The following is a 56,299-nucleotide window of genomic DNA, read 5'->3' as shown; positions in this document are numbered from 1 at the left end:
TGGCGGATTACGTGATCGGGATAGATGGCGGCGGGACAAGCTGCCGGGCGGCGCTGGCCGATAGGAACGGCACCCTGCTCGGCCGCGGCAAGAGCGGTGCCTCCAATATCCTGACCGATCCCGACACTGCCCTCAGGCATATTGCTGAAGCCGCAGAGCTGGCGTTCGAAGATGCTGGGCTCACGCCGGATCTTTCATCCGCATCTGCAATCCTGGGTCTTGCCGGCAACAATGTCGGCGGCGCGGTGGGCTATGTGACCGAACGTCTCCCCTTTGCCAGATCGCAGATCGTTTCTGACGGCGTCATCGCCTTGCAGGGCGCGATCGGTGACGAAGACGGTGCGATCGGCATCGTTGGGACCGGGACCGTCTATATCATTCGCAGCCAGGGTCAGTTCAGATCCGTCGCCGGCTGGGGGTTTCAGGTGAGCGATCTCGGCAGCGGTGCAAGGCTGGGACAGCTCGCGCTGCAGGAAACCCTGCTTGCCTTTGACCGGATACGGCCGATGACCCCGCTTTGCGAGGCAATCCTTGCCGAGTTCGACAACAATCCGGAACTGATCGTCGATTTCGCGCGGCTGGCAAAGCCCGGCGACTTCGGTCGTCACACGCCAAAGGTTTTCGACTTTGCGCGGCGTGGCGACGAGACGGCGTTGCGGATCCTCCATACCGGTGCAGCCGGGATCGACGAAGCGCTCGATGCAGTTACCGCGCTATCCGGCGACAAGACCAAGCTCTGCCTGCTGGGCGGTCTCGCACCGCTTTATCCTCCCTATCTTGCCCAGAGGCACAGGCGTCGCCTTTCCGAGCCGCGGGCGGACGCGCTGACCGGCGCCGTCGAACTGGCCGTCAAGGCCTTCGCATCTGGAGCCCGGATTGAGGCGTGCGCATGAGCGAGACGCTGACGGCCATCCTCCCCCTCGACGGCCTGCAGTCCGGCGGCTCCGGCCCGCTTTATCTCAAGCTGCGCCAAAGCCTGGAAGATGCGATCCGGTCCGGCAAGCTCGGTCACGGCGACGCGCTTCCCGCGGAGCGGGATCTCGCCGACTATGCGAGCGTCAGCCGCGTCACGGTGCGCAAGGCCGTCGACGATCTCGTCCGGGACGGGCTTCTGACCCGCCGCCATGGATCCGGGACCTTCGTGGTAAAACCGCTGTCGCGCGTCGAGCAACCCTTGACCAAGCTGACATCCTTCACCGAGGACATGGCAAGGCGTGGCCTGGTTTCCCGATCGGAGTGGCTGGAGCGCGGATTGTTTCATCCCTCGCCCGAAGAGATGATGATGCTGGGTCTCGCACCCGGCACGATGGTTGCGCGGATCGGACGTTTGCGCTTTGGGAACGACATGCCGCTTGCCATCGAGCGCGCCAGCATATCGGCAGAATTCCTGCCCAACCCGGTATCGCTCCAGCAGTCGCTTTATGCGGAACTTGAAAAGAAGGATGCGCGACCGGTACGCGCCATCCAGCGGATCTCCGCGACCAATCTGAAAAAGATCGACGCCGGCCTGCTTGAAGTGCCCATCGAGGCGGCGGGCCTGTCGATCGAACGCGTTTCCTACCTGGCCTCCGGCCGGGTGGTGGAGCTTACCCGCTCGCTTTACCGGGGCGATGCCTATGATTTCGTGGCCGAGCTTTCGCTTGGCGACAGCTGATCAGACGAGGATGACGATGAAGACCCATATGCGCCAGGAAATCGACGAGATACCGGAGGCGACGGCCCGATTGCTCGACCGTTCGGCGGCAGATATTGCCAAGGCCGGCCAGGCCCTGCGCGACAAGGATCCGGCCTTCCTGGTGACGATCGCACGCGGTTCCTCCGACCATGCCGCGACGTTCATCAAATATGCGATTGAGTTGACAGCGGGACGTCCGGTTGCCTCGCTCGGACCATCGCTTGCCTCAATCTACGGTGCCAATCTGCAGCTTGGCGGTGGTGCTGCGATCGCCATCTCCCAGTCCGGCAAGAGCCCGGACATCGTCGCGATGGCGGAGGCTGCGACCCGGTCAGGGGCGGTGACGATTGCGCTGACCAATACGCTCCCGTCGCCGATCACCGAGGCATCGCTTTATGGGGTCGACATCAATGCGGGTCCGGAAATTGCCGTTGCGGCAACCAAGTCCTTCGTCAGCTCGATTGTCGCCGGTCTCGCCCTTCTCTCCGAATGGACCGGTGACGACGGGCTGAAGGCGGCGGTTCGCGCCATGCCCGGCCATTTCGATGAAGCCATCAAGCTCGACTGGAGCGCGTTTGCGAGCGAACTCGGCGACGCTGATTCGCTCTATATGCTCGGCCGTGGCCCGGCGCTAGCAATCGCCAGCGAGGCTGCGCTCAAATTCAAGGAAACGTCCAACATGCATGCGGAGGCCTATTCCGCGGCTGAAGTCCTGCATGGTCCGGTGGCGCTCGTCGAAAAGCGCTTTCCGGTGCTGACATTTGCCGCACGGGACGCGGCGGAAGCTTCCGCGGTGCAGATCGCAGACAATTTCGCGGCCAAGGGCGCGCTCGCCTACGCGACCTCCGACAAGGTCACGGCTGCCCGAAAGCTGCCATTCGTCGCAACCGGCCATCCGCTGACCGACGCGCTGGCGCTGATCGTGCCCTTTTACGGTTTCGTCGAAGCCTGGTCGCGGTCCAAAGGGTTTGATCCCGATCAGCCGGCAGCCCTCAACAAAGTCACCGAAACCCTATGACCGACCTCAAGGCTCTGACTGCAAACCGCATCTTCGACGGCGCCGACTGGCATGAGAATGCCGCGGTCGTGTTTTCGAACGGCCGGATCGATCACATCCAGCCTTCGGCTTCGCTCGCACCTGAGATCGAGAGGATCGACGGTGGCGAGATCATTGCTCCGGGCTTTATCGACTTGCAGGTCAATGGCGGCGGTGGCGTGCTCCTCAACGAAGAGCCGACGGTCGAGGGGATCGCCACGATCTGCGCTGCCCACGCGAAGTTTGGGACGACGGCACTGTTGCCGACCTTGATCACCGACACACCTGACATTTCCGCCCGGACCGTTGCTGCCGGCATGGACGCAAAGAAGCGGGGCATTCGCGGCTTTCTCGGACTGCATCTGGAGGGCCCGCATCTGTCTGTTGCCCGCAAGGGAGCGCATGACCCCAAGCTCATCCGCCCGATGGGGGATCGCGACCTCGATCTGATGCTCTCCTGCGGACGGGCGCTCGATGTGCTGATGGTGACCATTGCGCCGGAAAGCGTGACGCAAGAACAGGTCACAAAGCTCGCAGACGCCGGCATCATCGTCAGCCTCGGTCACACGGAAGCGAGCTACGATACGGCGGCGGCCTATTCCAAGGCCGGTATCCGCACGGTCACGCATCTCTTCAACGCCATGAGCCCTCTCGGTCACCGCGAACCGGGGCTGGTCGGGGCGGCGCTCGATACGGGAGCACTCTATGCCGGCCTGATCGCCGACGGCATCCATGTGCATCCCGCTGCAATGGGGGCAGCTCTGCGCGCCAAGGCAGGTCCCGGAAAGATATTCCTGGTGACCGATGCGATGTCGACGATCGGGACCGACATGACATCCTTCACGCTCAACGGCCGCGAAATCCTGCGCAAGGATGGCCGGCTGACGCTCGCCGACGGGACGCTGGCCGGCGCCGATATCGACATGATCTCGTCGGTTCAATACGTGCACCGCAATCTAGGCCTGTCGCTGGAGGAAGCCCTGCGCATGGCATCCGCCTATCCGGCGCAGGCGGCGCGCATCGAAGACCAGAAAGGCTTTCTGAAGCCCGGATATGATGCGGATTTCGTTATCCTTGGCGCGGATCTTTCCATGAGAAGCACCTGGATTTCTGGAGAATGTGCGCACGCACAGATCTGAAGAGCCTATCCCGCCAGCGGAAAATCGATCCGGACTTTCAAGCCTGTGCCCCCTGAGCCATCGTGAAGCGACAGGGCAGCGCCGTGAAGGCGGGCGATCTCTTCGACGATCGGCAGTCCGAGACCGGTGCCGGATGCATCGCCGCGGCCGAGACGTCCGAACCGTTCGAGCACGGTAGCTCGCTTCTCGGGCGGAATGCCCGGGCCGTTATCCTCCACCTCGAGCCGGGCCGTCTCGCCACTCCGTTCGATGCGGACGGTGACCTCCGTGCCGGAGCCCGCATGAAGGATCGCGTTGACGATCAGGTTCTTCACCAGTTCGCCGATCAGCAGCGGCTCGACGTTGACCTCAGTTGCGCCCTCTCCTTCGAACCCGAGGTCGATGCCACGATCGGCGGCGCCCGGAACATGATCTCCCGTCAGGCCGCGGACGAGATCGGTGAGATCGAGCTTGCGGAATGCGGCCGAGCGCCCTGCCGCATCGATCTTTGCCATCAGCAGCAGTTGCGCGAGGATATGTTCGGCACCGGCGACCGCTTCATCCGCCTTGCGGACTGCGGTCTTTGCCGTGGCCAGATCGTCCGCCCGGTCCGCAAGTGCGAGCTGTGTGCGCACGATTGCGAGCGGAGTTCGGAGCTGGTGGCTGGCATTGCCGGTGAAGTGGCGCAGGGCATTCAACGCGCCTTCGAGCCGCACCATGAACGAATTGACGGTATCGACCAGGCCCTGAACCTCGTTCGGTACTCTTTCCCCGATCGGATGCAGATCGTCCGGGCTGCGTTCGGCGATCGCTTCGCTGAAGCGATAGAGGGGCCGCAGAGACAGCGTGACGGCGATCCAGACGATCACGGCGGCACCGATGATCATGAACAGGATTCGCAGCGCCGACCGGATCAGGATGGTGCGCGTCAGCTGTTCACGGGCCATGGTGGTTTCGGCGACCGTGACGACGAAGGGAACCGAGCGGATGCCGGTCGACGCGGATCTGGCAAGGACGGCGACCCGGATGGGCTCGCCCCGAAAGCTGGCGTTCTCGAACGCCACCGCCTGGCCCTCCCGACGCGCGATGGAGGGAAGGTTCTGGTAGCCGGTGATGAAGGTGCCGGGCGGCCCGTCGACGCGGTAGAAGACCCGGTCCTGCGCGGCAGAGGTCAGCATTTCCAGCGCCACATAGGGGATGTCGACCTCGAGCGCTCCGTCTTCCGCGACGATCACGCGCTCGGCGATCGCGAGAGCCGACCCCGCAAGCACGCGATCGGACACTTCATTGGCCGTATCGAGCGCCTCATCCCATGTGTCGAACATGGCGACGCCACCGATCAGCGCCGTCGAGAGAAGCAGCCACGCTAGGAGGCGGCGGCGGAGCGAATAGGCGGCTGTCGGCGTCATTCCGGAGAGGCCATTTTCTCGAGATAATAGCCAATGCCGCGCGCGGTCTTGACGGTCAGACCATAGACGGCAAGCCGCTTTCTTAGTCGGCTCACATACTGCTCGATCGCATTGGACGAGAGGTCGTCGTCGAAGCCTGTCAGCGAACGAATGATCGCCTCCTTGGAGACCACCTTTCCGGCCCGCATGAAGAGGAGTTCGAGAAGGGCCACCTCGCGCGCCGGGATATCGAGCGGCACGCCCTGGCTCGAAAAGGTTCGGGAGGTCAGATCGAAAGTGACGCCGCCATAGGTGATGACAGAGCTTCGCAGGCCCGCTTGACGGCGAAGAAGGACGCGGATGCGCGCCTCGAACTCCGGCACGTCGAACGGTTTCGTCATGTAATCGTCGGCGCCGAGATCGAGGCCTTTGACCCGCTCTTCCGGCGTGCCGCGGGCGGTGAGGATCATCACCGCCGCCCGGTTCTGGCGGGCGCGCATGGCCTTCAGAACATCGAGACCATCCATTTCGGGAAGGTTGAGGTCGAGAATAACCAGATCGTAGCTTTCGGCGGCAACCGTTGCCTCCGCCGACGTTCCGTCGGCCACGAGATCGACCACATAGCCGCTGCCGCGCAAAATCGCGGCAAGGCCCGATGCCAGCGTCTGATTGTCTTCGACAAGAAGGATACGCAAACCGTCATTTCCCCGTTCCGGCTGACTCTTATCGCCGGGACGCGGGGTTGTCACTGGACAGAGCAGCGTCTGCCGATAGCTCGCCTAGCTACGGCCGAGATAATCGGTCTTGCCGATGGGTACGCCTTTGTGGCGGAGGATCGCGTAGGCGGCGGTGAGGTGGAAATAGAAGTTGGGCAGGGCAAACCCGAGAACGTAGTCGGTGGCTGTGAATTTCATCTCGCCGGACCGGGTCTTCAGCACGACCTCGGCCTCGTCGCGACCGGACATGCTGGCGGGAACGACGGTCTTCAGGAAGGCGACCGTCTTGTCGATGCGGGCATGGAGATCGGCAAACGTGACTTCGTTATCCTCCATCGCGACGTTTTCGAGCTGGCCGACGCGCACCGGGACGAACTTGGCCGTGTCGCTGGCGCGCTGGATCTGCCCCGTCAGCGGCAGCATGTCCTCGATCAGGCGCGCTTCGAGAAGCTGGCTGTGGGGAATGCCCTTCTCGTCGGCGAAGGCTTCGGCCTTCTTCAGGATCTCGGAGAGATTGGCAAATCCACGGATAAACGCCGGGACGGAGACGTCGTATAGGGAAAGCGACATGGTTGTAACCTCAAAGGGCTGGTGGGGAAATCGCCATTCACAGGTAATAACGGCGACCGGCAATACAACAGGGGAGCGGTAAACCGCGAGCCCTGCATTCCGGACGCCAGTGATGGATTTCCAACGGCTTGCCGCAAGCGCCCGGGTCGGGCATTCTTGCCCGCAATGAAAAAGCTTCTCCTCTGTCTTTGTCTCATCGCTGCGCCGCATCTGGCCGTCGCGGAAGTGCTGATGTTTCCTGCCCTCTCGGGCAACAAGGATGCGCCTGTCCTTACCGTCTATTCGTCGCTGGACGAGCCTCTTGCCAAGCCGATGATCACAGGCTTCCAGTCGTCCAACCCAGATGTGGCGGTGTCCTACGAGGACATGCTGACGGGAGAGATCTACGACAGGATCGTGCGGGAGACCGACGCGGGCCACAAGACAGCAGATTTCGCGTTTTCGTCGGCCATGGATCTCCAGGTCAAGCTTGCCAATGACGGTTACGCCCAAGCGAGCGACCTGCCGATGAGCGGGCGATGGCCCGAGTGGGCGAACTGGCGCAATACGGTTTACGCGCTGACCTTTGAGCCGGCCGTGTTCGTCTACAACAAGCCGAGTTTCAAGAACGAGGCGCCGCCTGCCACCCGCGCCGAGTTCATCGCGTTTCTGGCGCGCCAGGGTGACCAGGCGCATGGCCGCATCGGCACCTACGATATCGAACGCTCCGGTGTCGGCTTCCTGTTCATGTCGCGCGACCAGGAACAGTTCGGGGACATCTGGTCGGTGGTGCGGGCGATGGGCGAAGCGGGCGTCAAACTCTATTCGACAAGCGGCGCCATCCTCGAGAGGGTGGCGGATGGCCGTTTCCTGATGGGTTACAATATCGTCGGATCCTACGCCGCCGACTGGGCCTCACGGAACCCGAATGTCGGGATCGTGCTGCCGAAGGATTACACGGTAGTCATGTCGCGTATCGGGCTGGTGCCGCAAGCAGCTGAACGTGCCGATCTCGGAAAGCGCTACCTCGAATTCTTCATGTCGAAGGAGGGTCAGACGATCATGGCCCGCGAACTGCAGATCCCGGCCGTCAGTCCCGAAGTGTCCGGCAACAACACCGCAACGACGATGCGCGAGATACTGGGCGGCCAATTGAAGCCGGTGCCGGTCAGTCTCGGGCTGATGGTCTATCTCGATCAGGTGAAACGGGCACGGCTGATCTCGAAATGGAACGAGGTCTTGCGCCAGCAGTGATCAATTCTGGCGATTTTGAGGCATTTACCCTTGTCAAACAGACGCAGTCAGGGAAATGTCAGGTAGATGTCAGCTTGTTATGCTGCCTTAGAACCATTCGAGACCCGTTCGGAGGCGGACTCGATCGGTGACGGGAGGAGATCAACGGACGGCACCAGTCCGCTCAAATCGATCCTACCGTTGCGCCATCAAAGATTTCGTCCAAAAGGACGTCAACGGAGGACATACCCTTGAAACATTTTCTCATCGCATCTTTCCTCGCGGGCGCAGTCGCCTTCCCGGCCGTAGCGGCTGACTATTCGGTCATGGCACCGGCAGCGCCGGGCGGCGGCTGGGACCAGACGGCCCGCACGATGCAGGTCGCCCTGCAGCAGGAGAAGATCTCCAACCGCGTCCAGGTCATGAACGTACCCGGCGCCGGCGGCACGATCGGCATCGCCCAGTTCGCCAGCCAGCAGAAGGGCAACCCGAACGCTCTGATGGTTGGCGGTTACGTCATGGTCGGCGCAATCCTCACCAACAAGTCGCCGGTAACCCTGAAAGACGTCACACCGATCGCACGCCTCACCGGCGAATACGAAGTGATCGTCGTCCCGACCTCTTCCGACATCAAGACGATGGCGGATCTCGTCACCAAGCTGAAGGCTGATCCGGGTTCCGTATCCTGGGGTGGCGGTTCGGCTGGCGGCACCGACCATATCGGCGCTGGCCTCATTGCAAAGGCTGCCGGCGTAGACCCGACCAAGATCAACTACATCGCGTTTTCCGGTGGCGGCGAAGCACTTGCCGCGATCCTGGGCAGCCAGGTGACGGCCGGCATCTCGTCCTACGGCGAGTTCGAATCGCAGATCAAGGCCGGCTCACTGCGACTGCTGGGCATTTCGTCCGACAAGAAGATAGACGGCATCGATGCCCCGACGCTGAAGGAATCCGGTCTCGACGTCGTGCTGCAGAACTGGCGCATGGTTGCCGCTGCTCCGGGCATTTCCGACGAGCAGAAGAAGACCATCACTGCCGACATCGAGAAGCTGGTAAAGTCCAAGACCTGGCAGGATAACCTGAAGACCAAGGGCTGGATGGACACCTACCTCTCCGGTCCGGCCTTCGATGAGCAGCTCGCCAAGGATATCGCTGCGACGGAAACCATCCTGAAGGACATCGGACTGGTCAAATGAGTTCTGAAAACACGACTACCGAACAGCGCCGCCCTGATTGGGCGGCGCTTGCCATTGCAGCCGTACTCGCGATCGTCGCCGCCGTCATCTTCATCGATGTGTCGCGGCTGACGAGTACGACTGGCTACTCGCCTGTCGGCCCCGCCTCCGTGCCCTACTGGATCGCTTTCGGCCTGATCGGCCTTGCCATCTGGACGGTCTTTGCGGCATTCCGTCGGGATTTCCCCGCGCGCGAACGGCAGGAATTCGGTCCCGTCGCCTGGGTTGTCGCCGGGCTTCTCGCCCAGATGATCCTGATCCGGTTCGTCGGGTTCTCGATTGCGACGGGCCTGCTTTTCGCTTTCGCCGCACGCGGCTTCGGTGCCCGTCGGCTGCATATCAGCATTCCGATCGGCATCGCGATCTGTCTCGCCATCTGGTACCTGTTTGCGGGCGTCCTGCAGCTTTCCCTTCCCGCCGGTCCGCTGGAAAACCTGCTCCTTTAACTTGGAGCCAGAGAGTTAATCCATGAGCACTTTCGAATTCCTTCTTCAGGGTCTGGCCTCTGCCGCAGAGCCGATGAACCTGTTTTACGCGCTCGTCGGCGTAACGCTCGGCACGATGGTCGGCGTGCTGCCCGGCATCGGCCCGGCAACCACCGTCGCGCTGCTTCTGCCCGTTACCTACCAGCTGGATGCGACCGGCTCGCTGATCATGTTTGCCGGCATCTATTACGGCGGCATGTACGGGGGGTCGACGACCTCGATTCTTCTCAACACGCCAGGCGAAAGCGCCTCGATCGTCACTGCGCTCGAGGGCAACAAGATGGCCCGCGCAGGACGCGGGGGGCCAGCGCTTGCAACAGCTGCGATCGGTTCCTTCGTGGCCGGCCTGATCGCCACGCTCGCGCTCGCCTTCGTTGCACCCTATATCGTCAAGCTGGCGCTGGTGTTCGGTCCGCGCGAATATTTCGCGCTGATGGTTCTCGCCTTCGTCACAGTCTCCTCGGCTTTCGGAAACTCGACGCTGCGTGGCCTGACATCTCTGTTCATCGGCCTTGCTTTGTCGCTTGTCGGCATCGATCAGCTGACCGGCCAGAACCGCCTCTCCTTCGGCGTACCTGACCTTCTCGACGGCATCGAGGTCACGACCATGGCGGTTGCCATGTTTGCGATCGGCGAGACGCTGTTTATCGCAGCCCAGGGTGCCCAGGCTCCCGACAAGGTGGAAGCGATCAAGGGCTCGGTCTGGATGACCGGCCAGGACTGGGCGCGTTCGTGGAAAGCCTGGTTGCGCGGTACCGTCATCGGCTTCCCGATCGGCGCGATGCCGGCCGGTGGTGCAGAAATCGGCACCTTCCTCTCCTATGCGACCGAAAAGCGTCTTTCCAAGCATCCTGAAGAGTTCGGCAATGGTGCGATCGAAGGTGTTGCCGGTCCGGAAGCTGCCAACAACGCATCCGCCGCCGGTACGCTCGTGCCGCTTCTGACGCTTGGTCTTCCGACGTCGGCGACCGCTGCCATCATGCTGGCCGGCTTCCAGCAATATGGCCTGCAGCCTGGCCCGCTGCTGTTTGTCACCAACCCGCAGCTGGTCTGGGGTCTGATCGCTTCGCTTCTCATCGCCAACCTGATGCTGCTGGTATTGAACCTGCCGCTGGTCGGTCTATGGGTGAAGCTGCTGACGATCCCGAAGCCTTGGCTCTATGCCGGCATTCTCGTGTTTGCGACGCTTGGCACGATCGGCGCCAATCCGTCGGTGTTCGAGCTTGGCATGCTGCTCGTCTTCGGTCTCGTCGCCTACATCATGCGCGTGTTCGATTACCCGATCGCGCCTGTGATCGTCGGCCTGATCCTTGGCCCGCTGGCCGAGCAGCAGTTGCGCCGTGCCTTGTCTATCAGCCAGGGCGACGTGACGGTGCTGTTCACCTCGCCGATCGCCGCAGGCCTGCTGCTCGTGGCAGCGGCTGCCCTGATCGTACCGCTGGTGCTGCGCATGCGCGGACGCGGCAACGTGCTGAACCAGATGGCAGCCAGCGAAGACTGAGGACCTCAGCCTTCCCCCAACGAAACAAGCCCGGTCTTCCGAAAGGAGGCCGGGCTTTCTGTTTTGAAGGGAGTGTTGTGTCAGTGCCCGAACACGGACCAGCCGGTTTCATCCGCCAGCATTTCGAGGGCGAGCGAACCGACCAGCGAATTGCCGTTCTGATTGAGACCTGGAGACCAGACGGCCATTGATGCGCGTCCCGGCGCCACGGCCATGATGCCGCCGCCGACACCACTCTTGCCGGGAAGCCCGACCCGATAAGCGAACTCGCCGGAGCCGTCATAGTGGCCGCAGGTCAGCATGAGGGCGTTGATGCGCCGTGCCCGCTGGCTTGAGACCACGGTGTGCCCGGTCATCGGGTTGCGGCCATTGGCGGCGAGGAATAGACCGGCCCGCGCCAGCTGCGTGCAAGTCATGGAGATGGCGCAGTGGTGGAAATAGACGCCGAGCACATGCTCGACCGGATGCGAGAGCTTGTTGAAAGAGCGCATGAAATTGGCAAGCGCAAAATTTCGGTAGCCGGTCGCTTCCTCGGATTTCGCAACCGACGGGTCGATCGCGATCGTTTCGTCATCCGCCAGATAGCGGACGAAGCGCAGGATCTCCCCGATCGCCTCGCGCGGCGTATGGCCAGCAAGAACGAGATCGCTGACGGCAATCGCGCCGGCATTGATGAAGGGGTTGCGGGGCTTTCCGGCCTCCTGTTCGAGCTGGACAATGGAGTTGAAGGGAGAGCCCGACGGCTCCCGACCGACCCGGTTCCAGGTGGTTTCGCCATGCTTGCCGAGTGCGAGCGTCAGCGTGAAAACCTTCGACACGCTCTGGATCGAGAAGGGTTCGGCACAATCACCAGCGCTATGGACCTTGCCGTCGACGGTGACGACCGCCATGCCAAACTTGCGTGGATCGACATGGGCAAGCTGGGGAATGTAGTCGGCCACTTTTCCCTCGCCCAGCCGGCTCTGCAGCTTGGCGTGGATCCGATCGACGATGGCCTGCAGATCGTCCGTCATTGCTCACACTCCGAGATATCGATCCTGCAACCCTGGTGTCAGATCGGCTGGGGCGCCGGTCCAGACGCTTCTGCCGTTTTCGAGGATGACGCACCGGTCGGCAACCGGCAAGAGCTCGGACAGCGTCTTGTCGACCAGGAGAATGGACAGGCCCTTCGTCTTCAACTGGCGCAGCGCCTTCCAGATATCCTGGCGGATGACAGGGGCAAGCCCTTCCGTCGCCTCGTCGAGGATCAGCAGGCGCGGATTGGTCATCAGCGCGCGTCCGATCGCCAGCATCTGCTGCTCGCCACCTGAAAGCGATCTCGCCATCTGCGCATGCCGTTCCTCCAGACGGGGAAACAGGGCATTGATCTCTGAGACGGTCCATTCACCGGGTCTTGCGGCGGCGACCAGGTTTTCATGAACGGTCAGGTTCGGGAAACAGCGGCGGCCCTCGGGGACGAGCCCCACACCCAGCCGCGCCACCTTGTAGGGGGCCAGCTTCCCGGTGTCCTTACCATCGAAGACGATGCGGCCGGTTTTCGGGCTCAAGAGATTGCAGATCGACTTGATGGTCGTGGACTTGCCCATGCCGTTGCGGCCCATCAGCGCCACGACCTCGCCTTCCGCCACCGCAAATTCGACGCCGAACAGCGCCTGGCTGCTGCCGTAGAAAGTGGCGATATCCTGGACATCGAGCAGCATCAGGCATGATCTCCGAGATACGCGGTGCGGACCGCCGGATCGCGCCTTATATCCTCGACCGTGCCGGTTGCGATGATGCGGCCGTAGACCAGAACCGAAATCCGGTCGGCCAGCGCGAAGACGGCATCCATATCGTGTTCCACAAGCAGGATCGGGGCTTCCTGGCGCAGCGTATCGAGAAAGCCTGTAAGCCGTTTCGAACCCTCCGGCCCCATTCCCGCCATCGGCTCGTCGAGAAGCAGAGCCTTCGATTGCAGGGCCAGCGCCATGGCGATCTCCAGCTGGCGGCGCTCGCCGTGGGAAAGCTCGGCCGCCGGCAGGCGTGCCCGGTCGGAGAGGCCGACGCGCTCGAGGATCGCCATTGCAGGATCGATCAGCGATCTGTCGCGCATGACAGGTCGGAAGAAGCCGAAACTCGACCCTTGCCTTGCCTGCACCGCCAGCATGACATTTCTCAGCGCCGAAAATTCCGGCGCCAGCGATGACACTTGAAACGTGCGACCGAGCCCGCGGCGGGCTCGGGCGGCAGCGCTCAGTGCGCCGATGTCTTGGCCTGCCAGGCGGATCGTGCCGCTGTCCTGCCTAAGCGTGCCGCAGATCTGGTGGATCAGGGTCGATTTGCCCGCACCATTCGGGCCGATCAATGCGTGGATTTCGCCGGGCTTCAGGTCGAGCGTGATGCCGTCGGTGGCACGAAGTGCTCCAAAGCTTTTGACGAGATTGTCTATCTGCAGGACCGGCTCAACCATGTCTCGTCTTTCCGGCAAGCAGGCCCAGCAATCCGCCGCGGGCAAAGAGCACCACGCCGAGAAGGATGAGACCGAGGAAGAACTGCCAGCGCTCGGTAAGGCCGCCCAGCGCGAACTCGAAGGCCACATAAAGCGCTGCACCGGCGAGCGGCCCGAAAAGCCTGCCGGTGCCGCCGAGAATGATCAGCACGATGAGTTCGCCCGACATGTGCCAGGCGAGCATGGACGGGCTGACGAAGCGGTTGAGATCTGCGTAGAGCGCGCCGGCAAGGGCCGTGATCATGGCCGAGATGACGAAGCCCGCGAGCCGGATCCGGTAGGGGTCAATGCCGAGGGCGGCGACGCGGATCTCGTTCTGGCGCGTGGCAACCAGCGCCGCACCGAACCGCGACGCACGGATCAGCGCGAAAAGGCCGATGCCGGCCAGCAGAACGGCATATGCGACGAAGAAGAAATTGAGCGGGCGCATCGTGTTGGTGCCCGGAAACTGGTTGCGCACCGCGATCGAAAGCCCATCCTCGCCACCGTAAGCCGGCCAGGATATCGCGAAGTAATAGACCATCTGCGCGAAGGCGAGCGTGATCATGATGAAATAGACGCCTGACGTTCGCAGGCTGAGCGCGCCGATGGCGAGCGCCACCAGACCGGCTGCGATGACCGCGACCAGCCAGATGATCGGCATCTGCGCCGTGCCCGAGAGATCGAACAGAAGCGGTTCGCCTGATAGCGCGTGGCTTGCAAGAATGCCGGCCGCATAGCCTCCGATGCCGAAAAAGGCTGCGTGGCCGAACGACACCATGCCGCCGAGGCCGAGCGCAAGATTGAGGCCGAGCGCTGCCAGCGCCAGAATGGCGATCCGGGTCGCAAGGGTTATGTAGAACAGCTGGCCGAGCGCGCTCGCGATCAAGGGGACAGCGAGCAGCAGCACAGCCAGCGTGAGATTGACTGCGTTTTCGCGGGTCAGCACCATCGTTGAACGGCTTTCATGCATGGGCTGGCGGAAACAGGCCGCGAGGTTTTACCGACAGGATGACCGCCATGACCACGTAGATCAGCATGGATGCCGCAGCGCCGCCGATCATGCCCGCCTGGGACGGGTCCATGAACAGGGTCAACAGTTGCGGCAGAAGAAGCCGGCCGAGCGTATCGGTGATGCCGACGAGCAGTGCGCCAACGAGCGCACCCTTGATCGACCCGATGCCGCCGATGACGATCACCACGAAGGCGAGGATGAGGACCGGTTCGCCCATGCCGACCTGGACCGATTGCAGCGGGCCGACGATTGCGCCGGCAAGCCCGGCCAGAGCCGAGCCCAGTGCAAAGACCAGCGTATAGAGCGTGCGGATATCGACGCCGAGCGCGCCGATCATCTCGCGGTCGCTTTCGCCGGCCCGGATGCGCATGCCGAGCCGGGTCTTGCCTATCAGCAGGTAAAGGCCGAGCGCCACCAAGGCACCGACGGCGATGATCGCCAGGCGGTAGACGGGATAGGTTGCATCGCCCGGCAGAGCGACCGCGCCCTGCAGCAACGGCGGAATATCGAGATAAAGCGGGAAGGAGCCGAACAGCCAGCGGGTGCCCTCGGAAAAGATCAGGATCAGCGCGAATGTCGCCAGAACCTGATCGAGATGGTCACGGTCATAGAGCCTGCGGATGACCACGAGCTCGACGATGGCACCGGCTGCCGCCGCACAGGCGAGGCTGGCGACGAGGCCGAGCCAGAACGACCCGGTCAATGCTGCAACGGCTGCGCAGGCGAAGGCGCCGACCATATAGAGCGAGCCGTGGGCGAGATTGATCAGGCCCATGACGCCGAAGATCAGCGTCAGCCCGGCAGACATGAGAAACAACATGACGCCGAGCTGGATGCCGTTCAGCAGCTGCTCGAGAGCAAGCGAGATGGTCACATGCTTCCCTTAGATCTTGCAGTCTTTGGCGTAGGCATCGCCATGATCGGCAAAGATCTTCTCGACCGTCTTGTTGGTCAAAACGCCGTCCTTCTTCACCACTTCCGTCAGGTAGATATCCTGGATCGGATGCTGGTTGGTGTTGAACTTGAACTTTCCACGCGGCGACTGGATGTCGGCTTTCAGAAGTTCGGCGCGGAAAGCCTCGGTATCCTTGACGTCTGCCTTGGCGGCGGCCGACGCGATGAGCTGACCGGCATCATAGGCCTGGAGCGCATAGATCGAGGGCAGGCGATTGTATTCCGCCTTGAAGTCGGTAACAAATTTGCGGCTGACGTCGGTATCGAAATCCGGAGCCCACTGCCCCGATGCCTTGGCGCCAAGCGCCGCATCGCCGATGGCCGGCAACACATCCTGGCTGAAGGAGAAGCCCGGGCCCATGACCGGGATCTTCACACCCGACTGGGCAAACTGCTTCATGAAGGAAATGCCCATGCCGCCCGGCAGGAAGACGAAGATGCCGTCTGCACCCGATGCCCGCATCTGGGCGATTTCGGCAGCGTAATCGGTCTGGCCAACCTTCGTATAGACTTCGCCCGCCAGTTCGCCCTTGTAATAGCGCTTGAAGCCGGTCAGCGAATCCTTGCCGGCCGGATAGTTCGGCGCCAGGATGAACATCTTCTTGTAGGACTTGTTGGCATATTCGCCGACAGCTTCGTGAAGATTGTCGTTCTGATAGGCCGCGTTGAAATAGAGCTTGTTGCAGCCGGCACCGGCGAGCGCTGCGGGTGCGGCATTGGTCGAGACGTAGAACTTGTCCTGCGCGACCGCGCCTGGCACGACGGCCATCAAAAGGTTCGACCAGACGATGCCGGTGAGCAGGTCGACATTGTCGCTCTGGATCATCTTGTCGGCGATCTGGACGGCGAGTTCCGGCTTCTGCGCATCATCTTCGGTGACGACGGTGATATCCTTGTTGCCGGACTGCTTGATCGCCAGCATGAAGCCATCGCGCGTATCGACGCCGAGGCCTGCACCGCCGCCTGACAGAGTGGTGATCATGCCGATCTTGAGCGGTTCGGCGATCGCCAGACCGGATGCGCCGAGGCTGAGTGCCATCGTGGCGGCGACCAGGATTTTCTTCATCGTCATTCTCCCCTTTTTTATCCCCTGCTCCGCCAATCCATCGATGGCGGTGAAACCGTTACCTTCCACATTCGCCGGCAAACTTCCACCGCGTGCAAGCGCAAAAAGCATCACAAAGCAAACTATGCCGACGAGGAGAAGTCTTCGAACAGCAGCGCAGGCTTTCCAGCGACATCGGGGGCGGGTTATGACGCTTGTCGGATCGAACAGGAGACAATCACATGCGCCACGGGATCATCGACTGGGACGACGCCTATGCCAATGGCCCGAACATTCCAAAGGGCGATCGTTGGCCTGCCGCATGGGTGGAACCGGCAAGACTGTACCGCGAAACGCTCGTGGCCGAGGGCCGTGCAAAGCTCGGCATTGCCTATGGTGACAAGCCGCGCAACCGGTTCGATCTCTTCCTTCCCGCCGGAAAGCCGGAAGGCCTTGTCGTCTATGTCCATGGCGGCTTCTGGATCGCACTCGACAATAGCTACTGGTCGCATTTCGCCCATGGCTCGCTGGAAAGCGGATATGCGGTGGCACTGCCGGCCTACACGCTTGCGCCGGAAAACCGGATCGCTGAAATCACCCGCGAGATCGGCCAGGCCATCACGGCCGCAGCAGATCTGGTGGACGGGCCGATACGGCTTGCCGGGCATTCGGTGGGCGGGCATCTGGTGACGCGGATGATCACCACCACGTCGCCACTCGCAGAGACCGTCCGAGACCGCATCGTCAACACGGTGTCGATCTCAGGCGTGCATGACCTTCGCCCGATCATGAAGACGAAGATGAACGAGAAGCAGCGGATCGATCCTGACGAGGCGCAGCGCGAAAGCCCGGCCTTGCTGGAACCCCTGCCGAACACGCGCCTCACCTGCTGGGTGGGTGGCAACGAGCGCTCGGAATTCCTTCGACAGAACGCACTGCTCGCCAATATCTGGAAGGGTCTGGGGGCCGAGACCGAAGCCGTCGAGGAGCCGGACAGAAACCATTTCACGGTTCTGTACGGGCTATCCGATCCTAACCATCCGCTGACGAGGGCGCTTCTGTCCTAGCGTTTCGTCGCTAGAGAGACGCGGCGCCGCGGGCGGCCTGATCGTAATGGCCGGACAGGGCGCGAAGGCGGGCTGCGACATCCGACAGGGAGTCTGCAGACACTTCGGTCGCCAGCACGGATTTGACGAGCAGGCTTTCACGCATCGCCTTGTAGCGGGCACAGGCGGCAGCGCCCGCTTCCGTCACCATGACCAGCTTTTCCTTGCCGCGTCTGCCGGACTTGATCAGCTTCAGCCGTTCCAGCTTTTTGAGCGCGTAGGTCACGACGTGGGTGTCTTCGATATTGAGGACGAGCGCGATATCGGCCAGCGTCTTCGGTTTGTTGCGGCTGTTGACGTTGTGGAGGACGAGAATGTCGACGGTCGAAAGGTCGGGCACTCCGGATGCCGCCATGCAGCGCACCATCCAGCGGCTGAACGCATGATTGAGCATGGTGAGGCCGAACTCGATTTCGGACAGAGCCGGCAGCGCGCCGCTTGCCAGGTGCTCCGAAGAAACGATCGGGCCAACAGTGTCTATCGGTTCGGACATGAGCTTCTCCGGAATGAGAGGGCGCCGCGGCACGATTGCCACGGCGCTTCCGAAATCACATCTTCTTGTAGGCGTCCAGAATGGCGGCGCCATCTGCGCCGGCTTTCTTGGACCAATCCTCGGTCAGCTTGGCGCCGATTGCGGAAAGGCCGGTCTTCAGTTCGGCGCTTGGTTCCAGAACCTGCATGCCGTTCTTCTTCAGCGTTTCCATGTAGGACGCCGTCTTTTCGGCGGCCATCGACCAGCCGCGGGTTTCTGCAGCCGCAGCCGCATCCGTCACGGCTTTCTGCGTGGCGGCGTCGAGGGCTGCGAACGCAGCCTTGTTGACGAAGATGACGTTCTTCGGGATCCAGGCCTGGGTGTCATAATAGTGGGTCAGCGATTCCCAGATCTTGCTGTCGACGCCCGTGGCGCTGGAGGTCATCAAGCCATCGACGACACTGGTTGCCAGAGCCTGCGGCAGTTCGGCGGCCTGGACGGTGACCGGCTGGGCGCCGACCATTTCAGCAATCCGCGACGTGCCGACATTATACGCGCGCCATTTCAGACCTTTCAGGTCGGCAACGCTGTTGACGTCCTTCTTGGTAAAGACGCCCTGCGGCGGCCATGGCGTGGTGTAGAGAAGTTTCAGACCCTGCTTGTCGAGCGCCTGTTCGATAGCGGGCTTCGACGCTGTGTAAAGCTTCTTGGACTGTTCGAAGCTGGTGGCCAGGAACGGCACGACGTCGATCCCGAAGACCGGGTTTTCGTTTTCGTGCAGCGACAGCAGCACTTCGCCCGCCTGCGCCTGGCCGGTCTGGACCGCGCGCTTGATATCGGGGGCCTTGAAGAGGGAGGCATTCGGATGAACGGTGATCTTCAGCTCACCCTTAGTGGCCGCATCGATGTCCTTGGCGAACTGGTTGAGGTTCTCGACATGGTAGTTGGTCGGTGGATAGGCGGACGGCAGGACCCAGTTGGCTGCGAAAGACGATGCTGTGGACGCGAGGAGCGCGGCTGCGGCAATGCCGAGGCGGGCGAGTTTTCCAGTGACCTTCATTTTCAGTTCCCTCTTTGTGATTAACCCGGGAATGCCATTTTCGGCAGAACCATCACGATTTCCGGGAAAACCGTAATGATGGCGACGGTCGCCACAAGCAGGAAAAAGAATGGCAGCGAGGCTTTTGCCACCGTGAGGCTATCGCGCCCGCTCATCGTCTGCAGGACGAAGAGATTGAACCCGACCGGGGGCGAGACCTCCGCCATCTCGACGATCAGCACCAGGAAGATGCCGAACCAGACGAGGTCGAAGCCGGCCTGCTCAATCATCGGCAGAACGACAACCGTCGTGAGGACGATCATCGAAAGACCATCCAGTGCCGCACCGAGCAGAATATACATGATCGTCAGCACGGCGATCAGCGCGTAAGGGCTAAGGTTGAAGCTATCGACCCAGGCAGCCAGCGCGTTTGGAATTCCGGTATATCCCATGGCGATCGACATAAAGCCGGCACCCGTCAGGATCAGCATGATCATGCAGGTGAGACGCGTCGCGCCCATGACGCTGTCCCAGAAGGATTTCCAGCTGAGCGTTTTCGACCAGGCGGCAATGGCGAGCGAGCCGGCCACACCCCAGGCCGCACATTCCGTCGCCGTTGCCCAGCCGAGCAACAGCGTTGCGAAGACGAGGATGATCAGGAGGCTGACCGGAATGAGGTTCGCCGATTCCTTGAGTTTCTCCTTAAAGCTCATCTTCGGCGGCGCAGGCGGCTGCTTGTCGGGGTTGAGCAGCGACCAAATGGCGATATAGCCGCAATAGAGGACCATCACGATCAGGCTCGGCAGGAAGCCGGCGAGGAAGATCTGGATGATAGAGACGTTGGCGGCGACCGCATAGACGACCATGGTGATCGACGGCGGAATGAGAATGCCGAGCGTGCCGGCACCGGCCAGCGAGCCGAGGCTGACCATTTCGTCATAGCCGCGCTTCTTCAATTCCGGCAGGGCGATTTTGGCAATCATTGCCGTGGTTGCAGCCGAGGAACCGGAGATCGAGCCGAACAGGCCGCATCCGAGAACGTTGACATGCATGAGCCTGCCCGGCAGCCAGCCAAGCCAGGGTGCCAAACCCCGGAACATCTCTTCGGACAGCTTTGTCCTGAACAGGATTTCGCCCATCCAGACAAACAGCGGCAGCGCCGCCAGCGACCAGGACGCGCCGTTGCTCCATGAGTTGGTGGCCAGCACCGCCCCAAACGGGATGCCCGGCACGAAAAGCATGGCAATCAGGCCGCAGATGAGCAGTGAGAAGCCGATCCAGACTCCGGCGGCAAGAAGCGCCAGCAGCGCGACGAGGACGACGCCGGCGATTTCAACGAGTTCAATCGTTCCCATGCTTCAGGCCCCGCTCTGCATTGCGCGTTCGATCACTTCTTCGGCGGTTTCGGCAGGCGGCTTTTCATAGCGCGGCGCCCCACCGAAAAGCACGTGCAGAAGCTCGTCCGTCATGGCGACAGCGAGGATGATCAGGCCGCCGGAAAAACCCATCTGCGGGATCCAAAGCGGCATGGCGATCACCCCCTGGGCGAGATCGTTGAACCGCCACGAGGTGACGTTCATGTCGAAAGCGTACCAGGCGAAATAGAGGGCAGCGGCGGACCCAACCAGCAGGGCAAAAATCTCGACCATCTGGCGGGTACGGCCGGTGAACCTTTCTACCAGCAAGCCGACGCGGATCATTTCGCCGGAGCGGAATGTATGGGCGAGACCGAGGAAGGCAGACGCCGCCATTGCCCAGGATGCGAAATCGTCGCCGGCCGGAACGTCTATCCCAAGCGGGCGACCTGCGGAAAGCGCGAGCATGATGAGGAAGATCGCGATCAGGAAAAGCCCGGCCAGCCAGCCGGACACGAGGTACAAACCGTCCAACCCTTTACGGAGCCATTCGGGGAAGATGCTGTGGCGTGGATCAACGGTGGACACAGTTTGCCCTCCGCACAAGAATGCGTAGATCGCTCATATGGCTTCCCCTCGGTTGCCTCTGCGGCGCGGCTCTTCTGGCCACTTTGCCTGTTATAAAGGCATGATGCCGTACTGGGCATTTTCCTGTCAATCGATCATTGACGTTTTATCGACGAAATGTTCTCGTGGCCTCAAATCGATCGTTACGGGGGCATTGCATGGCGCAGGACAAGTGGGACTTCTGGATCGACCGCGGCGGTACATTTACCGATATCGTTGGGCGCAAGCCGGATGGGACACTTGTGGCCCACAAGGTCCTTTCGGAAAATCCCGAAGCCTATCGCGATGCCGCGGTGCAGGGCATTCGCGAGTTGCTGCAGGTCGAAGCCGGGCAGCCGATACCCGCCGAACTGGTCGGCGCCGTAAAGATGGGAACGACCGTCGCTACCAACGCGCTGCTGGAGCGCAAGGGCGAGCGGACGCTGCTCGTGACCACACGCGGCTTCAAAGATGCGCTGGCGATCGGTTATCAGGCCCGAACCGACATCTTTGCCAAGAAGATCGTGAAGCCCGAACTGCTCTACACGGCGGTCGTGGAAGTCGACGAACGCGTGCGTGCCGACGGAGAAGTCGAGGCGGAGCCGGACGAGGCGACGGTGCGCGCGGACCTTCAGGCGCAGTTCGATGCGGGCTACCGTGCGATCGCTATCGTCTTTATGCATGCCTATCGTTATCCGGCTCATGAACAGCTCGTTGCAACGATCGGCCGTGAGATCGGCTTTGCTCAGGTCTCGGTCAGCCATGAGGTTTCGCCACTGATCAAGCTGGTCGGCCGCGGCGACACGACCGTCGTTGACGCCTATCTCTCACCGATCCTGCGCCGTTACGTCGATCAGGTGGCGAGCGAGCTTGGCACGGATGCGGAGACTGCCGGTTCTGAGGGACCCCAGCTGATGTTCATGCAGTCGTCTGGGGGCCTTACCGCGGCACGACTGTTTCAGGGCAAGGACGCAATCCTGTCAGGCCCGGCCGGCGGCGTCGTTGGCGCGGTCGAAACCTCGCGACTTGCCGGGTTCGACAGAATGGTCGGCTTCGACATGGGCGGCACATCCACCGATGTCTCTCACTATGACGGAGAGCTTGAACGCTCGTTCGAGACCGAAGTCGCAGGCGTGCGGATGCGCGCGCCGATGATGTCGATCCACACGGTCGCAGCCGGCGGCGGCTCTATCCTGCATTTCGAAAACGGCCGGTTCCGCGTCGGCCCGGATTCCGCCGGCGCCAATCCTGGCCCGAAAGCCTATCGCCGTGGCGGCCCGCTCACCGTCACCGATGCGAACGTCATGCTCGGCAAGCTTTCCCCGGAACTCTTCCCTAGGATTTTCGGGCCCAACCGCGACGAGCCGCTGGATGCGGCCGCCGTGCGAAAAGCCTTCGAAGAGATGGCGACGGTGGTCGGCGATGGCCGAACGCCGGAACAGGTGGCGGATGGTTTCCTTGCCATCGCGGTCGAGAACATGGCCAATGCCGTCAAGAAGATCAGCGTTCAGCGCGGTTACGACGTCACGCATTATGCGCTGACCTGCTTTGGTGGCGCCGGCGGTCAGCATGCCTGCCTGACGGCGGACGCGCTCGGGATCTCGACGGTCCTGATCCATCCGTTTTCCGGCATTCTGTCTGCCTACGGGATGGGTCTCGCCGATATCCGCGCTACCCGCCAGCGTACGGTCTCGCGGCCGCTTGCCGAAGCACTGGCATCGCTTGACCCGGTTCGCGACGAACTGTCGACAAGCGTGCTTGCGGAAATGGGCTCGCAGGGCGTGGATCGAGCGCAGACAGAGGTGCTGCACCGTGCTCATCTTCGCTATCAGGGAACGGATACGACCCTCTCGGTCGCAGTGACAGATGCCGCCGAGATGACGGCCGCGTTCGAGACTGTCCACCGGAAACAGTTCGGCTTTATCTTCGAGAACCGCGAAATCATCTTCGAGGCCTACGAGGTCGAGGCGATCGGCGGTGGTGCCGATGCATCGGAGCCCGAGTTTGCGCTGGACGAAGCAGCTCCAACGGCTGCGGAGCACACGCGGTTCTATTCCACCGGCGCATGGCGCGAGGCACCTGTCTATCGCCGCGCCGACATCAATCCCGGTGCGCGCGCGAGCGGTCCCTGCCTGATCGTCGAGCCGCACCAGACCATCGTGATCGAGGACGGCTGGGCTTTCGAAGTGACCCGGCTCAACCACGTCGTCCTGAAGCGTATCGTCACGCTCTCGCGTGCCAAGGCTGTCGGCACCCAGGCCGATCCCGTTCTGCTCGAGGTCTTCAACAACCTGTTCATGTCGATTGCCGAGCAGATGGGCGTGACGCTGCAGAACACGGCGTCGTCCGTCAACATCAAGGAACGGCTGGATTTCTCCTGCGCCGTGTTCGACGAGAACGGCGCGCTGGTCGCCAATGCGCCGCATATGCCAGTCCATCTCGGATCGATGGATCGCTCCGTCGAAAGCATCATTGCGCAGAACCAGGGCAAGATCCGTCCCGGCGACGTCTTCGCGTTGAACGCGCCCTACAATGGCGGAACGCATCTGCCCGATATTACCGTGGTGACACCGGTGTTCGATGACGCGGGTGAGAAAATCCTGTTCTACGTCGCGTCGCGCGGTCACCATGCCGATGTCGGCGGCACAGCGCCGGGATCGATGACGCCGCTGGCGACGACCGTCGACGAGGAGGGCGTGCTGTTCGACAACGTGCTTCTGGTCGACCGCGGCCGGTTCGACGAGGCGGGCATCACCAACCTCCTGTCCGACCATCCCTACCCGGCCCGCAACGTTGCACAGAACGTCGCGGACCTCAGGGCGCAGATCGCGGCCAACGAAAAGGGCGTTTACGAAATGCGTCGGATGATCGCGCAGTTCGGGCTCGATGTCGTGCAGGCCTATATGGGCCACGTCCAGGACAATGCGGAAGAAAGCGTCCGCCGCGTTCTGGAAAAGCTCGGTGATGCGGAGTTTTCCTACGCGACCGACCAGGGCAGCACGATCAAGGTCAAGATCACCATCGACAGGCAAAAGCGCGAGGCGACGGTCGATTTTACCGGCACCAGCGAGCAGAAAAAGAACAATTTCAACGCGCCCGAGCCTGTGACGCGCGCAGCTGTTCTTTACGTGTTCCGCGTGATGGTGGAGAGCTCGATCCCGATGAATGCCGGGTGCCTGAAGCCGATCCGCATCATCGTGCCAGATGGTTCGATGCTCAAGCCGCAATATCCGGCAGCGGTCGTTGCCGGAAATGTGGAAACGTCGCAGCACGTGACGAATGCGCTGTTCGGTGCACTGGGTGCGATCGCGGCAAGCCAGGGGACGATGAACAACCTGACCTTTGGCAACGCCACCTACCAGTATTACGAGACGCTGTGCTCCGGTTCGCCGGCCGGCCGGTTCAACGACGGTAGCGGCTTTGCCGGCACCGACGCTGTCCATGTGCACATGACCAACTCGCGTCTCACCGATCCGGAAATCCTGGAGACCCGGTATCCGGTGCTGCTGGAAGATTTCCACATCCGCGACAAGTCCGGCGGACAGGGTCAGTTTGCGGCCGGCGACGGCACAAAGCGGACGATCCGGTTTCTCGAAACGATGGACTGCGCCATCCTCTCCTCGCATCGGACGCTCCACCCGCACGGCCTTGACGGCGGCGGAGAGGGCGAACTCGGGATGACCACCGTGCGCAGGCTCGACGGCTCGATCGAGACACTTCAGGGCTGCGCCCAGACGGTGATTGAGGCGGGCGAAGCGGTGACCGTGACCACGCCGACGGCTGGGGGCTATGGCAAAACGGCGTGATCTGCCGTAACCGGAGATCATGACCAGACAGGTTGCGATCATAGGCGGTGGGCCGGCGGGACTGATGGCGGCGGAGCATCTTTCCGCCGCAGGATTTTCGGTGACCGTTTACGAGGCGATGCCGACCTTCGGGCGGAAGTTTCTGCTGGCCGGAAAATCCGGGCTCAATATCACCCATGCGGAGGATTTTGGCCGGTTTTCCGGTCGTTTCGGCTCGTCTTCGTCGCGGATGCAACCGGCGCTTGACGCGTTCACGCCATCGGATGTTCGCGCCTGGGCACAGGAGCTCGGAACGGAAACATTCGTCGGAACGTCGGGCCGGGTTTTTCCGGTTGCCATGAAAGCATCGCCACTGCTGCGGGGGTGGCTTGCCCGACTGGGCAATCGGGGCGTGGTGCTGAAGACCCGCCATCGCTGGACGGGGTTCGAAGGCGGCGGTTACCGATTTGAAACTGTTGATGGCGACCTTCTCATCCGCCCGGATGCGGTCATTCTGGCGGTTGGTGGCGCAAGCTGGCCACGGCTGGGTTCGGATGCGGCCTGGGTGCCGTGGCTGAAGGCCGAGGGGATTGCGGTAACGGAGTTCCAGGCGGCCAATTGCGGCTTCGACGTTGCGTGGAGCGACGTGTTCGTCGAGCGTTTTGCCGGGGCACCGCTCAAATCCGTCTCGACGCGATCGGATGCGGGCACCTATCAGGGCGAGTTCGTGATTTCGAAACACGGGATCGAAGGCAGCCTTGTCTATGCGCATTCGGCAGTCCTGCGTGAGCTGATCAACAGGGATGGAAAGGCGGCTCTTGATGTCGACCTCGTGCCGGGCCGCAGCTTTGAGCGTCTCGTGCGCGACCTCTCGCGGCAGGATGCGAAAGCGAGCTTTTCCAACCGGCTGCGCAAGGGTGCAGGCCTCGACGGTGTCAAGGCGGCCTTGCTGCGCGAGCTGATACCGGATGTGAACCGGATGCCGCCGGAGGATCTGGCGCGGGCGATCAAGGCGCTGCCGATCCCGCTGCTGCGTCCTCGCCCGATTGCGGAAGCGATCTCCTCGGCCGGTGGCATCGCCTGGGACGAGCTCGATAGCGGCTTCATGCTGGAGCGGCGTCCGGGTCTGTTCGCGGCCGGCGAAATGCTGGACTGGGAAGCGCCGACCGGCGGCTATCTTTTGACTGCCTGCTTTGCCACGGGTCTTGCCGCAGCGCGCGGCGTTGAAGCCTATCTCAAGACAGAGTGACTGCTGCTGCGTTCACCATCGGCCCGCGACAGGATAGACTGGCCGGGACTCAAACAGACGACGGTCCATGTTTTTCATTTCCAAGCTGATCTGGCTGCTCGCGCAGCCGCTTTCCATCGCCTTCCTGCTTTCGGCGCTTGCCGCTCTCTTCGCGTTTTTCGGCCTGCGGAAGCTTTCCGGCATCTCGGCACTTCTGAGTGCGCTCACCCTGTTCGTCACGCTCTATACGACGGCGGGCGCATTGGCGCTGCAGTCTCTCGAGGCTCGCTACGCCAAGCCGGCAACCGATCCTGCCGACCTCTCCTGCATGATCATTCTCGGCGGCGCCTTCGAGAGCGAGGTGACGGCGGCGCGGGGTGGCATCGAATTCAACCAGGCGGCGGACCGCTTTATCGAAGCGGGTCGGCTGGCGCTGCAATTTCCGCAGTCGCGCATCCTGATTTCCGGCGGCGACGGGTCGTTCAGCGGCGTCTATGAAGGCGAAGCGCAAGCGTCCGAACGCTTCTTCACAGCCTTCGGCATAGCACCGGACCGGGTAGTGAAGGAAAACACGTCGCGCACCACCTACGAGAATACGCAGAATACGGCCGACATCCTGAAACAGCAGGGTTTCAGCGATTGCGCGCTGATCACCTCGGCCTTCCACATGCCCCGTTCCGTCGCCCTGTTTCAGAAGGCGGGCATTCAGGTTCGCCCGTGGCCGACCGACTTTCGCACCAGCGGCATCTTAGCCGCCAAGCTCGATTTTACCCAGCCGGCGCTCAATGCGCAGCTGACGGCGACGGCTGCACGGGAGTGGATGGCCGTTCTCGGCTATAGGTTCGCGGGCCGTATCGACAGCATCAAGGCGCCCTGATCCCTAAAGGGGCCGTGATTACTGTTTCGAGATCGTCACGAAACGGCCGCCGCGGACGCGGACCCTCATGACGCAGGGCGCGGCATCGGTGCGCTCGCAGAACCGCGGATGCATCTGCAGCATGAACACCATGTTGCCGAAATACTGGACGAAATCGTAGCCATAGATCTGGGCGGTGGCGATCATGATATAGCCGCCCTCCTTCGCCTGGACGTAGAAGTTCTGCGGGCAGCCATCTGCATTGCATTTGGGGCCGCGAACGCCGTCGCACGTCAGGTCGCTGTGATCGGTGACGACGTCCGTTATGCCATCATTGTTGATGTCGAAACGTTTGACGAAGCCCGGACCGAACTCGACTTTTCCGCAGGTTTTCTGGAAATGGCTCTTTTCCGTGACTTCCGGATCGCTGAACAGTTTCTGCTGGGCTGACGCGAAGGTCGGCAGCAGGACGAGAGCGACCAGAAGTATCAAGACCTTATTCACCGCACCTACCCATATTCTCAAATCATCTGTTCATGACATCATCGGACCTGACCGGAGATGCCGTTGCCGTTGTTAGCGTGATCATCTAGAGCAATGCACTTGCGCGACGCTGGAGAATGGAATGTCCCTGCTGATGATCCTCGATTATGCCGGCATCGCGGTGTTTGCCGCAACCGGTGCGCTTGCGGCATCAAGAAAGGAGCTCGATCTCATCGGGTTTTTGTTCTTTGCAGCCGTGACCGGGCTCGGCGGCGGCACGGTGCGTGACATCATTCTTGGCCGTACCCCGGTCTTCTGGGTTCTCGACCCGACCTATATCCTGATCTGCGTCGTAACCGGCGTTCTCGTCTACCTGACGGCACACCGGGTCGAATGGCGCTATCGCCTGCTGATCTGGCTCGATGCGGTGGGCCTTGCCGCTTACACCGTGCTGGGTGCGGCCAAGGGCCTGGCCGCGACCGGATCACCCACGATCGCGATCATCACCGGCGCGCTGACGGCGGCATTCGGCGGGATCCTGCGCGATCTTCTCGCAAACGAGCCTTCCGTGCTGCTGCGCTCGGAAATCTATATCACGGCCGCGATCGCCGGCGCGGGCGCGTTCACGGCGGCACAAGCGCTCGGTTTTCCGCAATATGTCAGTTCAGGCTTCGGGGTATGTGTCGCCTTCGCCTTGCGGGGCGGCGCGATCCATTACGGCTGGACGCTGCCACGCTACAAGTCGCGGCCGGGGCGACCGGCAGACGAGGCGATCAAGGGCAAGGCCAAGGATTAGCCGCGCTTTTCGCGCAGCCGGATGATGACGTCGACATGGGCGATTTCCATGCCCTCGGGCGCATCCGGGAGATTGCCGATTTCCAGATTGCTGATCGGGATATCCAAAACCTCGTTGCGCCCTTCGACAAAGAAGTGATGGTGATCGGAAATATTGGTGTCGAAATAGGTGCGTGCGCTCTCCACCGCGAGAACGCGGATGAGGCCTGCCTCGGTAAACTGGTGGAGGGTATTATAGACGGTGGCGAGCGAGACCGGCACGCCGGCTTCCGTGGCTTCCGCGTGCAGTTCCTCGACCGTCAGATGCCGATCACCCTTTGCAAACAACAGATCCGCCAACGCGACACGCTGCCTCGTCGGTCGAAGGCCGCAATGGCGCAATCTAATCTCGATGTTCGGCATGGCATCCGCCATATGTGCTTCGGCTCCAACCGTTTTGTCACACGGGATCTAATCTGATTTCCGATATAACTTTTAAGATGAATTCTTTCAATAGTGTCCCTTAATACGTCCTTCCGCGGTCGGCAAAAACGCTAATTTTCGGTGTTTTACCACTGGTTTGCGCTCTCCGCTTCCTATATGCGGACCTGAATGCGATGCTTCCGCAGCTGCAGTCTTCCCCAGACAGCACCTGTGTTGTCATGGCAAGACTTCAATTTCGGCCCATATTGCTCTAAAGCTTGGGAAACAAAAGCTTCAAACGGGGGGAAACGGAAATTCATGTCCACCAGACAGTCCAGCTTCAGCTACGAAGAAATCCTCTCTTGCGCCCACGGTGATCTGTTTGGTCCCGGCAATGCGCAGCTGCCGTTGCCGCCCATGCTGATGGTCCACCGGATCACGGAGATCTCGGAAACCGGCGGCGCCTTCGACAAGGGTTACATCCGCGCTGAATACGACGTGCGTCCGGACGACTGGTATTTCCCCTGCCATTTCGAAGGCAACCCGATCATGCCGGGCTGCCTTGGCCTTGACGGCATGTGGCAGCTGACCGGCTTCTTCCTGGGCTGGCTGGGTGAACCCGGCCGCGGCATGGCGCTTTCGACCGGCGAAGTGAAGTTCAAGGGCATGATCCGCCCGGACACCAAGCTTCTGGAATATGGCATCGACTTCAAGCGCGTCATGAGGGGTCGCCTCGTGCTGGGCACCGCCGACGGCTGGCTGAAGGCCGATGGCGAGACCATCTATCAGGCGACGGACCTCCGCGTGGGTCTGTCCAAGGAAAAGACCGCCTGAACTGCTTGAAAAGCGCAGCTGTCGAAAACAACAAAGGTTTGATGAAATGAGACGGGTAGTTGTCACTGGGCTCGGTATCGTGTCCTCGATCGGTAACGACGCAGCCGAAGTCACCGAGTCCCTGCGGCAGGCAAAGTCCGGTATTTCTTTCTCGCCGGATTTCGCCGAGCACGGCTTCAAGTGCCAGGTCTGGGGCAAGCCCAACATCGATACGACGGAACTCGTCGATCGCCGCGCCATGCGCTTCCTCTCCCAGGGCGGAGCGTGGAACCATGTGGCGATGAAGCAGGCGCTGGCCGATTCCGGACTTGAGGAAAAGGATTACAGCGAGAACGAGCGCACCGGCATCATCATGGGTTCGGGCGGTCCTTCCACCCGCACCCTGATCGAAGCGGCCGAGACGACGATCAAGAACAACAGCCCGAAGCGGATCGGTCCGTTTGCCGTGCCGAAGGCGATGTCTTCGACAGCGTCGGCAACGCTTGCGACCTGGTTCAAGATCCACGGCGTCAACTACTCGATCTCGTCGGCCTGCTCGACGTCTGCGCATTGCATCGGCAATGCCGCTGAGATGATCCAGTGGGGCAAGCAGGACGTGATGTTCGCCGGCGGCCACGAGGACCTCGACTGGACCATGTCGAACCTGTTCGACGCGATGGGCGCCATGTCCTCCAAGTACAACGACCAGCCTGCAACGGCTTCGCGCGCCTATGACGCCGACCGCGACGGTTTCGTCATCGCCGGCGGTGCAGGCGTTCTCGTGCTTGAAGAACTGGAGCATGCCAAGGCGCGCGGCGCCAAGATCTATGCGGAACTCACCGGCTACGGCGCAACATCCGATGGCTACGACATGGTCGCACCATCAGGCGAAGGCGCAATCCGCTGCATGCGTCAGGCGCTTGCCAACGTGGAAGGTGAGGTCGACTACATCAACACCCACGGCACCTCGACACCGGTTGGCGATTCCAAGGAAATTGGCGCCATCCGCGAAGTGTTCAAGGACAAGATCCCGCACATCCAGTCGACCAAGTCTCTGACCGGCCACTCGCTCGGCGGTGCCGGAGTGCAGGAATCCATCTACGGCCTTCTGATGATGCAGGAACGCTTTATCGGTGAAAGCGCGCACATCCAGACGCTGGATCCGGAATTTGACGGCGTACCGATCGTTCGCAAGCGGATCGACAATGCCAAGATCGACACTGTGCTCTCCAACTCCTTCGGCTTCGGCGGCACCAACGCTACGCTCGTCTTCCAGCGTCATAACGGATAATTTGATGTCCGGGATCATGCAGGGCAAGCGCGGCCTGATCATGGGCGTTGCCAACAACCACTCGATCGCCTGGGGAATTGCCAAGGCGGTCGCGGCACAGGGTGCGGAAGTCGCCTTCACCTATCAGGGTGAGGCGCTGGGCAAGCGGGTCAGACCGCTTGCCGCCGAACTCGGCTCGGATTTCGTGGTGCCCTGCGACGTCGAGGATATCGCGTCGGTCGACGCGACCTTTGAAGCGCTGCGCGAACGCTGGGGCACGATCGACTTTCTCGTTCATGCCATCGGCTTCTCGGACAAGAACGAGCTGAAGGGCCTCTACGCCGATACGACGCGAGAGAATTTCTCGCGCACGATGGTGATTTCCTGCTTTTCCTTCACCGAGATCGCCAAACGCGCCGCAGCCCTGATGCCGAATGGCGGCTCGATCCTGACGCTGACCTATAACGGTTCGCAGCGGGTCATTCCGAACTACAACGTGATGGGCGTTGCCAAGGCAGCGCTTGAGGCTTCGGTGCGGTATCTGGCCGCCGATTTCGGCCCGAGCGACATCCGCGTCAACACGATCTCTGCAGGCCCCGTGCGCACGCTTGCCGGCGCCGGGATTTCCGATGCACGGGCAATCTATGCCTGGAACCAGCAGAACGCGCCGTTGCGCCGCACTGCCACGATCGAGGACATCGGCGGCTCCGCGCTCTATCTACTGTCGGATCTCTCCCGTGGTGTGACCGGCGAAGTGCATTACGTCGACGCAGGATACAGCATCACTTCACTGCCCAACATCGACAGACTGCGGAAGTCCGACGCTCAGTAAGGCGCTCTCAGTACGAGTTCAACTCACGAATCGCGTCCGCATTGCCGGCGGTTGCTGACTGCTTGAGCAGTTCTCTTGAGCGCCGTGGATCACTCGCTCTGATCAACTGCGAAAGCTTCAGCTGCGCCCAGTGATCGTGCGTGAAAGGCAGGCTCTTTTCGAAATAGCGCTGCGCAAGGGCAAGGTCCTTTGCGACCCCCTCCCCGTCCATCAGCATGAAGGCCAGCATATGATAGGCCCACAGGTTGCCTTTGCTGGCGGAGCGCTCGTACCATTCGACGGCCCGTGATGGATCAGCCTGCAGGCTCAAGCCCTTCTGATAGAACCAGCCGACCTTCAGCTCTGCATGCATATCGCCAGCGTCGGCGGACTGGCGATACCAGCGAAGCGCTTCCGGAAGATCGAGTGGCACACCGGAGCCTATCTCATAAGCTTGACCGAGCTTGTATGCCGCCGCAGCGTTGCCGTTCCTAGCCGCGAGCCGGAAGTAATGCGCGGCGATGCGAAGGTCATCCGGCCCTTTGACCTTGTATTTGCGATAGGTTTCCGCGGTGTTGAACCATTCCCAGGTCAAGCGAACACTAGCGCGTCGCTCTTCGGCGCTCGCCGTTTCAGTGGCGATCAAGAGCAGAAGTGCTGAAACAACGCCTTTCATACAAAAACCCCGACAGCTCGAACGCAACTTCAGTGTGCATTCGAGCTATCGGGGCGGGCAATCCTAGATATTTAGGGGCGGCGTTACTTCTTCGCCCACAGGATCTTGAAGCGGGCGTTGCGGCAGGTTTCGCCGTATTCCCGGAAAGCTTCCTCGAGCACCGGCTCGTATTGCATGCCGCGATTGGCGACCAGCATCAGCCTGCCGCCGCTTCTGAGCGCGCCTGCAGCCGTGCGGATCATCGTCTTGCCCAGTTCCGGATCCGCAGCCTGCGTCTCATGGAAGGGCGGGTTCATGATGACGAGGTCGTACTTTTCCTTCGGCGGCTCTGTTCCCAGATCCTGCCAGAAGAAGCGTGCTTCGAGATCCGGGCAGTTATGCGCAACGTTCTGCTTTGCAAATTCCAGCGCCCGGTGATCGGCCTCGAACAGGTCGATACGGTTCACGCGGGGCGAACGCTCGGCCAGCATGACCGAAAGATAACCCCAGCCGGCACCGAAATCGGCGGCATTGCCGTCGAAATCAGTCGGGAAGCGGCTTACCAGAAGTTCGGAGCCCGGATCGATGCGGTCATGCGAGAACATGCCGGGAGCGGCCTGGAAGCGACCGTCGACCGTCACGGCCGTCTTTTTCAGTGCCTGGATCGCGCCAGACGCATCTTCCGGCCGGCCGAACCAGATGGCAACGCCGTGATACTTCGGCGCGTAGTCCAGCGTGATACCAAGCTTCAGCAGCATCGTGCGAATGGGTGCGATACCGTCTTCCTTGCCGCCGGCAACGACGATAACTCCGCCGACCTTCACCCGCGCAAGCGCTTCGGCGATGCGGTTTTCGTTTTCGCCGCGATGCTTGCCGCACAGGACAAGCGCACCGTCGTAATCCTCGCCCTCGGGCTCGGGAAACGCGTTGTCGCGCAGGCTGCGGAACAGTGGCCGGAACGGCTGGATGGCCGTGATCTCGGCATCAAACCCGTCAGGCAGGGCATTGCCCGCTTCCGCACCCAGAAACAGTATGCGCTCACCCTCGCCGGGCGTTTGGATCGCGTCGGTGGCGAAGGGATGGAAAAGGGTCTTCAGGGCTTCTCGGGTCATGATCGGATCTCGGGCGGTCGTGTCGTCGGTGAAAACAAAAAAGGCGCGGAAGTTATTCCTTCCGCGCCTCGATCTCTCGATAGGTCGAGGGCTTATTCGGCAGCTTCGCCGTCAGCCTTCTTGACTTCCTGGCCGGTGGCCTGGTCGACGGCCTTCATCGACAGGCGAACCTTGCCGCGCTCGTCGAAGCCCATCAGCTTGACCCAGACCTTCTGACCTTCCTTGACCACGTCCTGGGTCTTGGCAACACGGTCGGAAGCGAGCTGGCTGATATGGACCAGACCGTCGCGGGCGCCGAAGAAGTTGACGAAGGCGCCGAAGTCGGCGGTCTTCACAACGGTACCTTCGTAGATGGTGCCGACTTCCGGTTCAGCAACGATCGAATGGATCCACTTGCGGGCCGCTTCGATTTCCTTGCCGGAGGCGGAGGCAATCTTGACGGTGCCGTCGTCTTCGATGTTGATCTTGGCGCCGGTCTTTTCGACGATTTCGCGGATGACCTTGCCGCCCGAACCGATGACTTCACGGATCTTGTCGACCGGGATGTTCATCACTTCGATGCGCGGTGCGAATTCGCCGAGTTCCGAGCGACCTTCGGTGATGGCGTTGGCCATTTCGGCGAGGATGTGCTTGCGGCCACCCTGTGCCTGGCCGAGCGCGACCTTCATGATCTCTTCGGTGATGCCGGCGATCTTGATGTCCATCTGCAGCGAGGTGATGCCGTCGACGGTACCTGCAACCTTGAAGTCCATGTCGCCGAGATGATCTTCGTCACCGAGGATGTCGGAGAGAACGGCAAAGCGTTCGCCTTCGAGGATCAGGCCCATGGCGATACCGGCAACAGGCTTTGCAAGCGGGACGCCAGCGTCCATCAGAGCGAGCGAGGTGCCGCAGACGGTTGCCATCGAGGACGAGCCGTTCGACTCGGTGATCTCGGAGACGACGCGCAGCGTGTACGGGAACTGTTCAGCCGTTGGCAGCATCGGACGGATAGCGCGCCATGCGAGCTTGCCGTGGCCGATTTCGCGACGTCCTGGGGAACCCATGCGGCCGGTTTCACCAACCGAGTAGGGAGGGAAGTTGTAATGCAGAAGGAAGCGTTCCTTGTACATGCCGGTCAGGCTATCGACATACTGTTCGTCTTCGCCGGTGCCGAGCGTCGCAACAACGATCGCCTGGGTTTCGCCGCGTGTGAACAGGGCCGAACCGTGGGTGCGCGGCAGGATGCCGACTTCAGACACGATCTTGCGAACGGTCTCGAGATCACGGCCGTCGATGCGGCTCTTGGTGTCGAGGATGTTCCAGCGAACGATCTTCGCCTGCAGGTGCTTGAAGGTCGCGCCGATGACTTCGGCCGGGTACATCGGCTCTACGCCTTCTGGGAAGAAGTGTGCCTTGACCTTCGCCTTGACGGCGTCGACGGCAGCGTAGCGTTCAGCCTTCTGCGTGTTCTTGTAGGCGGTGCGCAGTTCGGCTTCGAAGTGCTGCAGCATTTCGGCTTCGAGCGCGGAATGATCTTCCGGCTGGAAATCGCGTGGCTCCTTGGCGGCAACTTCAGCGAGCTTGATGATCGCGTCGATAACCGGCTGGAAGCCCTTGTGGCCGAACATGACGGCGCCGAGCATGATCTCTTCGTTGAGTTCCTTGGCTTCCGACTCGACCATCAGGACGGCGTCCTGGGTGCCGGCAACGACGAGGTCGAGAACCGACTCGTCCATCTCGTCGAGATGCGGGTTCAGAACGTATTCGCCGTTGATGTAGCCGACGCGTGCGCCGCCAACCGGGCCCATGAAGGGTACGCCCGAGATCGTCAGGGCAGCGGAGGCTGCAACCATCGACAATACGTCCGGATCGTTCTCAAGGTCGTGCTGGATGACGGTAACGACGACCTGGGTCTCGTTCTTGTAGCCTTCCGGGAAGAGCGGGCGGATCGGACGGTCGATCAGGCGGGAAACCAGCGTTTCCTTTTCCGACGGGCGACCTTCGCGCTTGAAATAGCCGCCCGGGATCTTGCCGGCGGCATAGGTCTTTTCCTGGTAGTTGACGGTCAGCGGGAAGAAGTCCTGGCCGGGCTTGGCCGACTTGGCCGAAACAACGGTGGCGAGAACGACGGTTTCGCCGTAGGTGGCGAGAACCGCGCCGTCAGCCTGGCGGGCGATCTTGCCCGTTTCAAGCTTCAGCGGGCGGCCTGCCCATTCGATTTCGACGGAGTGGGTATTGAACATATGGTGTCCTTTAATGCGGGAGCACGCGCAGTGCCGTAGCCGGCGCAGTGCATAGTCGACCGCAATCGATGTGACAGATCACGGGCAAGACAACGGGAGGCTTCGGGTCGGCGACTTCGGTGGTCGACGTCTGATCAGGGTCTTTGAGTGATCCCTGGTCGAAAGCATCCGGCAATCCTGCCCCATGACAGGTCAACGGTTTGGTTTTTGCAGATCCGGCCCATCCGGGTCTGCGGGCATTCTTGCGGCGCGAGATAAAGCGCATCGCAAACATTGCATCGGACGCTTGGCCCGAATGAGAAACCGGCAGGCGCCCGATTGAGCGCCCGCCGGAAATTTTTTAGCGGCGAATGCCCAGAGCAGCAATCAACTTGCTGTAACGGGATTCGTCTTTCTTCTTGACGTAGTCGAGAAGCGAACGACGTGTGGAAACCATGGTCAGAAGGCCACGACGGGAGTGGTTGTCCTTCTTGTGGCCCTTGAAGTGTTCGGTCAGATTGTTGATCCGCTCGGTGAGGATCGCAACCTGGACTTCCGGCGAACCGGTGTCGCCTTCAACGGTTGCGTATTCCTTGATGAGTTCGGCCTTGCGCTCTGCAGTGATCGACATCGTGTTATCCTTTCGAATATGAGGATTATGGGTCGCCTAAGGCCGGGATGTCGTCCAGTCTTGGCCGTGAAACGCAAAACAGGCAGAAAAGCCTGCTTTTGCTGGCGGTGCCTATAGACCATTCAAGGAGAGAATGGAAGAGGCTCAGCCAAACACCCGCTTGGGACGGAACTCTCCCTGGCCGATCTCGCCGATGGCAAGCAGCTTACCGCGCACGGTCGCATAGGCTTCCGCTTCGTCAGCCGGTGCATCGCGGCCGCGCAGGATAATCGGATTGCCCATCTTGATGCGGTGGGCCTGATCGTCTGTGACAGGCAGATGCGGCAGGCTGGAAAGCGCTTCAGACGTGTTGATCATGAAGGCATCAAGGGCTGCCAGCCGTTCGTCGCGATCCTCGATCTGTTCCAGGGCCACGAGTTCGGCCAGCGGCACCATGCGGTCTTCGGCAAAGGGCGCGACGAAGGTGCGGCGCAGTTCCGAGATATGACCGTAGCAGCCTAGATCGCGGCCGAAGTCACGGGCGAGCGCCCGAACATAGGTGCCCTTGCCGCATTCGACTTCGAAATGCGCCTTGTCCGCCGTTACGCCGAGCAGCGTCAGGCGAAAGATCTGGACCTCGCGCGACGGGATCTCGACAGTCTCGCCGTCGCGGGCCAGATCATAGGCCCGTTCGCCGGCAATCTTGATGGCAGAAAACTGCGGCGGGATCTGATTGATCGTGCCGGTGTAGTTCGGGAGAAGCGCGCGGATCTGCTCTTCGCTCGGACGGCTGTCGGACGATGCGGTGACAGCGCCCTCGAGGTCGTCGGTCGACCGCTCCTCGCCCCAGGTGACGGCGAATTCGTAGATCTTCCGCCCATCCATGACATAGGGCACGGTCTTCGTCGCATCGCCGAGCGCGATCGGCAGCATGCCTGACGCAAGCGGATCCAGCGTGCCGGCATGGCCGCACTTCTGGGCATTGAACAGCCACTTGATCTTGGACACGGCTTCGGTCGAGCCGAAATCGATCGGCTTGTCGAGAATAAGCCAGCCGGAAACCGGCCGGCCCTTTGGTTTGCGGGGTTTGGACATCAATACTTCTTGATTGTTATTTCTGGTCTTTGGTTTCGTCGCTGTTGAGATCACGCTGGACCTCCGGCGAGCGAAGCAGCTCGTCGATCTTCTTGTAGTTGTCGAAGCTCGTATCGTCGCGGAAGCGCACTTCCGGCATGTATTTCATCTGACGGAGCTGGCCGGCTATGCGGCCGCGGATATATTTGGCATGCCGGTTGAGCGCTGCGATCACGACGTCATGGTCAGGGACGCCGAGGGGGGTCACATAGGCCGTCGCGACCTTCAGATCGGTCGACATGCGCACTTCCGAAACGGAAATCACGGTTTTCTCGAGCAGGTCGTCGCGAACTTCGCCACGTTGCAGGACCTGGGTGATGGCGGCGCGTACCTGTTCGCCAACACGAAGCATGCGCTGCGACGGCGCCGAGGATGTGGGCTTGGTCATGTTGTTTCTTTCGTATAACGCCGCCGGGGCTCGTCCCGATGGGGCGCTTCGTCAAATGAAGGCGGTCACATGACAAAGGCCCGGCGAAAGGTCAAGGTCCAGCGGGTATTTAATCGGTCTGACTTGGAGGCCGTCGATGCCGATGACACCTGAAAACAGCGTGTCGTCACTCATGCAACCGAGACGAGGGACGTTTCGCCAAGGGGTGTGGTTCCCATGATCTTCGCGTGCAGTTCACGTTCCAAACCCATTGTGTAAAGGGCGGAAATGCGAGCCCCGAGTTCGATGAGGGCAGGCTCGATGGCGGCCAGTGGCCGGGCGCTTGCGAAGGCTTCGCCCTCTTCCGCGCAGGCCCGCAAAACCTCACCAAGCTCAATCTTGAAATCAAGCCGAGCAAGCGAGGCATCGATTTCGCCGACGGCGGATCGGCTGTGTTCGCCAAGCAGCGACATTTCGGTCTCCCTGCGATCGCCGACAACGCGGATATTGGCGAGTGCCTGTTCGAGCCGAAGATCGAGCGAGCCGCCCGTATCTTCGCAGGCGCTGAGCTTTTGCGCAGATTCTTCCAGCATTCTGAGATGAACGAGGATCTTGTCGGCGGCACCATCCAGTTCGCCCGCGTAATTGCGCAGTTCGGCGGCAACCACGTTGATCGCCTTGCCCTGATCTCCGATCCTGCCGCAGCGCAGATTGGTATTGAGGGCCATGTAGTGAATATCGGTGCGGACCAGTTGCACGACGCCGATGCTGGTGACGAGCTCGCTTACGGTCTGGCCGGTCGACCGGCTGAGTTCCGTCGCCTCGCCGGCAACGGCTTCGATCTGGCGAACCGCTTCGCGCGCAACGCCGACGCCGGTGTCGAGCTGGCGCATGGCGGCGGCGCCGCCCTGGCCTTCTGCCATCGTTTCCCGGATTGCATCGATCTTCTGGAGATCTGAACGGAAACTCGCCACGCTTGCGACGATCTTTGCCGTGTCACGCTCGAAATGATCGATGGACTGCCTGAGCTGATGGGAGACAAGCCTCCGGATGACAGCGGACAGGTTGTCGCGCTGAGGATTGGTCAGCGGCGTAGCGTCCGGTGAGGCCAGAAAATCGTCGAGGAGCGTGAGCGTTGACTGACAATGCTCGATCCTCTGGCGGGTTGTGTCGCCGATCTGCATGGCAGACAGCGTCGAGGCGAGCTTGGTCTGGATGCCGCGCGCGATTGCCCGGACGCTTGCGGCCTGTTCGATCATCGATCTGCGATTGAGAGCGATCGCCTCGCCGCCGTTCGACAGTCCTGCTGCGATCTGCGGGATTGTGTCCTCGTAGGAGCTTACAATCCTCTTCCCTCTTGTGATCAGGGAACCCAGTCCCTGGCCGAGATACTGGACCTTGTCCGAGAAATCATTGACCTGACGGGTGCCGTCCTGAATCCTTTGCAGGATTTCCTCAGCAAATCCTGCAAAGTCGGCAATTCCGGCGCCGGTGATCTTTGCAGTAACTGCAAAGGTGCGCAGATAGCGCAGGGTTTCCTGCATGTCCTCGGCATGGCCCTTCAGGTGCCCCTGGGCGTCGGAAATGAGGGTGAACTGGACCTGTCGGCCTTTCTCGTTTTCGCTCAGCTGAGAAAGCCGCGCGACCGTCTGGGTGAGCTCGAACAGGGATGCGTTCGCCGTTTCTTCGTCGAGCGAGCTCTCGGCCTGATCGAGCGAGGCGACCAAGCGGTTGAGAACGTCGAGAATGGAAAGAAGCGCTCGTCCGCCTTCGGTGAAGCGTTCCTCAAGGCGCGAACGGGCAGCGTCCAGCCTTGCGGCAAACGCCGAGGCGTCTGCGGAAACACCCTCTTCCATCGATACGACCGCTCTGACTGCCATGTCCACCACCTTTTCCAGCTTCGCCGCAACGTTGAGTTCGTCGCTGGAAAAACCGTTCGCCCTGTTTGTTGTGGGACACGTCTCCGCCTGAAGCAGGCACGGGTGTCCTCGAATAGCTGGACAGTGCCGGTGCAACGGTTAACTGAACAAGAACCGATCGCGGAGTTGCGTGTACGTGGTTAACCATTGCCGCTCGTTCGGAACACGATGGTGCAGCATAGAGAGATCCTGACCAGCACCAAAAAACGCGATACGATGGCGCTATAAAACGGGAAATCTCTTCTCGTTTTTCCTATATCGCAGGCATCGTTCGTATTTTAAGAGCAATTTTTCAGGAAGGACCGCCCTGATGACCGAGAAAACTCCTGCCGACAATTTTCCTGCCGGCTACGAGCCGCCAAAGATCTGGGCCTGGGAAAAGGGCAATGGCGGCCAGTTCGCCAGTATCAACCGCCCGATCTCCGGCCCGACGCAGGACAAGGAACTGCCGGTCGGAAAGCATCCGCTGCAGCTTTATTCGCTGGGCACGCCAAACGGCGTCAAGGTGACGATCATGCTGGAAGAGCTTCTGGCAGCCGGTCACGCGGAAGCGGACTATGATGCCTGGATGATCAATATCGGCAAGGGCGATCAGTTCGGCTCCGGCTTTGTCGACATCAATCCGAACTCGAAGATCCCCGCACTTTGCGACCATGCGCCAAAGGATGGCGGCAAGCCGTTGCGCGTGTTCGAGTCCGCCTCGATCCTCGTCTATCTGGCGGAGAAGTTCGGCGCCTTCCTGCCGACGGATCTGCGCACCCGCACGGAAACGATGAACTGGCTGTTCTGGCAGATGGGCTCGGCACCGTTTGTCGGCGGTGGGTTCGGGCATTTCTACGCCTATGCGCCGATCAAGATCAAATACGCGATCGATCGCTATGCCATGGAGACGAAACGCCAGCTCGACGTGCTCGACCGGCATCTTGCCGACAACCATTATATGGCGGGCGACGAGTACACGATTGCGGACATGGCGATCTTCCCCTGGTACGGCACGCTGGCGCTTGGCCAGGTTTACGGCGATGCAGGTGATTTTCTCGAGGTAAAGAGCTATGAGAACCTGCAGCGCTGGACGGCGGAGGTTTTCGCACGGCCTGGCGTCAAGCGCGGCCGCATGGTCAACCGGACATCCGGCGAGCCATCCGAGCAGCTGCATGAGCGCCACGACGCTTCGGATTTCGATACCAAGACACAAGACAAGATCGGCTAAAAGCCGGTCAGCCGCATAGGACTTGAGGATACGAACATGGCAAACCTGCCTGAAATGACAAAACACCGAGGCTTTCCGGGCGGGATGCCAAGCACGGGGGTGCAGTTCACCATCCGCCGGGCCAATCCGAAAGGCGTGACGCCGATCAAGGCTCTGCCGCGCAGGGCACGTCCCGGCACGAAAGAGCACAAGATCGACGGGGCCTTTCTGCATGCGCTGTGGCATCACTTCGGCACCGAACCCTTTGAGCGCGGCAATCTCGATGCTGCGCGTCTGAGCCTTCTGTTCGGGCGCGAAGTGCTGCCGGCCGACAAAACGTTCGACCCGCTTTCCTATGAGGCGATGCTTGTCATCAACGAAAAGCTGGCGCGGCAGAACTTTCCGGAATCGTTCGAGAATATCTTCGAGATCTGACGGCGTTTGTCGACGTTGTAGAGAAGGCCGCTGGCGAACGTCGCCGGCGGCCTTTCGCATTCAGCTGAGGCTCTTGCCGTATCGCTCGAAGCTTTCCTTCAGCACCGTCGTGCTGGCGCCTGGCTGCTGTGGCCTTCGATAAATGCCGCCATCGACATTGGACGGTTCCTCGAAGTGATCCTTGATCCAGGGAATGTATTCGAGAATCGTCGAGGCCGGATGCCAGTAGCTGAGATGGACATGAACCTGGCTCATCTCGCCCGCATGCGGCACGACGGGAAGCCGATGGGCCAGTGCCAGATCCGCAACCTGGATATATTCGGTGATGCCACCGAGGCGCGTGACGTCAGGCTGGACGTAGGACACGGCACCGGCTGATATGAACGCCCGGAACGCATCAACGGTATAGAGCTGCTCGCCAAGCGCGATCGGGATCGTGCTGCTTCTCGCAAGGGCCGCATGTCCGGCAATATCGTCGTACCAGAGCGGCTCCTCGAACCAGTAGATATCGAGATCGCGGGCCCGCTCGCAAAACCGCTGGCAGGTCGGGAGATCCCATTTGCCATTGCCATCGATGGCGATCCGGACATCTGGGCCCAGCCGCTTGCGCACCGCTTCCAGGCGGCGCACATCGATATTGGGATCGTCATGGCCGACCTTGAGCTTGATCCGGGTGAAGCCTTCTTCCTCCACGGCGCGCGCCGACCCGGCCAGCAGGTCCTCCAGCGAAAACGACAGCCAGCCGATATCGGTATTATACGCCTCGAGACGATCGGTTCTTGCGCCTCCGAGCAGGCTCCAGAGCGGCACGCCGGCCTTTTTCGCCTTGAGATCCCAGAGCGCGACGTCGACGGCGGCGAGTGCCAGATGGGTAATGCCCGCACGGCCGACCCATTGCAGGGAGGGATAGCGTGCGAGCTTGGTCCACAGGCGCTGATGTTCGTTGGCATCCTCGCCGATCAGCAGCGGCGCGTAGCAATCCCTTATACAGGACGTGATCAGCCGGTCGGAGGCGATATGGGCATGGGTGCCGGTAAAGCCGTAGCCCTTCAGCCCGTCGGTGGTCTCGATCACGGTGCCGACGACACCCCAATGGGTGATGCTGTGGGTGCTGTCGGAAATCGAGTCCGAGGTCAGCGGCAGATGCAGGATGAATGGCTGTACGGATTTGATTTTCATTGTTGGGCTCCTCCTCCCGGTGGTAGACATCAGTCTGTTTTGACGTGCCCCTGCCGCTCCAGATAAGGCAGGTCAGGCAGGGCGATGTTTCGCGATGCGGCAGCCCCAATGCGGGCGATTGCGCGGTCGCGTGAGATCCGCAAATGCCTCTCCAGCGCATCGCATGCGGCGCCGATATCGCCGGAAGCGAGCGGCGAAAGCACGTCCAGATGCTCCAGCAGGAATGGCTCGCCGTCATAGCCGGTGGTCTTCGGCTGATAGAGAAAATGGTGGGCGACCAAAATCGCCTGCGGCAGGCTGATCGCCTGCATCAGCGCGCGGTTGTCGCAGTATCCGAGAAGCTCCGAATGCAGCTGATGTTCGACGCGGTCGAGCATGTCGCCGGTAACCGTCTCGGCAGCGGCAACCGCCTGTTCGACGAACTCGATGCATCCCGTCACGTAGCCATCGGGCAGGTGCGCAAAGGCCTGCGCGAGCGCCAGCGGTTCCAGCACCCAGCGCAGCTCGTAGAGCTGGCCGATATGGACAGGCGTCAGGCCCGGCGCCAGCCAGCGGCCGGCATCGTCCTTCAGCACCACGCCGCGTTGCTGCAGCCTTGCCATCACGTCCCGTGCTACGGTTCGGCTGACACCGTGGGCTGCGGCAAGCGCTGCTTCGTTGATACGCCAGCTGGCAAGCGAGGTGCGGGAAACGATCTCGATCTCGATCTGGCGGTAGATCAGTTCCCAGCTCGACAGGAAATGGATCTTCTCGTCGGAGCCCGCAGGATGGCTCGACGGGGCGACGGGCGCGGCGTTTTCCGAGGATAAGATCTGGTATCCCCTGCCTGAGACGCGCTGCATCAAACCGCGCTGCTCCAGCTCGCCCAGGGCATGCCGCGCGGGTGCCCTGCTGATACCGAAGCGTTCGGCAAGGCTGGTTTCCGTCAGATAGGTGCCGGCAGACAGCGCACCGGAGGCTATCTCGGATGCCAGTATCTCGCACACGCGTTGATGAAGCCTCGGGGACGGGCCAGCCATTCGGGTCTCCAGGACATGAAACGCAATCTGTCGAAATCGCAGTGCATGGATTGCATCTTCCAAATCGGATGTCTAGTGTAGACAAAAGACATTGTGGAGGATATCCTGACATGCCGACTGGGAAAGACAGAGCGCGCGTTTCGCTTGTGGAGCTCGATCGCTTCTGCCGCGAGGTTCTTCTGGGATGCGGCGCCGACGCTGCGACGGCAGACGCTGCAACGCGGGCGATGATGCACGGAACCCGCCATGGCGTGGATAGCCACGGGGTGCGTCTTCTCGACCATTACGTGACTGCGCTTGAAGGCGGGCGCCTCAACAAGGTGCCGAAGCTAAAGCCCGTCGGCGGTTTCGGGGCGGTGGAGACGCTGGACGCGGATCATGCGCATGGCGCACTCGCGACCTATACGGCGATGGACCGAGCGATCGAGCTCGCGCGTCAGTTCGGCATCGGCGCTGTGGCGATCCGCAACAGTTCGCATTTCGGCCCGGCCGGCGCCTATGCGCTGGAGGCGGCCCGCCAGGGCGTGATCGGCTTCACCTTTTGCAATTCCGACAGTTTCGTGCGCCTGCATGACGGTGCATCGCGCTTCCACGGCACCAACCCGATTGCCGTCGGCGTGCCGGTGGAAGGGCAAGATCCGTGGTTGCTGGACATGGCAACCAGCGCCATTCCCTATAACCGCGTGCTGCTCTACCGCAGCATGGGCACGACCCTGCCGCAGTCGGTCGCGTCAGATGTTTCGGGCATCGACACGCTCGATGCGGACAAGGCCGACATGCTGGCGCCGCTCGGCGGCGAATTCGGCTTCAAGGGCGCGGGTCTTGCCGGGCTTGCGGAAATCCTCAGCGCTGTCGTGACCGGCATGAGCCTGAGTTTCGACCTCGCCCCGATGGGCGGTCCAGATATTTCGACGCCGCGTGGTCTCGGAGCCTTTGTCTTTGCGATCCTGCCGGAGGCGTTCGGCGATCGGGAGACGTTCGATGCGGGCATGACACGCTATCTGGATGTGCTGCGCAGTTCGCCGGCCCGCGCGGACTGCCGAGTCATGGCGCCGGGCGACCGGGAATGGGTGGTTGCGGCGGATCGAGAAGCATCTGGCGTCACGCTCGATCCGGCAACACACGCCGCTTTCGAAGTTCTTGCGGGTCGCTACGGGGCGCAACTGCCGGTTTTGGAGATGCCGGCACAGTCACAGGTTGATGGCACTTGACTTCCCAAAATTGGTAAGACAATCTGACCGCATTGCGCGTCGGGAGGATGCGTGGAGGACACCATGTTCGTCGCCCTTGAGCCGCGCCGCCTTTACAGGCAGGCCGCGGAACAGCTTCGTACGCTGATCGAAGCCGGAGAAGTCCGGCCCGGTGAGCGGCTGCCGGCCGAGCGTGAGCTTGCCGAGCGCCTTGGCGTGTCCCGCCCCACCATTCGCGAAGCCCTGATCGTGCTCGAAGTCGAGGGTCTGATCCAGATCCGCATGGGATCGGGCGTCTATGTCAGCGCCAGATCGAACCGGCAGCCGGAAATCCTTGCCGCCGATGACAGCGATGGTCCTTTTGAAATCCTGCAGGCGCGCTGCCTGATCGAGAGCGCTATTGCCGAAGAGGCAGCCCGCAAGGTCGACAGCGAGAGCATCGCCAAGCTCAATTCGATCCTTGCGGAGATGGAGGGTTCGCTCGACGATTCGCACCAGGCGCTGGCGCTGGACCGGGCGTTTCATACGGCGATTGCGGACATGATCGGCAATTCGGCGCTCAACCGCTTTACCGGCCTGATCTACGACAAGCGGCTGTCGCCGTATTTCACCAAGCTGGCCAGCTATTTCGAAGGCCCGCACACCTGGAAGGCAGCACTCGAAGAACACAAGATCATTCGCGACGCGCTTGCTGCGGGCAACCCCGCCGATGCGCGCGAGGCCATGCGGCAGCATTTGACGCTGTCGCAGAAGAGATTCTCGGAAAGCTTCGGAGAGGAGCCGACGAGGAACGACTGATCCGACCGCGAGGAGGCGGCGGATCGAGACGATAGTTTGAGATTTCAATTCGGGAGGAGAAAGTTATGTTGAAGTTTACCACTATTTTAGGTGCCGCCGCCGTCGTCATGGCGTCGGCAATCGGCGCACAGGCGCAGACAGCGCTCAAGTGGGCGCATGTCTATGAGACCTCGGAGCCGTTCCATACGGAATCCGTATGGGCTGCGGGCGAAATCGCCAAGCGCACCGAAGGTCGCTACAAGATCGATGTGTTTCCCGCTTCGCAGCTGGGCAAGGAAGCCGACATCAACCAGGGTCTGAAGCTCGGAACGGTCGACATGATCATTTCCGGCTCCAGCTTCGCGGCCCGCGATTACAAGCCGATCGGCGTGACCTACTTCCCGTACATCTTTCGCGATCCGGCGCACCTGATCGCCTATGTGAAGAGCGACGTCTTCAAGCGTCTCTCCAAGGGGTATGAAGACAAGACCGGCAACGTGATCACCGCCGTCAGCTACTACGGCACGCGCCATACGACATCCAACAAGCCGATCGAAAAATGCGCCGACCTGAAGGGCGTCAAGATGCGCGTTCCGGACGTTCCGGCCTACCTTGCCATGCCACGGGCCTGCGGCGCCAACACCACGCCGATCGCCTTTGCGGAAGTCTATCTCGCCCTGCAGAACGGCACGGTCGACGCCCAGGAAAATCCGCTGACCACGATCGAGGCGAAGAAGTTCTTTGAAGTCCAGAAGAACATCGTTCTGTCCGGTCACATCGTCGACCATCTCAACACGGTCATTTCCAAGAGCCGCTGGGCAAGCCTGTCGGACGAAGACAAGAAAATCTTCACGGAAGTGACGCAGGAAGCCGCCACCCGCACCACCAAGATCATTGAGGAACGCGAAAAGGCGCTCGTCGAGGACTTCAAGAAGCGCGGCCTCAACGTTGTTGAAGTCGACAAGGCCGACTTCGAAAAGACGGTGCTCGAGAAGGTGACCTTCGAAGAGTTCGGCTACGCGAAATCCGATTGGGAAGCCATCCGCGCCATCAAGTAACGCGGATCACGCCAACGTTCGCGCGGCTCGCAAGAGCCGCGCCTTCCCTTCGTGAAACTGGATCGGATCCATGTCGACATCCCCGGAAATCCACACTCAGGTGACCCCTGAGGAGCTTGCCCATACATTCGACGAAGCGCCCGTCGATGTGGACCTTAAAATCTATGCCTTCGAGGACTGGGTCACGCTTGCCCTGTTCTGGGTGATGACGGGCTGCGTCTTCCTGCAGTTCTTTACCCGTTACGTCCTCAACGACAGCTATGCCTGGACAGAGGAAATCGCCGTCAATTGCCTGATCGGCGTGGTTTTCCTCGGTGCCGTCATGTGCGTGCGCATGTCGCGCCACATTCAGGTGGACGTTCTCTATCACTACCTTCCGCCGCATGTGACGCGCATCATGGCGACGTTGGTCGACATTATCCGGGTCGGTTTCTTTGCCTACGGATCATGGCTGATGTGGCGGTACATGGAAATCGTCGAGGGCGAGGAGATGGTCACCGTAAACCTGCCCCGCAACATCGTCTTCTACAGCGTGCTGGTTGCCTTCGTGCTGATGCTGCTGCGCTCCATCCAGGTTTTCGTCGCCAACATGCGCCGCGGTTATTCGGTGCTCGAGCGCCCCGAAGAATTCCAGAACGCCGAGGATTGATTTCATGCTGCTGCTTATCGGTTCGTTTCTTCTCCTGATGGTGCTGGGTCTGCCGGTCGCTATCTCCATGGCAACCTCGTCGGTCCTCTACATCGTCTTTTACAATGTTGCGCCTGACATCATTGTCGCCCAGCGGCTGATTGCCGGTGTCGAGAGCTTCCCGCTTCTGGCCGTTCCCTTCTTCATTCTTGCCGGCAACCTGATGAACAGCGCCGGCGTGACCGGCCGCATCTACTCTTTCGCAGTCGCGCTGGTGGGCTGGATGAAAGGTGGTCTGGCGCAGGTCAACATCATCGGTTCGGTCATCTTTTCCGGCATGTCCGGAACGGCGCTTGCCGACGCTGCCGGCATCGGCACGATCGAGATCAAGGCGATGAAGGACCACGGCTATCCGATCGAGGCCGCCGTCGGCGTCACCGCGGCATCGGCAACGCTTGGTCCGATCTTTCCGCCATCGCTGCCCTTCGTCATCTACGGGATGATGGCCAACGTTTCGATCGGCGCGCTGTTCATGGCCGGCATCGTGCCGGGCGTCGTCATGACGGTGCTGATGATGCTGACCGTTGCCATCTTCGCCTATGTGAAACGCTGGGGTTCCGATACGCCGTTCAGCTGGAGGAATATCCTCAGCGCATCGACAGAGGTCCTTGTTGTGGCCATGGTGCCGCTTGGTATCTATCTGCTGACGCTGACCGGGCTATCGCTCAACCTGTCGATCCTGATCGCGCTCGTCGTGCTTCTCGCCTGCGACTGGTATTTCGACTTCTCCGCCGTCATGGCGCTGATGACCCCGGTCATCCTGATCGGCGGCATGACGATGGGTTGGTTCACGCCGACGGAGGCAGCCGTTGCCGCCGTGCTGTGGTCGCTGTTCCTCGGCCTCGTGCGCTATCGCACCATGACCTTCACATCGCTTGCCAAGGCCACCTTCGACACGATCGAAACCACGGCCTCCGTGCTGTTCATCGTGGCCGCGGCCTCCGTCTTTGCATGGCTTTTGACGGTCAGCCAGACGGCGCAGCTTCTGTCTACGGCGATCACCAGCCTGACCGACAGCAAGTGGGTGTTCCTGATCCTGGTCAACCTGTTGATGCTGTTCGTCGGCTGCTTCCTCGATACGATCGCCGCCATCACCATTCTGGTGCCGATCCTGCTGCCGATCGTGCTGCAGTTCGACATCGATCCGGTGCATTTCGGTCTGATCATGACGCTCAACCTGATGATCGGACTGCTGCACCCGCCGCTCGGCATGGTGCTGTTCGTCCTGTCCCGCGTCGCGAAACTGTCCGTCGAGCGCACTACGATGGCCATCCTGCCCTGGCTGGTGCCGCTGCTGCTCGCACTGGTGCTGATCACCTTCGTGCCGGCAATCACGCTGTGGCTGCCGACTGAAATGGGCCTGATCCGCTGATACCGACACACACATTCCGCGTCGGCCAGACCGGCGCGGAATGACCGATCGAAACGCACGAAACGAGGCTATCCCCATGCTTACCCGCGTCGTCCGCCTGCATGGCAAACGCGATCTCAAGGTTGAGAGCGAGGGTTATAAAGCTCCTCTCCCCGGTGAAGTGCTCCTGCGCATGGCGATGGGCGGCATCTGCGGCTCGGACCTGCATTACTTCCAGGACGGCGGCTTCGGCCCGATCCGCGTGCGCGAACCGATCATTTCCGGACACGAAGCATCAGGCTTCGTCGAAGCGATCGGACATGGCGTTTCCGGCCTCAGCGTCGGCAACCTGGTCGCCGTCAATCCTTCGCAACCCTGCGGCCATTGCCACTATTGCAGTCTCGGCCAACCAATCCACTGCCTCGAAATGCGGTTCATGGGCAGCGCTATGCGCCTGCCGCACGAACAGGGCATGTTCCGCGATCATCTGGTGGTGCCGGCAATCCAGTGCCATCCGGTCTCATCAGATGTTTCGCCGGCCGAAGCCGCCTGCGCGGAACCGCTCGCAGTCTGCCTTCATGCGGTCTCCCAGGCGGGCGATCTCAGAAACAAGCGCGTTCTCGTGACCGGTGCCGGTCCGATCGGCCTTCTGACCGTCGCAGCCGCCCGGTATGCAGGGGCGGCTGAGATCATCGTGACGGATCTTGCCGACGCAGCCCTTGCCCGGGCTCCCGCGATGGGCGCGACCGATACGGTCAACGTCGCCGAAAACGCGGAAGCGCTTTCGCCCTATCTCGAAGGCAAAGGCACGATCGATGTGGCCTTCGACTGCTCTGCCGCCGGCCCGGCGCTTCGCACCGCTCTTGCAGCCCTGAAGCCGAGAGGAACTCTTGTTCAGGTGGGCGTGACGGGCGACATCACGATCCCGCTCAACATGCTGGTCGGCAAGGAAATCAACTGGCGCGGTTCGCAGCGCTTCGATCGCGAGTTTGCAGAAGCGGTCGATCTGATTTCGCGGCGCGCCATCGATGTGCGGCCGATCCTTTCGCATACCTATCCACTCGAGGACGCGCTAAGCGCCTTCGAACAGGCTTCGGACCGTTCCGTCGCCTGCAAGGTGCAGATCGCACTTTTCGACCATGAAACGGGAAGAACAGAATGAAACATACCTGGCGATGGTTCGGACCGATCGACAAGGTTTCGGTGAGGGATGCGGCGCAGGCCGGCGCGGAGGGCATTGTCAGCGCCCTGCACCACATTCCGACGGGGGCAGTGTGGCCGGCCGACGAGATCGAGAAGCGACACGCGGAGATCAAGGCCGGCGGCCTTTACTGGGATGTGGTCGAAAGCGTGCCTGTCTCGGAAGAGATAAAGACCCAGACCGGCGACTGGCGCACCCATGTCGCCAACTGGCAGGAAAGCCTGCGCCGCCTTTCGCAAAGCGGCATTCGCACAGTCTGCTATAATTTCATGCCGGTCCTCGACTGGACCCGCACCGACCTGCGCTGGGAAACGCGGCACGGCGCAAAGGCAATGCGCTTCGACCTTACCAATTTCGTCGCCTTCGACATCCATATTCTGAAGCGACCGGATGCGGCCGCCGATTATCCGGAAGCCCTGCAGGACAAAGCGGCGAGGCGCTTCTCCGAGCTCGCGGACGACAGGATCGCAGCACTCGGCCGCAACATCGGTGCCGGGCTGCCGGGCTCGGCGGACGGCTACTCGCTCGACCAGCTTCTAGAGAAACTGAGGACCTACCACGGCATCGACCGCGCAAAACTTCAGTCGAACCTCGTTGATTTTCTCTCGCAAGTCGTGCCGGTGGCCGAACAGGTGGGGATCAACATCTGCGCTCATCCGGACGATCCGCCGTGGCCGCTGCTTGGCCTGCCGCGGATCCTTTCAACCGAAGACGATTACGCCCATATGCTCAAGGCCGTCGACAGCCGCGCCAATGGCGTGACGCTCTGCTCCGGTTCGCTCGGCGCACGCGCGGACAACGACCTCCCTCGGATTGCCGAGCGTTTTGCCGAGCGCATCCATTTCGTCCATCTGCGCAATGTGACGCGCGATGAGGACTCCTTGCCCTGTTCCTTTTTCGAAGACGAACATCTCGAAGGCGGCACCGACATGGTGGCGGTCATCGCCGCCCTGCTGAAGGAAGAAAAGCGACGTCATCGCGAAGGACGTGACGATCACAGGATTGCCATGCGGCCGGACCATGGTCAGGAGATCCTTGATGACCTCACCCGTGGCGCCCAGCCGGGCTATCCGGCGATCGGCCGGCTCAAGGGTCTGGCGGAACTACGCGGCATCGAGCGCACACTCAGCCATCCGGAATTTGGAGCAAGAGAATGACACTGCAGAGACTTTCATCCGCGACGGTGTTGCCTGAAACTGTGACCGGTCCGACATTCGACCGCACGAAACTTCGCCCCGGGATCGTGCATTTCGGGCTCGGTGCTTTCCACCGCGCCCATCAAGCGGTCTATACGCAAAAGGCGCTCGAGGCGGAGTTCGGTCCCTGGGGCATCGTTGCGGTCAATCTGCGCTCGCCGGAGCCGGTCAAAGCGATTGCCGAACAGGACGGGCTCTACTCGATCACCGTGCGCGACACCGAGGGCGATCGTTCCGAGGTAATCGGTTCGACCGTCGACTGGATCTGCGCTGCGGACCAGCGCGACCAGGTTCTGGCCTATCTCGCCAGCCCCGACATCCGGATCGTCACACTCACCGTCTCCGAAAAGGCCTACGGGCTGCATCCGACGACAGGCGGCCTCGATCCCGACCACCCCTCCGTTGCCGCGGATCTTCAAAACCCGCAGGCGCCTGTCGGCCCGATCGGTTTCATCGTGGAAGGGCTGGCGCTTCGCCGCAACCTGGATGTCGCACCTTTCACCGTGCTCTGCTGCGACAATCTTCCGTCCAATGGCAAGATCCTGCGGCGGCTGGTGCTCGACATGGCAAACCGGCGCGACCCGGCTCTTGCCGAATGGATTGCCGAGAACGGTGCATTTCCCTCGAGCATGGTGGACAGGATCGTGCCTGCCGCCACGGAAGAAACCCGGCAGCGCGCATCCCGTCTGCTCGGCGTCGAAGACGCACTGGCGCTCGATACGGAGCCCTTCCTGCAATGGGTGATCGAAGACAAGTTCGTCTCCGGCCGACCGCAATGGGAAGCCGCCGGCGCCCTCTTTGCCGTCGATGTCGAGCCCTATGAAAAAATGAAGCTGCGCCTTCTCAACGGTTCGCATACGCTGCTTGCGCATCTGGGCCTGCTGGACGGGCTGGAATGCACCCGTGACGTGATGACGGTCGAACGGCATGTTGACGATGTCGAGCGACATCTCAACACCGTGGTCAAGACGCTCGACCCGGTCCCGGGCATCGACCTGTCGGCCTATATCCAGCAGCTTCTGCAACGCTTTGCCAATCCGACAATCGCGCATCGCTGCGCGCAGATCGCGATGGATACGAGCCAGAAGATCCCGCAGCGTGTTTTCGGACCCGCAGTTGAGGTTTTCGGCCAAGGCGAGGATGGGGCGGCCTATGCGCACGTCGTCGGCGTCTGGCTTGCGGCCGTTTGCCGGCTACAGGACTGCAACGATCCGCGCCGCGACGAGCTTCTCTCCGCCGCTGCCAAGAGTTCGGACGAGCAGCCCTCGGCCCCGTTTTTCAAGATCCCGGGCCTGTTTCCGCAGGCTCTGATCGATTCCCAGGCATGGCGCGCGCTAGTGGATGCGGAAATGAAACAGTGGCGCTAGGGCGTACCTCCGTCCGCTAGAACGACAAGAAGCCCGCACTCGGCGGGCTTTTTGCACTTCCGAACGACGGTAATGGAATACGCCGCTATGGCTAGAAGCCGAGCGCCATGCCATCCTTGCGGCTGTCCGACCCACCCTCGAGCAGGCCGTCGCGGATGCGGATGGCCTGACTGCCTCCGATCGGGCTGGTGACGATCTTCAGCACATGGCCTCTCGCTTCAAGATCTGCCCGCACCGCCGGGCTGACGGTGGGCTCGAGTTCCAGCACGCCGCCGAAGCCGAAACTGCGCGGCACGTCCATGGCCGCCTGCAAATCGAGACCTCTGTCGATCACGCCCGACAGGAAGGCCGCATGACCCGCTGCCTGGTAATGGCCGCCCATCACGCCAAACGGCATCACCGTTTTGCCATCCTGCGTCACCATGCCGGGAATGATCGTGTGCATCGGGCGCTTCGACGGGCCGATCGCATTCGGATGCCCCTCGATCAGCCGGAAAGACGCGCCACGGCTGTGGAACAGCACGCCGGTCTTCGGGTCGAGACGCGTCGAGCCGAAGGGATGGAAGATCGAGTTGATAAAGGAAATCGCGTTGCCCTGCGTATCGACGACGCAGAGATAGATCGTGTCCTTGTGTTCTGGCTCGTCCCACAGAACCGGCGGCAATGCCTTCTTCATGTCGATACGGCTGCGGAGCGTCGCAGCGACTTCATCGGACAACAGCTGTTCGGCAACGCCCGCGCAATGCTCGGGGTCTGCAATCAGGGCGTCGCGGTGATGATAGGCGATCTTGGTCGCCTCCGCGTGGACATGGATCCGATCCGCCTCGTCCATGGCGGCGAGATCGAAGCCTTCGACGATCTTCAGGATCAGCAGCGCCGCCAGCCCCTGTCCATTCGGCGGGCACTCGTGGACGTCGAAACCCTTGTAGCTGGCGCTGACCGGATCCACCCAGTTCGCGCCATCCTTGCCAACCGCGAAATCCTCGAGCGTGTGCAGACCACCGAGCGAGCGCAGATGGGCAACCATGTTTTCCGCCGTTTCCCCTTCGTAGAAGGCGGCAGCCCCGCCTGCAGCAATCTCCTCGAGGCGGTCTGCCAAAAGCGGCTGGCGGATGACAGCGCCTGCAACGGGCGCCTCGCCTTCAGGCAGAAACACCGAAGCGGCGTGGCTGTCGCCGGCGATAACTTTTTCATTGCCCTTCCAGTCCATCGCGACACGAGGCGTGACGGGAAAGCCGGAACGCGCATAGCCGATCGCGCGCATGAACAATCGCTCGAGCGGTAGAGTTCCATGGTCGGTGTGGAGACGGCACCAGGCAGAAATGGCACCCGGGACGGTGACCGAATGCGGGCTTGTCTGGGGAATCTCGCCGTTTAAGCCGAGCTCTGTAAGGGCTGCAACGGAGGCGGCGGCAGGCGCGCGGCCCGAACCGTTGAGCGCCTTGACCGCACCGCCCGCAGGTGCGTAGAGCGCAAAGCAATCGCCACCGATACCGGTCATCAGGGGATCGACGACGCATTGGACGGAGACAGCCGCAATCGCTGCGTCGACAGCATTGCCGCCATCCTGCAAGACTTCCAGACCGGCTGCGGTGGCGAGCGGATGCGACGTGGCAATCATCGCGCCGGTCGACAGGGTCGACGGGCGCCTTGCGGAAAAGAAATCGAAATCAGACATGTCATTCCTTTGTTTCACTGACAGCCTGTCATGGCCTCAGCGCCTACGGGTCCAAACGTCATCATATTCGGAGGGGATGTCGGTCAGCGGCAAACCTTTCGGCAGGCCGCCGCCCTTGGACGGTAACCTCCATCAGGCAATCGGCTTTCACGATAGTGCAGCGAACGGCAAACCTGCAACCTCAAGGAAGGAAAGGCGGTCTCGCAATTTCGTTTGAGCACTGAAACCTGCGCCCGTGCAGCTATGTCTTAAGCCCTGGCAGAGGCTAGCAACACGAGCGTCGCTCGAAGAGTTTTCAGCATTGTCTGAGGAGAAGCCCAGCAAAACCGATCCCATCCGGCGTCAGCCGTCTTTGGCGGACACGGCGTATCGGCCGTCGATGCGGTTCGGTCAGGCTACAAACGCAAAACACCCGCAGCTTATGGCTACGGGTGTTTTTCGATAATGATGATTTGGTTGCGGGGGCAGGATTTGAACCTGCGGCCTTCAGGTTATGAGCCTGACGAGCTACCGGGCTGCTCCACCCCGCGCCAAGCGAATTTGGCATTGCCAAATTTCGCGTCTGCGTAAACCGCGTTGCGGTTTACGTGTAGTGCCGGAGCAAATCCGAAGGATTTGTCTCCTTTGAGGGACGCACCGGCTACAGACCGAACGTCCCATTATTTCGTTAAACCCCAGCAACGACAAAAGGCCGCTTTGGGAGCGGCCCTTGGTTTGGCCAGGGGCCGGTTTGTTATGTGTGAGAAGATTGTTTGGTCCATCCTTATGGATGGCATTGCCTTTAATAGACCTGGCAGCGACCTACTCTCCCGCGTCTTAAGACGGAGTACCATTGGCGCAGGGGTGTTTCACGGCCGTGTTCGGAAAGGGAACGGGTGCAGCCACCCCGCAATGACCACCAGGTCGATTAAGGGCAATGTATGCGTGGCAATGGGCGACCATTGCAACGCTTTATCGAGAAGCTGGCGGAGGCGAACCCCCTTTTGTCTTAGTTGAACACGTCTTTTGTTTGCCGGCTGGTTTGTCGGAGCAAAGCTCCGCAAGGCCAGAGGCCGTCGCGCCTGTTGGCGCGGCCCGTCCGGAGCGTTTTTTCGCGCGTCAGGACAAAACAGATGTCATCATCAAGGTGCGCAGCACCTTGATGAGCATAGTCAATGAGAACGATGAAGCCAATCGGGCTATTAGTAAGGCTAAGCTTCATGCATTACTGCACGTCCACACGCCTCCTATCAACGTGGTCGTCTTCCACGGCCCTGATAGGGAATACTCGTTTTCAGGTGGGTTTCCCGCTTAGATGCCTTCAGCGGTTATCCCTTCCATATATAGCTACCCTGCTATGCCGTTGGCACGACAACAGGTCCACCAGAGATATGTCCATCCCGGTCCTCTCGTACTAGGGACAGATCCTGTCAATATTCCTACACCCACGGCAGATAGGGACCGAACTGTCTCACGACGTTCTGAACCCAGCTCACGTACCGCTTTAATTGGCGAACAGCCAAACCCTTGGGACCTGCTCCAGCCCCAGGATGCGATGAGCCGACATCGAGGTGCCAAACAACCCCGTCGATATGGACTCTTGGGGGTCATCAGCCTGTTATCCCCGGCGTACCTTTTATCCGTTGAGCGATGGCCCTTCCACGCGGGACCACCGGATCACTATGACCGACTTTCGTCTCTGCTCGACTTGTCAGTCTCGCAGTCAGGCGGGCTTATGCCATTGCACTCGACGACCGATTTCCGACCGGTCTGAGCCCACCATCGCGCGCCTCCGTTACTCTTTCGGAGGCGACCGCCCCAGTCAAACTACCCACCATACACTGTCCCGGATCCGGATAACGGACCGCGGTTAGACATCCATGACGATAAGGGTGGTATTTCAAGGATGGCTCCACGAGAACTGGCGTCCCCGCTTCAAAGCCTACCACCTATCCTACACATGCCGACACGAATGCCAGTGTAAAGCTATAGTAAAGGTGCACGGGGTCTTTCCGTCTAACCGCAGGAACCCCGCATCTTCACGGGGAATTCAATTTCACTGAGTCTATGTTGGAGACAGCGGGGAAGTCGTTACGCCATTCGTGCAGGTCGGAACTTACCCGACAAGGAATTTCGCTACCTTAGGACCGTTATAGTTACGGCCGCCGTTTACTGGGGCTTCAGTTCAAAGCTTGCACCTCTCCCTTTAACCTTCCAGCACCGGGCAGGCGTCAGGCCCTATACGTCGTCTTTCGACTTCGCAGAGCCCTGTGTTTTTGATAAACAGTCGCTACCCCCTGGTCTGTGCCACCCCTTTCCACTTGCGTAAAAAGGGGTCACGCTTCTTCCGAAGTTACGCGTGCAATTTGCCGAGTTCCTTCAACATAGTTCTCTCAAGCGCCTTGGTATGCTCTACCTGACCACCTGTGTCGGTTTCGGGTACGGTCTATACGGTGGAGCTATTTCCTGGAACCGCCCCGCTGCACATCCAATCCAATAAGGAGGTACAACTTACGCGATCCGTCACTACCACCAGGCCCACGAATATTAACG

51 protein-coding genes, 1 tRNA gene and 2 rRNA genes (2 of these 54 cut by a window edge) are annotated in these 56,299 nt (G+C 61.2%); 26 read left to right on the top strand and 28 right to left on the bottom strand.

The genetic code is table 11. The features are described from left to right. The 4 genes in view from J3A65_RS18550 to nagA are tightly spaced (at most 10 nt apart) and all read left to right on the top strand, a layout consistent with a single transcriptional unit that may run on beyond the window. Positions 1–893, top strand: partial view of an N-acetylglucosamine kinase gene (locus J3A65_RS18550; RefSeq protein ID WP_209902726.1) — the 3' portion only. 1 nt of this gene lie to the left of the window's left edge; 893 of the gene's 894 nt are visible here — the last part of the coding sequence; its start codon straddles the left edge of the window (only 2 of its three bases are visible, at positions 1–2); it ends in the stop codon at positions 891–893. Continuing rightward, positions 890–1,654, top strand: a complete 765-nt coding sequence (locus J3A65_RS18545; RefSeq protein WP_062454222.1) for a GntR family transcriptional regulator — start codon at positions 890–892, stop codon at positions 1,652–1,654. Before J3A65_RS18550 ends, J3A65_RS18545 begins: the two co-directional genes overlap by 4 nt. 10 nt (positions 1,655–1,664) lie before the next feature. Continuing rightward, positions 1,665–2,693, top strand: coding sequence for an SIS domain-containing protein (locus tag J3A65_RS18540; protein ID WP_245341588.1), 1,029 nt, complete (start codon positions 1,665–1,667; stop codon positions 2,691–2,693). Continuing rightward, a complete protein-coding gene (nagA, locus tag J3A65_RS18535; protein WP_192087721.1) occupies positions 2,690–3,850 on the top strand; it encodes an N-acetylglucosamine-6-phosphate deacetylase in 1,161 nt (386 codons plus the stop codon). The genes J3A65_RS18540 and nagA overlap by 4 nt, the downstream gene beginning before the upstream one ends. A 5-nt stretch (positions 3,851–3,855) precedes the next feature. Here nagA and J3A65_RS18530 read toward each other — a convergent pair whose 3' ends face one another. The 3 genes from J3A65_RS18530 to J3A65_RS18520 form a co-directional block, all read right to left on the bottom strand. Next, on the bottom strand, positions 3,856–5,238 hold the full coding sequence (locus tag J3A65_RS18530) for a sensor histidine kinase (protein WP_209902724.1): 1,383 nt from the start codon (positions 5,236–5,238) through the stop codon (positions 3,856–3,858). Then, the gene (locus J3A65_RS18525; protein ID WP_062454226.1) at positions 5,235–5,912 is read right to left on the bottom strand and encodes a response regulator transcription factor; all 678 of its coding nucleotides are present in this window, start codon (positions 5,910–5,912) and stop codon (positions 5,235–5,237) included. Before J3A65_RS18525 ends, J3A65_RS18530 begins: the two co-directional genes overlap by 4 nt. An 84-nt stretch (positions 5,913–5,996) precedes the next feature. After that, positions 5,997–6,503: a DUF1993 domain-containing protein gene (locus J3A65_RS18520; RefSeq protein ID WP_113109267.1), complete on the bottom strand. Its 507-nt coding sequence runs from the start codon at positions 6,501–6,503 to the stop codon at positions 5,997–5,999. A gap of 165 nt (positions 6,504–6,668) precedes the next feature. Here J3A65_RS18520 and J3A65_RS18515 point away from each other — a divergent pair, with 165 nt between their 5' ends. From J3A65_RS18515 to J3A65_RS18500, 4 genes are all read left to right on the top strand, one after another. Beyond that, entirely contained in the window at positions 6,669–7,736 is a 1,068-nt protein-coding gene (locus J3A65_RS18515) for an ABC transporter substrate-binding protein (protein WP_209902722.1), read from the top strand. Positions 7,737–7,966: 230 nt separating this feature from the next. Continuing rightward, positions 7,967–8,911: a tripartite tricarboxylate transporter substrate binding protein gene (locus tag J3A65_RS18510; protein WP_062454229.1), complete on the top strand. Its 945-nt coding sequence runs from the start codon at positions 7,967–7,969 to the stop codon at positions 8,909–8,911. Beyond that, positions 8,908–9,396 (top strand): tripartite tricarboxylate transporter TctB family protein, encoded by a 489-nt coding sequence (locus J3A65_RS18505; RefSeq protein ID WP_062454230.1) that lies wholly within the window; start codon positions 8,908–8,910, stop codon positions 9,394–9,396. The genes J3A65_RS18510 and J3A65_RS18505 overlap by 4 nt, the downstream gene beginning before the upstream one ends. A gap of 22 nt (positions 9,397–9,418) precedes the next feature. Further along, on the top strand, positions 9,419–10,936 hold the full coding sequence (locus J3A65_RS18500; protein ID WP_209902720.1) for a tripartite tricarboxylate transporter permease: 1,518 nt from the start codon (positions 9,419–9,421) through the stop codon (positions 10,934–10,936). 80 nt (positions 10,937–11,016) lie between these two features. Here the strand turns inward: J3A65_RS18500 and J3A65_RS18495 are convergent, their stop codons facing one another. From J3A65_RS18495 to J3A65_RS18470, 6 genes are read right to left on the bottom strand one after another with little or no spacing between them, the layout of a single operon-like run. Next, positions 11,017–11,949 carry a glutaminase gene (locus tag J3A65_RS18495; protein WP_062578522.1) on the bottom strand — a complete coding sequence of 311 codons (933 nt, stop codon included), beginning with the start codon at positions 11,947–11,949 and terminating at the stop codon, positions 11,017–11,019. A gap of 3 nt (positions 11,950–11,952) precedes the next feature. Then, on the bottom strand, positions 11,953–12,639 hold the full coding sequence (locus J3A65_RS18490; protein WP_209903613.1) for an ABC transporter ATP-binding protein: 687 nt from the start codon (positions 12,637–12,639) through the stop codon (positions 11,953–11,955). After that, positions 12,636–13,385 (bottom strand): ABC transporter ATP-binding protein, encoded by a 750-nt coding sequence (locus J3A65_RS18485; RefSeq protein WP_209902717.1) that lies wholly within the window; start codon positions 13,383–13,385, stop codon positions 12,636–12,638. Before J3A65_RS18485 ends, J3A65_RS18490 begins: the two co-directional genes overlap by 4 nt. Further along, positions 13,378–14,349, bottom strand: coding sequence for a branched-chain amino acid ABC transporter permease (locus J3A65_RS18480; RefSeq protein WP_209903611.1), 972 nt, complete (start codon positions 14,347–14,349; stop codon positions 13,378–13,380). The genes J3A65_RS18485 and J3A65_RS18480 overlap by 8 nt, the downstream gene beginning before the upstream one ends. A 19-nt stretch (positions 14,350–14,368) precedes the next feature. Further along, positions 14,369–15,292: a branched-chain amino acid ABC transporter permease gene (locus J3A65_RS18475; RefSeq protein WP_209902715.1), complete on the bottom strand. Its 924-nt coding sequence runs from the start codon at positions 15,290–15,292 to the stop codon at positions 14,369–14,371. A 9-nt stretch (positions 15,293–15,301) separates the two neighbouring features. Next, positions 15,302–16,438, bottom strand: a complete 1,137-nt coding sequence (locus tag J3A65_RS18470) for an ABC transporter substrate-binding protein (RefSeq protein WP_209902713.1) — start codon at positions 16,436–16,438, stop codon at positions 15,302–15,304. A gap of 221 nt (positions 16,439–16,659) precedes the next feature. Here J3A65_RS18470 and J3A65_RS18465 point away from each other — a divergent pair, with 221 nt between their 5' ends. Further along, positions 16,660–17,484, top strand: coding sequence for an alpha/beta hydrolase (locus tag J3A65_RS18465; protein ID WP_209902711.1), 825 nt, complete (start codon positions 16,660–16,662; stop codon positions 17,482–17,484). A gap of 10 nt (positions 17,485–17,494) precedes the next feature. On the opposite strand, the gene J3A65_RS18460 is transcribed toward J3A65_RS18465, so the two are convergent. Genes J3A65_RS18460 through J3A65_RS18445 form a run of 4 tightly spaced genes read right to left on the bottom strand, consistent with a single transcriptional unit; the run spans position 17,495 to position 20,977 of the window. Continuing rightward, positions 17,495–18,016: a winged helix DNA-binding protein gene (locus J3A65_RS18460; RefSeq protein WP_062454239.1), complete on the bottom strand. Its 522-nt coding sequence runs from the start codon at positions 18,014–18,016 to the stop codon at positions 17,495–17,497. A 55-nt stretch (positions 18,017–18,071) separates the two neighbouring features. Next, positions 18,072–19,055, bottom strand: a complete 984-nt coding sequence (locus tag J3A65_RS18455) for a TRAP transporter substrate-binding protein (protein ID WP_092664043.1) — start codon at positions 19,053–19,055, stop codon at positions 18,072–18,074. A gap of 20 nt (positions 19,056–19,075) precedes the next feature. Further along, the gene (locus J3A65_RS18450; RefSeq protein WP_209902709.1) at positions 19,076–20,389 is read right to left on the bottom strand and encodes a TRAP transporter large permease subunit; all 1,314 of its coding nucleotides are present in this window, start codon (positions 20,387–20,389) and stop codon (positions 19,076–19,078) included. A 3-nt stretch (positions 20,390–20,392) separates the two neighbouring features. Further along, complete coding sequence (locus J3A65_RS18445; protein WP_209902707.1) at positions 20,393–20,977, bottom strand: TRAP transporter small permease; 585 nt, start codon at positions 20,975–20,977, stop codon at positions 20,393–20,395. Between the two features lie 197 nt (positions 20,978–21,174). Here J3A65_RS18445 and J3A65_RS18440 point away from each other — a divergent pair, with 197 nt between their 5' ends. The 3 genes from J3A65_RS18440 to J3A65_RS18430 all read left to right on the top strand — a co-directional run bounded on the left by J3A65_RS18440 (position 21,175) and on the right by J3A65_RS18430 (position 26,885). Then, positions 21,175–24,801, top strand: a complete 3,627-nt coding sequence (locus J3A65_RS18440; RefSeq protein ID WP_209902705.1) for a hydantoinase B/oxoprolinase family protein — start codon at positions 21,175–21,177, stop codon at positions 24,799–24,801. Positions 24,802–24,817: 16 nt separating this feature from the next. Further along, positions 24,818–26,029 (top strand): TIGR03862 family flavoprotein, encoded by a 1,212-nt coding sequence (locus J3A65_RS18435; RefSeq protein WP_209903609.1) that lies wholly within the window; start codon positions 24,818–24,820, stop codon positions 26,027–26,029. Between the two features lie 67 nt (positions 26,030–26,096). Continuing rightward, positions 26,097–26,885 carry a YdcF family protein gene (locus tag J3A65_RS18430; RefSeq protein ID WP_209902703.1) on the top strand — a complete coding sequence of 263 codons (789 nt, stop codon included), beginning with the start codon at positions 26,097–26,099 and terminating at the stop codon, positions 26,883–26,885. A gap of 18 nt (positions 26,886–26,903) precedes the next feature. On the opposite strand, the gene J3A65_RS18425 is transcribed toward J3A65_RS18430, so the two are convergent. Further along, positions 26,904–27,368 carry a hypothetical protein gene (locus J3A65_RS18425; RefSeq protein WP_092664052.1) on the bottom strand — a complete coding sequence of 155 codons (465 nt, stop codon included), beginning with the start codon at positions 27,366–27,368 and terminating at the stop codon, positions 26,904–26,906. A 121-nt stretch (positions 27,369–27,489) separates the two neighbouring features. On the opposite strand from J3A65_RS18425, the gene J3A65_RS18420 reads away from it, so the two are divergent. Beyond that, positions 27,490–28,143, top strand: coding sequence for a trimeric intracellular cation channel family protein (locus J3A65_RS18420; RefSeq protein ID WP_062578498.1), 654 nt, complete (start codon positions 27,490–27,492; stop codon positions 28,141–28,143). On the opposite strand, the gene irrA is transcribed toward J3A65_RS18420, so the two are convergent. After that, complete coding sequence (gene irrA / locus J3A65_RS18415) at positions 28,140–28,556, bottom strand: iron response transcriptional regulator IrrA (protein ID WP_062454247.1); 417 nt, start codon at positions 28,554–28,556, stop codon at positions 28,140–28,142. The genes J3A65_RS18420 and irrA overlap by 4 nt on opposite strands. Positions 28,557–28,862: 306 nt before the next feature. Here irrA and fabA point away from each other — a divergent pair, with 306 nt between their 5' ends. From fabA to fabI, 3 genes are read left to right on the top strand one after another with little or no spacing between them, the layout of a single operon-like run. Further along, positions 28,863–29,378, top strand: coding sequence for a 3-hydroxyacyl-[acyl-carrier-protein] dehydratase FabA (gene fabA / locus J3A65_RS18410; RefSeq protein ID WP_062454248.1), 516 nt, complete (start codon positions 28,863–28,865; stop codon positions 29,376–29,378). Between the two features lie 46 nt (positions 29,379–29,424). Beyond that, the gene (gene fabB, locus J3A65_RS18405; RefSeq protein WP_062454249.1) at positions 29,425–30,648 is read left to right on the top strand and encodes a beta-ketoacyl-ACP synthase I; all 1,224 of its coding nucleotides are present in this window, start codon (positions 29,425–29,427) and stop codon (positions 30,646–30,648) included. Positions 30,649–30,652: 4 nt separating this feature from the next. Beyond that, positions 30,653–31,459, top strand: coding sequence for an enoyl-ACP reductase FabI (fabI, locus tag J3A65_RS18400; protein WP_209902701.1), 807 nt, complete (start codon positions 30,653–30,655; stop codon positions 31,457–31,459). Between the two features lie 7 nt (positions 31,460–31,466). Here the strand turns inward: fabI and J3A65_RS18395 are convergent, their stop codons facing one another. The 7 genes from J3A65_RS18395 to J3A65_RS18365 all read right to left on the bottom strand — a co-directional run bounded on the left by J3A65_RS18395 (position 31,467) and on the right by J3A65_RS18365 (position 39,400). Further along, positions 31,467–32,114, bottom strand: a complete 648-nt coding sequence (locus J3A65_RS18395) for a tetratricopeptide repeat protein (RefSeq protein ID WP_209902699.1) — start codon at positions 32,112–32,114, stop codon at positions 31,467–31,469. Between the two features lie 83 nt (positions 32,115–32,197). Next, positions 32,198–33,205, bottom strand: a complete 1,008-nt coding sequence (locus J3A65_RS18390) for a class I SAM-dependent methyltransferase (RefSeq protein ID WP_092664058.1) — start codon at positions 33,203–33,205, stop codon at positions 32,198–32,200. Positions 33,206–33,297: 92 nt separating this feature from the next. Next, positions 33,298–35,430: a polyribonucleotide nucleotidyltransferase gene (gene pnp, locus J3A65_RS18385; protein WP_092664060.1), complete on the bottom strand. Its 2,133-nt coding sequence runs from the start codon at positions 35,428–35,430 to the stop codon at positions 33,298–33,300. Positions 35,431–35,770: 340 nt separating this feature from the next. Next, positions 35,771–36,040, bottom strand: coding sequence for a 30S ribosomal protein S15 (rpsO, locus tag J3A65_RS18380; protein ID WP_062454254.1), 270 nt, complete (start codon positions 36,038–36,040; stop codon positions 35,771–35,773). Positions 36,041–36,184: 144 nt separating this feature from the next. Further along, on the bottom strand, positions 36,185–37,114 hold the full coding sequence (gene truB / locus J3A65_RS18375; protein ID WP_209902696.1) for a tRNA pseudouridine(55) synthase TruB: 930 nt from the start codon (positions 37,112–37,114) through the stop codon (positions 36,185–36,187). A 16-nt stretch (positions 37,115–37,130) separates the two neighbouring features. Beyond that, a complete protein-coding gene (gene rbfA / locus J3A65_RS18370) occupies positions 37,131–37,541 on the bottom strand; it encodes a 30S ribosome-binding factor RbfA (protein WP_092664064.1) in 411 nt (136 codons plus the stop codon). A gap of 170 nt (positions 37,542–37,711) precedes the next feature. Next, positions 37,712–39,400 (bottom strand): chemotaxis protein, encoded by a 1,689-nt coding sequence (locus tag J3A65_RS18365; RefSeq protein ID WP_209902694.1) that lies wholly within the window; start codon positions 39,398–39,400, stop codon positions 37,712–37,714. A 349-nt stretch (positions 39,401–39,749) separates the two neighbouring features. Here J3A65_RS18365 and yghU point away from each other — a divergent pair, with 349 nt between their 5' ends. Next, positions 39,750–40,649, top strand: coding sequence for a glutathione-dependent disulfide-bond oxidoreductase (gene yghU / locus J3A65_RS18360; protein WP_209902691.1), 900 nt, complete (start codon positions 39,750–39,752; stop codon positions 40,647–40,649). Positions 40,650–40,685: 36 nt separating this feature from the next. Further along, on the top strand, positions 40,686–41,063 hold the full coding sequence (locus J3A65_RS18355; protein WP_062454259.1) for a hypothetical protein: 378 nt from the start codon (positions 40,686–40,688) through the stop codon (positions 41,061–41,063). Between the two features lie 60 nt (positions 41,064–41,123). On the opposite strand, the gene J3A65_RS18350 is transcribed toward J3A65_RS18355, so the two are convergent. Then, the gene (locus J3A65_RS18350) at positions 41,124–42,242 is read right to left on the bottom strand and encodes a mandelate racemase/muconate lactonizing enzyme family protein (RefSeq protein WP_209902689.1); all 1,119 of its coding nucleotides are present in this window, start codon (positions 42,240–42,242) and stop codon (positions 41,124–41,126) included. Positions 42,243–42,271: 29 nt separating this feature from the next. Next, positions 42,272–43,261 (bottom strand): GntR family transcriptional regulator, encoded by a 990-nt coding sequence (locus J3A65_RS18345; protein WP_209902687.1) that lies wholly within the window; start codon positions 43,259–43,261, stop codon positions 42,272–42,274. A gap of 110 nt (positions 43,262–43,371) precedes the next feature. Here J3A65_RS18345 and J3A65_RS18340 point away from each other — a divergent pair, with 110 nt between their 5' ends. The 8 genes from J3A65_RS18340 (at position 43,372) to J3A65_RS18305 (ending at position 52,089) form a co-directional block, all read left to right on the top strand. Beyond that, on the top strand, positions 43,372–44,472 hold the full coding sequence (locus tag J3A65_RS18340; RefSeq protein WP_209902685.1) for an Ldh family oxidoreductase: 1,101 nt from the start codon (positions 43,372–43,374) through the stop codon (positions 44,470–44,472). Positions 44,473–44,535: 63 nt separating this feature from the next. After that, complete coding sequence (locus J3A65_RS18335; protein ID WP_192087740.1) at positions 44,536–45,249, top strand: FadR/GntR family transcriptional regulator; 714 nt, start codon at positions 44,536–44,538, stop codon at positions 45,247–45,249. A gap of 65 nt (positions 45,250–45,314) precedes the next feature. Next, positions 45,315–46,286: a sialic acid TRAP transporter substrate-binding protein SiaP gene (locus J3A65_RS18330; protein ID WP_062454264.1), complete on the top strand. Its 972-nt coding sequence runs from the start codon at positions 45,315–45,317 to the stop codon at positions 46,284–46,286. Between the two features lie 70 nt (positions 46,287–46,356). Next, entirely contained in the window at positions 46,357–46,935 is a 579-nt protein-coding gene (locus J3A65_RS18325) for a TRAP transporter small permease (RefSeq protein ID WP_062454265.1), read from the top strand. Between the two features lie 4 nt (positions 46,936–46,939). Next, positions 46,940–48,346, top strand: coding sequence for a TRAP transporter large permease (locus tag J3A65_RS18320; protein WP_209902683.1), 1,407 nt, complete (start codon positions 46,940–46,942; stop codon positions 48,344–48,346). Positions 48,347–48,422: 76 nt separating this feature from the next. After that, a complete protein-coding gene (locus tag J3A65_RS18315; RefSeq protein ID WP_174195362.1) occupies positions 48,423–49,487 on the top strand; it encodes an L-idonate 5-dehydrogenase in 1,065 nt (354 codons plus the stop codon). Further along, entirely contained in the window at positions 49,484–50,683 is a 1,200-nt protein-coding gene (uxuA, locus tag J3A65_RS18310; protein ID WP_209902681.1) for a mannonate dehydratase, read from the top strand. The genes J3A65_RS18315 and uxuA overlap by 4 nt, the downstream gene beginning before the upstream one ends. Further along, positions 50,680–52,089, top strand: a complete 1,410-nt coding sequence (locus tag J3A65_RS18305) for a mannitol dehydrogenase family protein (protein ID WP_209902679.1) — start codon at positions 50,680–50,682, stop codon at positions 52,087–52,089. Before uxuA ends, J3A65_RS18305 begins: the two co-directional genes overlap by 4 nt. 91 nt (positions 52,090–52,180) lie before the next feature. Here J3A65_RS18305 and J3A65_RS18300 read toward each other — a convergent pair whose 3' ends face one another. The 4 genes from J3A65_RS18300 to J3A65_RS18285 form a co-directional block, all read right to left on the bottom strand. Continuing rightward, positions 52,181–53,767, bottom strand: a complete 1,587-nt coding sequence (locus tag J3A65_RS18300) for a gamma-glutamyltransferase family protein (RefSeq protein ID WP_245341585.1) — start codon at positions 53,765–53,767, stop codon at positions 52,181–52,183. A 453-nt stretch (positions 53,768–54,220) separates the two neighbouring features. Beyond that, positions 54,221–54,297 (bottom strand) — tRNA-Met (locus J3A65_RS18295). 258 nt (positions 54,298–54,555) lie between these two features. Further along, positions 54,556–54,670, bottom strand: a 5S ribosomal RNA gene (gene rrf, locus J3A65_RS18290). A gap of 257 nt (positions 54,671–54,927) precedes the next feature. Then, positions 54,928–56,299: ribosomal RNA gene (locus tag J3A65_RS18285) — 23S ribosomal RNA — on the bottom strand (it continues 1,443 nt past the right edge of the window).

Source organism: Rhizobium sp. PvP014, from assembly GCF_017876855.1.
GTDB lineage: Bacteria > Pseudomonadota > Alphaproteobacteria > Rhizobiales > Rhizobiaceae > Neorhizobium > Neorhizobium soli.
Note: the sequence above shows the minus strand (reverse complement) of the source record. Positions and strands in the feature narration are given on the sequence as shown.

What these genes read in the sequence shown, in the direction of transcription:
- J3A65_RS18545 (WP_062454222.1), top strand. Translation starts at nt 890, where the DNA reads ATGAGCGAGACGCTGACGGCCATCCTCCCCCTCGACGGCCTGCAGTCC.
- J3A65_RS18540 (WP_245341588.1), top strand. Translation starts at nt 1,665, where the DNA reads ATGACGATGAAGACCCATATGCGCCAGGAAATCGACGAGATACCGGAG.
- nagA (WP_192087721.1), top strand. Translation starts at nt 2,690, where the DNA reads ATGACCGACCTCAAGGCTCTGACTGCAAACCGCATCTTCGACGGCGCC.
- J3A65_RS18530 (WP_209902724.1), bottom strand. Translation starts at nt 5,238, where the DNA reads ATGACGCCGACAGCCGCCTATTCGCTCCGCCGCCGCCTCCTAGCGTGG.
- J3A65_RS18520 (WP_113109267.1), bottom strand. Translation starts at nt 6,503, where the DNA reads ATGTCGCTTTCCCTATACGACGTCTCCGTCCCGGCGTTTATCCGTGGA.
- J3A65_RS18515 (WP_209902722.1), top strand. Translation starts at nt 6,669, where the DNA reads ATGAAAAAGCTTCTCCTCTGTCTTTGTCTCATCGCTGCGCCGCATCTG.
- J3A65_RS18505 (WP_062454230.1), top strand. Translation starts at nt 8,908, where the DNA reads ATGAGTTCTGAAAACACGACTACCGAACAGCGCCGCCCTGATTGGGCG.
- J3A65_RS18500 (WP_209902720.1), top strand. Translation starts at nt 9,419, where the DNA reads ATGAGCACTTTCGAATTCCTTCTTCAGGGTCTGGCCTCTGCCGCAGAG.
- J3A65_RS18495 (WP_062578522.1), bottom strand. Translation starts at nt 11,949, where the DNA reads ATGACGGACGATCTGCAGGCCATCGTCGATCGGATCCACGCCAAGCTG.
- J3A65_RS18485 (WP_209902717.1), bottom strand. Translation starts at nt 13,385, where the DNA reads ATGGTTGAGCCGGTCCTGCAGATAGACAATCTCGTCAAAAGCTTTGGA.
- J3A65_RS18470 (WP_209902713.1), bottom strand. Translation starts at nt 16,438, where the DNA reads ATGAAGAAAATCCTGGTCGCCGCCACGATGGCACTCAGCCTCGGCGCA.
- J3A65_RS18465 (WP_209902711.1), top strand. Translation starts at nt 16,660, where the DNA reads ATGCGCCACGGGATCATCGACTGGGACGACGCCTATGCCAATGGCCCG.
- J3A65_RS18460 (WP_062454239.1), bottom strand. Translation starts at nt 18,016, where the DNA reads ATGTCCGAACCGATAGACACTGTTGGCCCGATCGTTTCTTCGGAGCAC.
- J3A65_RS18455 (WP_092664043.1), bottom strand. Translation starts at nt 19,055, where the DNA reads ATGAAGGTCACTGGAAAACTCGCCCGCCTCGGCATTGCCGCAGCCGCG.
- J3A65_RS18450 (WP_209902709.1), bottom strand. Translation starts at nt 20,389, where the DNA reads ATGGGAACGATTGAACTCGTTGAAATCGCCGGCGTCGTCCTCGTCGCG.
- J3A65_RS18440 (WP_209902705.1), top strand. Translation starts at nt 21,175, where the DNA reads ATGGCGCAGGACAAGTGGGACTTCTGGATCGACCGCGGCGGTACATTT.
- J3A65_RS18430 (WP_209902703.1), top strand. Translation starts at nt 26,097, where the DNA reads ATGTTTTTCATTTCCAAGCTGATCTGGCTGCTCGCGCAGCCGCTTTCC.
- J3A65_RS18420 (WP_062578498.1), top strand. Translation starts at nt 27,490, where the DNA reads ATGTCCCTGCTGATGATCCTCGATTATGCCGGCATCGCGGTGTTTGCC.
- irrA (WP_062454247.1), bottom strand. Translation starts at nt 28,556, where the DNA reads ATGGCGGATGCCATGCCGAACATCGAGATTAGATTGCGCCATTGCGGC.
- fabA (WP_062454248.1), top strand. Translation starts at nt 28,863, where the DNA reads ATGTCCACCAGACAGTCCAGCTTCAGCTACGAAGAAATCCTCTCTTGC.
- fabB (WP_062454249.1), top strand. Translation starts at nt 29,425, where the DNA reads ATGAGACGGGTAGTTGTCACTGGGCTCGGTATCGTGTCCTCGATCGGT.
- fabI (WP_209902701.1), top strand. Translation starts at nt 30,653, where the DNA reads ATGTCCGGGATCATGCAGGGCAAGCGCGGCCTGATCATGGGCGTTGCC.
- J3A65_RS18395 (WP_209902699.1), bottom strand. Translation starts at nt 32,114, where the DNA reads ATGAAAGGCGTTGTTTCAGCACTTCTGCTCTTGATCGCCACTGAAACG.
- J3A65_RS18390 (WP_092664058.1), bottom strand. Translation starts at nt 33,205, where the DNA reads ATGACCCGAGAAGCCCTGAAGACCCTTTTCCATCCCTTCGCCACCGAC.
- pnp (WP_092664060.1), bottom strand. Translation starts at nt 35,430, where the DNA reads ATGTTCAATACCCACTCCGTCGAAATCGAATGGGCAGGCCGCCCGCTG.
- rpsO (WP_062454254.1), bottom strand. Translation starts at nt 36,040, where the DNA reads ATGTCGATCACTGCAGAGCGCAAGGCCGAACTCATCAAGGAATACGCA.
- truB (WP_209902696.1), bottom strand. Translation starts at nt 37,114, where the DNA reads ATGTCCAAACCCCGCAAACCAAAGGGCCGGCCGGTTTCCGGCTGGCTT.
- rbfA (WP_092664064.1), bottom strand. Translation starts at nt 37,541, where the DNA reads ATGACCAAGCCCACATCCTCGGCGCCGTCGCAGCGCATGCTTCGTGTT.
- J3A65_RS18365 (WP_209902694.1), bottom strand. Translation starts at nt 39,400, where the DNA reads ATGGCAGTCAGAGCGGTCGTATCGATGGAAGAGGGTGTTTCCGCAGAC.
- yghU (WP_209902691.1), top strand. Translation starts at nt 39,750, where the DNA reads ATGACCGAGAAAACTCCTGCCGACAATTTTCCTGCCGGCTACGAGCCG.
- J3A65_RS18355 (WP_062454259.1), top strand. Translation starts at nt 40,686, where the DNA reads ATGGCAAACCTGCCTGAAATGACAAAACACCGAGGCTTTCCGGGCGGG.
- J3A65_RS18350 (WP_209902689.1), bottom strand. Translation starts at nt 42,242, where the DNA reads ATGAAAATCAAATCCGTACAGCCATTCATCCTGCATCTGCCGCTGACC.
- J3A65_RS18345 (WP_209902687.1), bottom strand. Translation starts at nt 43,261, where the DNA reads ATGGCTGGCCCGTCCCCGAGGCTTCATCAACGCGTGTGCGAGATACTG.
- J3A65_RS18340 (WP_209902685.1), top strand. Translation starts at nt 43,372, where the DNA reads ATGCCGACTGGGAAAGACAGAGCGCGCGTTTCGCTTGTGGAGCTCGAT.
- J3A65_RS18335 (WP_192087740.1), top strand. Translation starts at nt 44,536, where the DNA reads ATGTTCGTCGCCCTTGAGCCGCGCCGCCTTTACAGGCAGGCCGCGGAA.
- J3A65_RS18330 (WP_062454264.1), top strand. Translation starts at nt 45,315, where the DNA reads ATGTTGAAGTTTACCACTATTTTAGGTGCCGCCGCCGTCGTCATGGCG.
- J3A65_RS18325 (WP_062454265.1), top strand. Translation starts at nt 46,357, where the DNA reads ATGTCGACATCCCCGGAAATCCACACTCAGGTGACCCCTGAGGAGCTT.
- J3A65_RS18320 (WP_209902683.1), top strand. Translation starts at nt 46,940, where the DNA reads ATGCTGCTGCTTATCGGTTCGTTTCTTCTCCTGATGGTGCTGGGTCTG.
- J3A65_RS18315 (WP_174195362.1), top strand. Translation starts at nt 48,423, where the DNA reads ATGCTTACCCGCGTCGTCCGCCTGCATGGCAAACGCGATCTCAAGGTT.
- uxuA (WP_209902681.1), top strand. Translation starts at nt 49,484, where the DNA reads ATGAAACATACCTGGCGATGGTTCGGACCGATCGACAAGGTTTCGGTG.
- J3A65_RS18305 (WP_209902679.1), top strand. Translation starts at nt 50,680, where the DNA reads ATGACACTGCAGAGACTTTCATCCGCGACGGTGTTGCCTGAAACTGTG.
- J3A65_RS18300 (WP_245341585.1), bottom strand. Translation starts at nt 53,767, where the DNA reads ATGTCTGATTTCGATTTCTTTTCCGCAAGGCGCCCGTCGACCCTGTCG.